At 52.7% G+C, this 57671-nt stretch carries 48 protein-coding genes (1 of these 48 running past the window's edge); 30 read left to right on the top strand and 18 right to left on the bottom strand.

All coding sequences use genetic code 11. The features are described from left to right. From ftsI to mutT, 16 genes are all read left to right on the top strand, one after another. Positions 1–127, top strand: the end of a protein-coding gene (gene ftsI / locus NNO08_RS16350) for a peptidoglycan glycosyltransferase FtsI (protein WP_271440495.1). It extends 1640 nt beyond the left edge of the window; only the last 127 of its 1767 coding nucleotides appear in the window; its start codon lies beyond the left edge, outside the window; its stop codon occupies positions 125–127. Then, on the top strand, positions 114–1601 hold the full coding sequence (gene murE / locus NNO08_RS16345) for a UDP-N-acetylmuramoyl-L-alanyl-D-glutamate--2,6-diaminopimelate ligase (RefSeq protein WP_271450018.1): 1488 nt from the start codon (positions 114–116) through the stop codon (positions 1599–1601). The genes ftsI and murE overlap by 14 nt, the downstream gene beginning before the upstream one ends. Beyond that, positions 1598–2956 carry a UDP-N-acetylmuramoyl-tripeptide--D-alanyl-D-alanine ligase gene (gene murF / locus NNO08_RS16340; protein WP_271457107.1) on the top strand — a complete coding sequence of 453 codons (1359 nt, stop codon included), beginning with the start codon at positions 1598–1600 and terminating at the stop codon, positions 2954–2956. The genes murE and murF overlap by 4 nt, the downstream gene beginning before the upstream one ends. After that, positions 2950–4032: a phospho-N-acetylmuramoyl-pentapeptide-transferase gene (mraY, locus tag NNO08_RS16335; protein ID WP_137383724.1), complete on the top strand. Its 1083-nt coding sequence runs from the start codon at positions 2950–2952 to the stop codon at positions 4030–4032. Before murF ends, mraY begins: the two co-directional genes overlap by 7 nt. Positions 4033–4034: 2 nt before the next feature. Beyond that, positions 4035–5351 (top strand): UDP-N-acetylmuramoyl-L-alanine--D-glutamate ligase, encoded by a 1317-nt coding sequence (murD, locus tag NNO08_RS16330; RefSeq protein WP_271440498.1) that lies wholly within the window; start codon positions 4035–4037, stop codon positions 5349–5351. Further along, positions 5351–6595: a cell division protein FtsW gene (gene ftsW / locus NNO08_RS16325; RefSeq protein ID WP_271440499.1), complete on the top strand. Its 1245-nt coding sequence runs from the start codon at positions 5351–5353 to the stop codon at positions 6593–6595. The genes murD and ftsW overlap by 1 nt, the downstream gene beginning before the upstream one ends. Then, positions 6592–7659, top strand: a complete 1068-nt coding sequence (murG, locus tag NNO08_RS16320; RefSeq protein ID WP_271457106.1) for an undecaprenyldiphospho-muramoylpentapeptide beta-N-acetylglucosaminyltransferase — start codon at positions 6592–6594, stop codon at positions 7657–7659. The genes ftsW and murG overlap by 4 nt, the downstream gene beginning before the upstream one ends. Before the next feature lie 51 nt (positions 7660–7710). Beyond that, positions 7711–9186, top strand: coding sequence for a UDP-N-acetylmuramate--L-alanine ligase (gene murC / locus NNO08_RS16315; protein ID WP_003837436.1), 1476 nt, complete (start codon positions 7711–7713; stop codon positions 9184–9186). Then, entirely contained in the window at positions 9179–10099 is a 921-nt protein-coding gene (locus tag NNO08_RS16310) for a D-alanine--D-alanine ligase (RefSeq protein WP_271457105.1), read from the top strand. Before murC ends, NNO08_RS16310 begins: the two co-directional genes overlap by 8 nt. 1 nt (position 10100) lies before the next feature. After that, complete coding sequence (gene ftsQ, locus NNO08_RS16305; protein WP_271440502.1) at positions 10101–10934, top strand: cell division protein FtsQ; 834 nt, start codon at positions 10101–10103, stop codon at positions 10932–10934. Next, positions 10931–12193, top strand: coding sequence for a cell division protein FtsA (gene ftsA, locus NNO08_RS16300; protein ID WP_003018755.1), 1263 nt, complete (start codon positions 10931–10933; stop codon positions 12191–12193). Before ftsQ ends, ftsA begins: the two co-directional genes overlap by 4 nt. Before the next feature lie 61 nt (positions 12194–12254). Continuing rightward, positions 12255–13406 carry a cell division protein FtsZ gene (gene ftsZ / locus NNO08_RS16295; RefSeq protein WP_003018753.1) on the top strand — a complete coding sequence of 384 codons (1152 nt, stop codon included), beginning with the start codon at positions 12255–12257 and terminating at the stop codon, positions 13404–13406. Between the two features lie 100 nt (positions 13407–13506). Then, complete coding sequence (gene lpxC, locus NNO08_RS16290; RefSeq protein WP_048212691.1) at positions 13507–14424, top strand: UDP-3-O-acyl-N-acetylglucosamine deacetylase; 918 nt, start codon at positions 13507–13509, stop codon at positions 14422–14424. Between the two features lie 283 nt (positions 14425–14707). Beyond that, the gene (secM, locus tag NNO08_RS16285) at positions 14708–15214 is read left to right on the top strand and encodes a secA translation cis-regulator SecM (protein WP_271440503.1); all 507 of its coding nucleotides are present in this window, start codon (positions 14708–14710) and stop codon (positions 15212–15214) included. 60 nt (positions 15215–15274) lie between these two features. Next, a complete protein-coding gene (secA, locus tag NNO08_RS16280) occupies positions 15275–17980 on the top strand; it encodes a preprotein translocase subunit SecA (protein ID WP_271457104.1) in 2706 nt (901 codons plus the stop codon). A 56-nt stretch (positions 17981–18036) separates the two neighbouring features. After that, entirely contained in the window at positions 18037–18426 is a 390-nt protein-coding gene (mutT, locus tag NNO08_RS16275; RefSeq protein ID WP_271440505.1) for an 8-oxo-dGTP diphosphatase MutT, read from the top strand. A gap of 179 nt (positions 18427–18605) precedes the next feature. Here the strand turns inward: mutT and yacG are convergent, their stop codons facing one another. Genes yacG through coaE form a run of 3 tightly spaced genes read right to left on the bottom strand, consistent with a single transcriptional unit; the run spans position 18606 to position 20173 of the window. Continuing rightward, positions 18606–18800, bottom strand: coding sequence for a DNA gyrase inhibitor YacG (gene yacG / locus NNO08_RS16270; protein ID WP_005124648.1), 195 nt, complete (start codon positions 18798–18800; stop codon positions 18606–18608). A gap of 9 nt (positions 18801–18809) precedes the next feature. Continuing rightward, positions 18810–19553, bottom strand: coding sequence for a cell division protein ZapD (gene zapD, locus NNO08_RS16265; protein ID WP_271440506.1), 744 nt, complete (start codon positions 19551–19553; stop codon positions 18810–18812). Next, positions 19553–20173 carry a dephospho-CoA kinase gene (gene coaE / locus NNO08_RS16260; RefSeq protein WP_271457103.1) on the bottom strand — a complete coding sequence of 207 codons (621 nt, stop codon included), beginning with the start codon at positions 20171–20173 and terminating at the stop codon, positions 19553–19555. Before coaE ends, zapD begins: the two co-directional genes overlap by 1 nt. Before the next feature lie 225 nt (positions 20174–20398). Between coaE and NNO08_RS16255 the strand changes: the two genes are divergently transcribed. Continuing rightward, positions 20399–21442 (top strand): GMP reductase, encoded by a 1044-nt coding sequence (locus NNO08_RS16255; protein ID WP_040229985.1) that lies wholly within the window; start codon positions 20399–20401, stop codon positions 21440–21442. 107 nt (positions 21443–21549) lie between these two features. Here NNO08_RS16255 and hofC read toward each other — a convergent pair whose 3' ends face one another. From hofC to nadC, 4 genes are all read right to left on the bottom strand, one after another. Beyond that, on the bottom strand, positions 21550–22752 hold the full coding sequence (gene hofC, locus NNO08_RS16250) for a protein transport protein HofC (RefSeq protein ID WP_271457102.1): 1203 nt from the start codon (positions 22750–22752) through the stop codon (positions 21550–21552). Continuing rightward, complete coding sequence (gene gspE / locus NNO08_RS16245; protein WP_271457101.1) at positions 22742–24127, bottom strand: type II secretion system protein GspE; 1386 nt, start codon at positions 24125–24127, stop codon at positions 22742–22744. The genes hofC and gspE overlap by 11 nt, the downstream gene beginning before the upstream one ends. Before the next feature lie 9 nt (positions 24128–24136). Continuing rightward, a complete protein-coding gene (ppdD, locus tag NNO08_RS16240) occupies positions 24137–24574 on the bottom strand; it encodes a prepilin peptidase-dependent pilin (RefSeq protein ID WP_271457100.1) in 438 nt (145 codons plus the stop codon). 234 nt (positions 24575–24808) lie between these two features. Beyond that, on the bottom strand, positions 24809–25702 hold the full coding sequence (gene nadC / locus NNO08_RS16235) for a carboxylating nicotinate-nucleotide diphosphorylase (protein WP_271450009.1): 894 nt from the start codon (positions 25700–25702) through the stop codon (positions 24809–24811). A gap of 87 nt (positions 25703–25789) precedes the next feature. Here nadC and ampD point away from each other — a divergent pair, with 87 nt between their 5' ends. Beyond that, positions 25790–26353: a 1,6-anhydro-N-acetylmuramyl-L-alanine amidase AmpD gene (gene ampD / locus NNO08_RS16230; protein WP_271450008.1), complete on the top strand. Its 564-nt coding sequence runs from the start codon at positions 25790–25792 to the stop codon at positions 26351–26353. Continuing rightward, entirely contained in the window at positions 26350–27204 is an 855-nt protein-coding gene (gene ampE, locus NNO08_RS16225) for a beta-lactamase regulator AmpE (RefSeq protein WP_271440512.1), read from the top strand. The genes ampD and ampE overlap by 4 nt, the downstream gene beginning before the upstream one ends. A gap of 90 nt (positions 27205–27294) precedes the next feature. Here the strand turns inward: ampE and NNO08_RS16220 are convergent, their stop codons facing one another. The 3 genes from NNO08_RS16220 to aroP form a co-directional block, all read right to left on the bottom strand. Further along, on the bottom strand, positions 27295–28245 hold the full coding sequence (locus NNO08_RS16220) for a glycoside hydrolase family 43 protein (RefSeq protein WP_271457099.1): 951 nt from the start codon (positions 28243–28245) through the stop codon (positions 27295–27297). Beyond that, positions 28245–29651, bottom strand: coding sequence for a glycoside-pentoside-hexuronide (GPH):cation symporter (locus tag NNO08_RS16215; RefSeq protein WP_271457098.1), 1407 nt, complete (start codon positions 29649–29651; stop codon positions 28245–28247). Before NNO08_RS16215 ends, NNO08_RS16220 begins: the two co-directional genes overlap by 1 nt. 157 nt (positions 29652–29808) lie before the next feature. Next, positions 29809–31182, bottom strand: a complete 1374-nt coding sequence (aroP, locus tag NNO08_RS16210; RefSeq protein WP_271454462.1) for an aromatic amino acid transporter AroP — start codon at positions 31180–31182, stop codon at positions 29809–29811. Positions 31183–31746: 564 nt separating this feature from the next. Between aroP and pdhR the strand changes: the two genes are divergently transcribed. The 4 genes from pdhR to lpdA all read left to right on the top strand — a co-directional run bounded on the left by pdhR (position 31747) and on the right by lpdA (position 39109). Beyond that, on the top strand, positions 31747–32511 hold the full coding sequence (gene pdhR, locus NNO08_RS16205) for a pyruvate dehydrogenase complex transcriptional repressor PdhR (RefSeq protein WP_137383704.1): 765 nt from the start codon (positions 31747–31749) through the stop codon (positions 32509–32511). Between the two features lie 433 nt (positions 32512–32944). Further along, positions 32945–35608, top strand: coding sequence for a pyruvate dehydrogenase (acetyl-transferring), homodimeric type (gene aceE, locus NNO08_RS16200; RefSeq protein ID WP_202039483.1), 2664 nt, complete (start codon positions 32945–32947; stop codon positions 35606–35608). A 14-nt stretch (positions 35609–35622) separates the two neighbouring features. Beyond that, positions 35623–37509: a pyruvate dehydrogenase complex dihydrolipoyllysine-residue acetyltransferase gene (aceF, locus tag NNO08_RS16195; RefSeq protein WP_137383703.1), complete on the top strand. Its 1887-nt coding sequence runs from the start codon at positions 35623–35625 to the stop codon at positions 37507–37509. 175 nt (positions 37510–37684) lie between these two features. Further along, positions 37685–39109, top strand: a complete 1425-nt coding sequence (lpdA, locus tag NNO08_RS16190; protein WP_003018686.1) for a dihydrolipoyl dehydrogenase — start codon at positions 37685–37687, stop codon at positions 39107–39109. 121 nt (positions 39110–39230) lie between these two features. Here the strand turns inward: lpdA and NNO08_RS16185 are convergent, their stop codons facing one another. Both NNO08_RS16185 and NNO08_RS16180 read right to left on the bottom strand, forming a co-directional pair. Then, the gene (locus NNO08_RS16185) at positions 39231–40025 is read right to left on the bottom strand and encodes a DUF2950 family protein (protein ID WP_271457097.1); all 795 of its coding nucleotides are present in this window, start codon (positions 40023–40025) and stop codon (positions 39231–39233) included. 9 nt (positions 40026–40034) lie between these two features. Next, the gene (locus NNO08_RS16180; RefSeq protein ID WP_271457096.1) at positions 40035–41672 is read right to left on the bottom strand and encodes a DUF3300 domain-containing protein; all 1638 of its coding nucleotides are present in this window, start codon (positions 41670–41672) and stop codon (positions 40035–40037) included. 405 nt (positions 41673–42077) lie between these two features. On the opposite strand from NNO08_RS16180, the gene acnB reads away from it, so the two are divergent. Continuing rightward, entirely contained in the window at positions 42078–44675 is a 2598-nt protein-coding gene (acnB, locus tag NNO08_RS16175) for a bifunctional aconitate hydratase 2/2-methylisocitrate dehydratase (RefSeq protein WP_271457095.1), read from the top strand. 174 nt (positions 44676–44849) lie between these two features. After that, positions 44850–45212, top strand: a complete 363-nt coding sequence (gene yacL / locus NNO08_RS16170; protein WP_271440519.1) for a protein YacL — start codon at positions 44850–44852, stop codon at positions 45210–45212. Between the two features lie 104 nt (positions 45213–45316). Here yacL and NNO08_RS16165 read toward each other — a convergent pair whose 3' ends face one another. Then, a complete protein-coding gene (locus NNO08_RS16165) occupies positions 45317–45664 on the bottom strand; it encodes a YacC family pilotin-like protein (protein WP_001295568.1) in 348 nt (115 codons plus the stop codon). Positions 45665–45817: 153 nt separating this feature from the next. Between NNO08_RS16165 and cueO the strand changes: the two genes are divergently transcribed. From cueO to hpt, 3 genes are all read left to right on the top strand, one after another. Then, positions 45818–47434, top strand: a complete 1617-nt coding sequence (cueO, locus tag NNO08_RS16160; protein ID WP_271457094.1) for a multicopper oxidase CueO — start codon at positions 45818–45820, stop codon at positions 47432–47434. Between the two features lie 154 nt (positions 47435–47588). Beyond that, entirely contained in the window at positions 47589–49244 is a 1656-nt protein-coding gene (gene tcp, locus NNO08_RS16155) for a methyl-accepting chemotaxis citrate transducer (RefSeq protein ID WP_271440521.1), read from the top strand. Between the two features lie 278 nt (positions 49245–49522). Further along, positions 49523–50059: a hypoxanthine phosphoribosyltransferase gene (gene hpt, locus NNO08_RS16150; protein ID WP_003018658.1), complete on the top strand. Its 537-nt coding sequence runs from the start codon at positions 49523–49525 to the stop codon at positions 50057–50059. Positions 50060–50152: 93 nt separating this feature from the next. On the opposite strand, the gene can is transcribed toward hpt, so the two are convergent. Further along, a complete protein-coding gene (gene can, locus NNO08_RS16145) occupies positions 50153–50815 on the bottom strand; it encodes a carbonate dehydratase (RefSeq protein ID WP_003018654.1) in 663 nt (220 codons plus the stop codon). Between the two features lie 108 nt (positions 50816–50923). Here can and NNO08_RS16140 point away from each other — a divergent pair, with 108 nt between their 5' ends. After that, a complete protein-coding gene (locus tag NNO08_RS16140) occupies positions 50924–51850 on the top strand; it encodes an ABC transporter ATP-binding protein (RefSeq protein WP_271457093.1) in 927 nt (308 codons plus the stop codon). Beyond that, the gene (locus NNO08_RS16135; protein ID WP_003829467.1) at positions 51847–52617 is read left to right on the top strand and encodes an ABC transporter permease; all 771 of its coding nucleotides are present in this window, start codon (positions 51847–51849) and stop codon (positions 52615–52617) included. Before NNO08_RS16140 ends, NNO08_RS16135 begins: the two co-directional genes overlap by 4 nt. A 30-nt stretch (positions 52618–52647) precedes the next feature. Here the strand turns inward: NNO08_RS16135 and NNO08_RS16130 are convergent, their stop codons facing one another. From NNO08_RS16130 to NNO08_RS16115, 4 genes are read right to left on the bottom strand one after another with little or no spacing between them, the layout of a single operon-like run. Beyond that, complete coding sequence (locus NNO08_RS16130) at positions 52648–53730, bottom strand: fimbrial protein (RefSeq protein WP_271457092.1); 1083 nt, start codon at positions 53728–53730, stop codon at positions 52648–52650. Positions 53731–53739: 9 nt separating this feature from the next. Next, complete coding sequence (locus NNO08_RS16125; protein ID WP_271457091.1) at positions 53740–56292, bottom strand: fimbrial outer membrane usher protein; 2553 nt, start codon at positions 56290–56292, stop codon at positions 53740–53742. Between the two features lie 21 nt (positions 56293–56313). After that, positions 56314–56997 (bottom strand): fimbria/pilus periplasmic chaperone, encoded by a 684-nt coding sequence (locus NNO08_RS16120; RefSeq protein ID WP_271440527.1) that lies wholly within the window; start codon positions 56995–56997, stop codon positions 56314–56316. 47 nt (positions 56998–57044) lie between these two features. After that, on the bottom strand, positions 57045–57572 hold the full coding sequence (locus tag NNO08_RS16115) for a fimbrial protein (RefSeq protein ID WP_271440526.1): 528 nt from the start codon (positions 57570–57572) through the stop codon (positions 57045–57047). Positions 57573–57671: the final 99 nt, after the last annotated feature.

Here is a 57671-nt window from a genome sequence, read left to right as displayed (position 1 = left end):
GCCGGTCTTCGGTGCCATCATGGGCGGCGTACTGCGCACCATGAACATCGAACCGGATGCGCTGACAACGGGCGATAAAAATGAATTTGTGAATAATCAAGGCGAGGCAACAGGTGGCAGATCGTAATTTGCGCGACCTTCTTGCTCCATGGGTGCCGGGTGCACCGGAGCGAGCACTGCGAGAGATGACACTCGACAGCCGTGTGGCTGCATCGGGCGATCTCTTTGTCGCAGTAGTGGGTCATCAGGCGGACGGGCGTCGATATATCCCGCAGGCGATAGCGCAAGGTGTGGCTGCCATTATTGCAGAGGCAAAAGATGAGGCCGCAGACGGCGAAATCCGTGAAATGCACGGCGTTCCGGTCATCTATCTCAGCCAGCTTAACGAACGCTTATCTGCACTGGCAGGCCGCTTTTACCACGAGCCATCTGAAAATATGCGTCTGGTCGGTGTGACCGGAACGAACGGTAAAACCACCACCACCCAATTGCTTGCACAGTGGAGCCAACTGCTTGGCGAAACCAGTGCGGTAATGGGAACGGTAGGTAATGGCCTGCTGGGTAAAGTGATCCCGACGGAAAATACCACTGGGTCCGCCGTTGACGTTCAGCATGTGCTGGCGGGACTGGTTGAACAGGGCGCGACCTTTGGCGCGATGGAGGTTTCATCGCATGGCCTGGTTCAGCACCGCGTGGCGGCGCTGAAATTTGCGGCCTCAGTATTTACCAACTTAAGCCGTGACCATCTCGATTATCACGGCGATATGGAACACTACGAAGCCGCGAAGTGGTTGCTGTATTCCACGCACCACTGTGGGCAGGCTATCGTCAATGCGGATGACGAAGTGGGTCGCCGCTGGCTGGCGAAGCTGCCGGATGCGGTAGCTGTCTCGATGGAAGACCATATCAATCCCAACTGCCACGGTCGTTGGCTGAAAGCCGTTGAGGTGAACTATCACGATAGCGGCGCAACGATTCGCTTTGCCTCCACCTGGGGAGAAGGGGAAATTGAAAGCCGCCTGATGGGGGCGTTTAACGTCAGCAATTTGCTGCTGGCGCTGGCCACACTGCTGGCGTTGGGGTATCCGTTAACTGATTTACTGAAAACGGCGGCACAGCTGCAGCCGGTCTGCGGGCGCATGGAAGTGTTTAGCGCGCCGGGCAAAACCACCGTTGTGGTTGATTATGCTCATACGCCGGATGCGCTGGAAAAAGCGCTGCAGGCGGCCCGTCTGCATTGCACCGGCAAGCTGTGGTGCGTCTTTGGCTGCGGCGGCGATCGCGACAAAGGCAAGCGTCCGTTGATGGGGGCCATTGCAGAGCAGTTTGCTGATGTCGTTGTGGTTACGGATGATAACCCACGCACCGAAGAGCCTCGCGCCATTATCAATGACATTCTGGCGGGTATGCTGGATGCCGGGCAGGCAAAAGTAATGGAAGGCCGTGCTGAAGCGGTCACTAGCGCCATCATGCAGGCAAAAGAAAATGACGTGGTGCTGGTCGCTGGCAAAGGCCATGAAGATTACCAGATTGTCGGCGCCCAGCGTCTCGACTACTCCGATCGCGTGACGGCAGCACGTCTGCTGGGGGTTATCGCATGATTAGCGTAACGCTCAGCCAACTGGCGGAAATCCTCGGTGGCGAACTGAAAGGGGGCGATCTGACCCTCGATGCGGTCACGACCGATACGCGTAAAGTCACGCCAGGCTGTTTGTTCGTCGCACTGAAAGGTGAACGCTTCGATGCCCATGACTTTACTGACACTGCAAAAGAGAATGGCGCGGGCGCACTGCTGGTAAACCGTGCACTGGATACCGACCTTCCGCAGCTGATTGTAAAAGATACGCGTCTGGCATTTGGCGAGCTGGCTGCATGGGTTCGCGCTCAGGTTCCGGCTCGTGTGGTGGCGCTTACCGGCTCGTCCGGTAAAACGTCCGTCAAAGAGATGACGGCATCCATTCTGAGCCAGTGTGGTAACACCCTGTATACCGCGGGCAACCTGAATAACGACATCGGCGTCCCGATGACGCTGCTGCGCTTAAACAACGATTACGACTATGCCGTGATTGAGCTTGGCGCGAATCATCAGGGCGAAATCGCCTGGACCGTTGGCCTGACGCGCCCGGAAGCGGCGCTGGTGAACAACCTGGCCGCCGCGCATCTGGAAGGCTTCGGCTCTCTGGCAGGTGTGGCGAAGGCAAAAGGTGAGATTTTTACCGGCCTGTCAGCGAACGGTGTCGCCATTATGAATGCCGACAACAACGACTGGTTGAACTGGCAGAGCATCATCGGCGATCGCAAAGTCTGGCGCTTCTCGCCGAATGCGGCTAACAGCGACTTTTCGGCGGCTAACGTTCATGTGACCTCACACGGCACAGAGTTTTCGCTGCAAACGCCAACCGGAAGCATTGATGTTCTGCTGCCCCTGCCGGGTCGTCACAATATTGCTAACGCCCTGGCGGCGGCAGCGCTATCTATGGCGGTTGGCGCAACGCCAGATGCCGTGAAAGCGGGTCTGAAGGATCTGCAAGCGGTGCCGGGGCGTCTGTTCCCGGTTCAACTGGCAGAAAATCAGCTGCTGCTGGACGACTCCTACAACGCTAACGTCGGCTCAATGACCGCAGCGGTACAGGTGCTGTCCGAAATGCCCGGCTACCGCGTGCTGGTGGTTGGCGATATGGCAGAGCTTGGCGCGGAAAGCGAAGCCTGCCACGTACAGGTAGGTGAGGCTGCAAAGGTTGCAGGTATCGACCGCGTGCTGAGTACAGGGAAACTGAGTCAGGCAATTAGCCATGCCAGCGGCGTTGGCGAGCATTTTGCGGATAAAACCGCGTTGGCCGCGCATCTTAAGACACTGATTGCAGAACATCAGATTATGACGATTTTAGTGAAGGGTTCACGTAGTGCCGCCATGGAAGAGGTAGTACGCGCATTACAGGAGAATGGAACATGTTAGTTTGGCTGGCCGAACATTTGGTCAAATATTATTCCGGCTTCAACGTCTTTTCCTATCTGACGTTTCGCGCCATCGTCAGCCTGCTGACCGCGCTGTTCATCTCATTGTGGATGGGCCCGCGCATGATCGCCCGCTTGCAAAAAATGTCCTTTGGCCAGGTCGTACGTAACGACGGCCCGGAATCACACTTTAGTAAACGCGGTACGCCGACCATGGGCGGCATCATGATCCTCACTGCGATTGTTATCTCCGTACTGCTGTGGGCCTACCCATCCAACCCGTACGTGTGGTGCGTGCTGGTGGTGCTGGTTGGCTACGGTATTATCGGTTTTGTCGATGACTACCGCAAAGTGGTGCGCAAAGACACCAAGGGCCTGATCGCGCGCTGGAAGTATTTCTGGATGTCGGTCATTGCATTAGGGGTCGCGTTTGCGCTGTATCTGGCAGGAAAAGACACCCCGGCAACTGAACTGGTGGTGCCATTCTTTAAAGATGTCATGCCGCAACTGGGGCTGTTCTACATCCTGCTGGCGTACTTCGTGATTGTCGGTACCGGCAACGCGGTCAACCTGACCGACGGCCTCGATGGCCTGGCGATTATGCCAACCGTGTTTGTAGCCGCCGGTTTTGCACTGGTTGCATGGGCGACCGGTAACATGAACTTCGCCAACTACCTGCATATTCCTTATCTGCGCCACGCCGGCGAACTGGTTATCGTCTGTACGGCGATTGTCGGCGCAGGTTTGGGCTTCCTGTGGTTTAACACTTATCCGGCACAGGTCTTTATGGGCGACGTCGGTTCACTGGCTCTGGGTGGCGCACTGGGCATTATTGCCGTGCTGTTGCGTCAGGAATTCCTGCTGGTGATCATGGGCGGCGTATTTGTGGTGGAAACCCTGTCGGTCATTCTGCAGGTGGGTTCCTTTAAGCTGCGCGGACAGCGTATTTTCCGTATGGCGCCTATTCATCACCACTATGAACTGAAAGGTTGGCCGGAACCGCGTGTGATTGTGCGTTTCTGGATTATTTCGCTGATGCTGGTCCTGATTGGCCTGGCAACGCTGAAGGTACGTTAATCATGGCTGATTACCAGGGTAAAAAAGTCGTCATTATCGGTCTGGGTTTGACCGGATTGTCCTGCGTGGATTTCTTTCTGGCACGTGGCGTCACGCCGCGCGTCATGGATACCCGCGCGACGCCGCCAGGCCTGGATAAATTACCGGAAGCGGTTGAGCATCATGTTGGCAGCCTGAATGATGACTGGCTGTTGGCCGCTGATTTAATCGTCGCCAGCCCTGGTATTGCCCTGGCGCACCCTTCGCTGAGCGCTGCCGCAGATGCGGGAATTGAGATTGTCGGTGACATCGAACTGTTCTGCCGCGAAGCACAGGCCCCCATTGTCGCGATCACCGGTTCAAACGGTAAAAGTACCGTCACGACGCTGGTTGGTGAAATGGCGAAAGCGGCCGGAGTAAACGTCGGTGTAGGCGGTAATATCGGCCTGCCTGCACTGATGTTGCTGGACGCTGAGCGCGAGTTGTATGTTCTGGAATTGTCCAGCTTCCAACTGGAGACGACCTCCAGCTTACGGGCTGTCGCGGCAACCATTTTGAACGTCACTGAAGATCACATGGACCGTTATCCGTTTGGACTGCAGCAGTACCGTGCAGCCAAACTGCGCGTTTATGAGAATGCGAAAGTGTGCGTAGTCAATGCGGATGATGCGTTAACTATGCCGGTTCGCGGTGCCGATGAGCGTTGTGTGAGCTTTGGCATCAATATGGGTGACTATCACCTTAACCGCCAGCAGGGTGAAACCTGGCTGCGGGTGAAGGGTGAAAAAGTATTGAACGTGAAAGAGATGACCCTTTCCGGTCAACATAACTACACCAATGCGCTGGCAGCGTTAGCGCTGGCGGATGCTGCGGGTCTGCCGCGGGCATCCAGCCTGAAAGCATTGACTACCTTTACCGGCCTGGCGCATCGTTTCCAACTGGTACTGAATCATAACGGTGTGCGTTGGATCAACGATTCAAAAGCGACCAATGTCGGCAGCACTGAAGCCGCGCTGAATGGGCTGCACGTTGAGGGTACTCTGCACCTGCTGTTGGGCGGCGATGGGAAATCAGCCGATTTTTCTCCGTTAAGCCGTTACCTGAGTGGCGATCGCATACGACTGTACTGCTTTGGCCGTGATGGTGCGCAGCTTGCCGCGCTGCGACCGGAAGTGGCGGAACAAACAGAAACCATGGAACAGGCGATGCGTCTGCTCGCCCCGCGTGTTAAACCGGGCGACATGGTACTACTGTCTCCCGCCTGTGCCAGTCTCGATCAGTTCAAGAATTTTGAGCAACGTGGCGACGTCTTTACCCACCTGGCGAAGGAGTTGGGTTGATGCGATTATCTCTCCCTCGTCTGAAACTGCCGCGCGTACCGGGACTCGGAATCCTGGCGTGGGTCTTTGCGGCACTTAAAGGCTGGGTGATGGCTTCGCGTGAGAAAGACGCGGACAGCCTGATCATGTACGACCGCATGCTGTTGTGGTTGACGTTTGGTCTGGCAGCGATCGGTTTTATCATGGTGACATCGGCGTCAATGCCCGTTGGGCAGCGTCTGGCAGGCGATCCATTCCTGTTTGCTAAGCGTGACGCACTGTATATTTTTCTGGCGTTCTGTCTGGCGATGATTACCCTGCGCCTGCCGATGGAGTTCTGGCAAAAGTACAGCACCACCATGCTGATCGCGTCGATCATCATGCTGCTGATCGTTCTGGTTGTAGGCAGCTCGGTTAACGGGGCATCGCGCTGGATTGCGCTGGGGCCACTGCGTATTCAGCCTGCGGAGTTTACCAAGCTGTCGTTGTTCTGTTATCTCGCCAACTACCTGGTGCGTAAGGTGGATGAGGTGCGTAACAACCTGCGCGGCTTCTTAAAGCCGATGGGTGTGATTCTGGTTCTGGCCGTGCTGCTGCTGGCGCAGCCTGACCTGGGCACAGTGGTCGTGCTGTTCGTCACGACGCTGGCGATGCTGTTTTTGGCTGGTGCCAAATTGTGGCAGTTCATCGCCATCATCGGGATGGGGATTTCCGCTGTCGTGCTGCTGATCCTCGCCGAACCGTACCGTATTCGCCGTGTGACCTCGTTCTGGAATCCCTGGGAAGATCCGTTTGGCAGTGGCTATCAGCTGACACAGTCTCTGATGGCTTTTGGTCGCGGTGAAGTGTGGGGCCAGGGATTGGGTAATTCAGTCCAAAAACTGGAGTATTTGCCGGAAGCGCACACCGACTTTATCTTCGCCATTATTGGGGAGGAGCTGGGTTATATCGGTGTGGTACTCGCTCTTTTAATGGTATTCTTCGTCGCTTTTCGCGCGATGTCGATCGGTCGTAAGGCGCTGGAAATTGACCACCGTTTTTCAGGTTTCTTAGCCTGCTCTATCGGGATTTGGTTTAGCTTCCAGGCTCTGGTAAACGTCGGCGCGGCGGCGGGCATGCTGCCAACGAAAGGTCTGACGCTGCCGTTGATCAGTTATGGTGGTTCGAGTTTGTTGATCATGTCGACAGCCATCATGTTTTTGTTACGTATTGATTATGAAACGCGTCTGGAAAAAGCCCAGGCGTTTACACGAGGTGCACGATGAGTGGTCAACCGAAGCGGTTAATGGTGATGGCAGGCGGTACCGGTGGACATGTTTTCCCGGGGCTGGCGGTTGCGCACCATTTAATGGCCCAGGGCTGGCAGGTTCGTTGGCTGGGCACCGCCGATCGTATGGAAGCGGACTTAGTGCCGAAGCATGGCATTGACATTGACTTTATTCGCATCTCCGGTTTGCGCGGAAAGGGCCTCAACGCGTTGCTGGCTGCACCTGTACGTATTTTTAATGCCTGGCGTCAGGCCCGCGCCATCATGAAGCAGTTTAAGCCCGATGTGGTGCTGGGCATGGGCGGCTATGTGTCTGGCCCTGGCGGCCTGGCGGCCTGGTCGTTAGGTATTCCGGTCGTGCTGCATGAGCAGAACGGTATCGCCGGGTTAACGAACAAATGGCTGGCGAAGATCGCGACGAAGGTGATGCAGGCCTTCCCTGGCGCTTTCCCGAATGCGGAAGTGGTGGGGAATCCAGTGCGTACTGATGTCCTTGCACTGCCGTTACCCGAAGAACGTCTGCCTGGTCGTGAAGGTCCGGTGCGGGTGCTGGTTGTCGGTGGTTCGCAGGGCGCACGTGTGCTGAACCAGACGTTGCCGCAGGTCGCGGCAAAACTTGGCGACGCAGTGACTATCTGGCATCAGAGTGGTAAAGGTGCGCAGCAAACCGTGGAACAGGCTTACGCAGACGCGGGGCAACCACAGCATAAGGTCACTGAATTTATTGATGATATGGCAGCAGCTTACGCGTGGGCGGATGTGGTGGTCTGTCGTTCAGGCGCACTGACGGTGAGTGAGATTGCTGCCGCAGGTTTACCCGCGCTGTTCGTGCCGTTTCAACATAAAGACAGACAACAGTACTGGAATGCGCTGCCGCTGGAAAAAGCGGGTGCAGCCAAAATTCTTGAGCAGCCGCAGTTTACTGTGGATGCCGTCGTCAGCACCCTGTCCGGGTGGTCACGAGAAACTTTATTAACCATGGCAGAGCGTGCTCGCGCCGCATCCATACCGGATGCCACTGAGCGGGTTGCAACTGAAGTGAGCCGGGCTGCCCGGGTGTAATTGTGGTGATGCCTTTTGCATCGCATGAACTGAGAAGTTAATGGCTAAAGAATGAATACACAACAACTGGCAAAACTGCGTTCCATCGTGCCCGAAATGCGTCGCGTTCGGCACATCCACTTTGTCGGCATCGGTGGTGCTGGTATGGGCGGTATTGCCGAAGTTTTGGCCAATGAAGGCTATCAGATCAGCGGTTCTGACTTAGCGCCGAATCCGGTTACGCAGCAACTGACGAATCTGGGTGCCACGATTTTTTTCAACCATCGCCCGGAAAACGTTCGTGATGCGAGCGTGGTGGTGGTATCCAGCGCTATTTCTGCGGATAACCCGGAAATTGTTGCGGCCCATGAAGCGCGTATCCCGGTGATCCGCCGTGCGGAGATGCTGGCAGAGTTGATGCGTTTTCGTCACGGCATCGCCATTGCCGGGACCCACGGTAAAACCACGACCACTGCGATGGTCTCCAGTATTTATGCAGAAGCGGGCCTCGATCCGACTTTTGTGAACGGCGGTCTGGTAAAGGCAGCAGGTGTGCATGCACGTCTGGGTCACAGCCGTTATTTGATTGCGGAAGCCGATGAGAGCGATGCGTCGTTCCTGCATTTGCAGCCGATGGTGGCGATTGTCACCAATATCGAAGCTGACCATATGGATACCTACCATGGCGACTTCGAAAATTTAAAGCAGACGTTTATTAATTTCCTGCACAACTTGCCGTTTTATGGGCGTGCGGTGATGTGTGTCGACGATCCGGTAATCCGCGAGTTGTTGCCGCGCGTCGGGCGTCAGACCACCACCTATGGTTTCAGCGATGATGCTGACGTTCGCGTAGAAGATTATCAACAGATTGGCCCACAAGGTCACTTCACGCTGCTGCGTCAGGGGATGGCCGATTTGCGTGTGACGTTGAACGCGCCGGGTCGTCACAATGCCTTGAACGCGGCGGCAGCCGTGGCAGTGGCAACGGAAGAGGGTATTGAAGACGACGCGATTCTGCGCGCGCTGGAAAGTTTCCAGGGTACCGGACGCCGCTTTGACTTCCTGGGTGAATTCCCGCTTGAGCCAGTAAACGGTAAAGCCGGAACGGCGATGCTGGTCGATGACTATGGACATCACCCAACGGAAGTCGATGCCACGATCAAAGCCGCACGCGCAGGTTGGCCGGACAAAAATTTGGTGATGTTGTTCCAGCCGCACCGCTTCACACGTACACGCGATTTGTACGACGACTTTGCCAACGTTCTGACACAGGTTGATGCGTTGCTGATGTTGGACGTGTATGCCGCAGGTGAAGCTGCAATTCCGGGGGCCGATAGCCGTTCGCTGTGCCGTACCATTCGCGGTCGCGGAAAGATCGATCCTATTCTGGTGTCCGATCCGGCCCAGGTAGCGGAAATGCTGGCACCGGTATTAACCGGTAATGATCTGATTTTGGTGCAGGGCGCTGGAAATATCGGCAAAATCGCGCGTTCCTTAGCTGAAATCAAACTGAAGCCGCAAAACCCGGAGGAAGAACAACATGGCTGATAAAATCGCGGTCCTGTTAGGGGGAACCTCCGCAGAGCGAGAAGTGTCGTTGAATTCTGGCGCAGCAGTGCTGGCGGGTTTGCGCGAAGGCGGTGTGGATGCACATCCGGTTGACCCAAAAGAGGTCGACGTTACGCTTCTGAAATCGATGGGTTTTCAGAAAGTGTTTATTGCACTGCACGGCCGAGGTGGTGAAGACGGAACGTTACAGGGCATGCTGGAGCAGATTGGTTTGCCTTATACCGGTAGCGGTGTCATGGCATCGGCTATCTCAATGGACAAACTACGCAGCAAACTGCTGTGGCAGGGGGCAGAATTGCCCGTTGCGCCATGGGTGGCATTGACCCGTGCTGAGTTTGAAAAAGGACTTAGCGATGAAGTGGTTACGAGAATTTCTGCGTTAGGCTTGCCGTTGATTGTGAAGCCAAGCCGTGAAGGTTCCAGCGTAGGGATGTCAAAAGTTGAAGAAGAAAATGCTTTGCAAGCTGCATTAGCATTGGCTTTTCAGCATGATGAAGAAGTACTGATTGAAAAATGGCTCAGTGGACCGGAATTCACAGTTGCGATACTTGGCGAAGAAATTTTACCGTCAATACGTATCCAACCCGCGGGAACCTTCTATGATTATGAGGCGAAGTATCTGTCTGATGAGACACAATATTTCTGTCCTGCAGGTCTGGAAGTTGACCAGGAGGCCGAATTACAGGCATTAGTCCTGAAAGCGTGGAACGCATTGGGCTGTAAAGGTTGGGGCCGTATTGACGTCATGCTGGACAGCGATGGCCAGTTTTATCTGCTGGAAGCGAATACCTCTCCGGGTATGACCAGCCACAGCCTGGTGCCGATGGCGGCGCGTCAGGCGGGGCTGAGCTTCTCGCAGTTGGTGGTACGAATTCTGGAGTTGGCGGACTGATATGTCGCAGGCTGCGCTGAACACGCGAAACGGTGATGAAGACGAGGTAGCCTCCTCACGCCGCAATAATGGAACGCGTCTTGCAGGAATTCTGTTTCTGCTGACAGTGCTGTGCACCGTGTTTGTGAGCGGCTGGGTCGTGTTGGGATGGATGGAAGATGCGCAACGTTTGCCATTGTCGAAGCTGGTATTGACCGGTGAGCGACACTACACGCGCAATGACGATATTCGGCAGTCCATCCTGGCGCTTGGCGCACCGGGAACCTTTATGACCCAGGATGTGAACATCATCCAAAGTCAGATTGAACGTCTCCCCTGGATTAAGCAGGCGAGTGTCAGAAAGCAGTGGCCTGATGAATTGAAGATTCATCTGGTTGAATATGTGCCGATAGCGCGTTGGAATGACCAACATATGGTGGATGCCGATGGAAATACGTTCAGCATACCAACCGGTCGGGCTAACAAGCAGGTATTACCTATGTTGTATGGCCCTGAAGGCAGCGCAAGTGAAGTGTTGCAAGGGTTCCGCGATATGGGGCAGGTGCTGGCTAAGGATAGATTCACCCTGAAGGAAGCGGCGATGACCGCTCGTCGTTCCTGGCAGTTAACGCTTAATAACGATATTAAGCTCAATCTGGGCAGGGGCGATACGATAAAACGTTTGGCTCGCTTTGTGGAACTCTACCCGGTTTTACAGCAGCAGGCGCAAACCGATGGCAAACGGATTAGCTACGTTGATTTGCGTTATGACTCAGGAGCAGCAGTAGGCTGGGTTCCCTTGCCTCCTGAGGAATCTAATCAGCAACAGAATCAGGCACAGGCAGAACAACAATGATCAAGGCGACGGACAGAAAACTGGTAGTTGGACTGGAGATTGGCACCGCGAAGGTAGCCGCTTTAGTAGGGGAAGTTCTGCCCGACGGTATGGTCAATATCATTGGCGTGGGCAGTTGCCCATCGCGAGGTATGGATAAAGGCGGGGTGAATGACCTTGAGTCAGTGGTGAAATGCGTACAGCGCGCCATTGACCAGGCTGAACTGATGGCAGATTGCCAGATTTCCTCGGTGTATCTGGCGCTTTCAGGTAAACATATTAGCTGTCAGAATGAAATTGGTATGGTGCCCATTTCCGAAGAGGAAGTGACCCAGGAAGATGTGGAAAATGTTGTGCATACGGCAAAATCCGTACGTGTGCGCGATGAGCATCGTGTACTGCATGTTATTCCACAGGAATACGCGATTGACTACCAGGAAGGTATTAAAAATCCGGTCGGTCTTTCCGGCGTGCGTATGCAGGCAAAAGTACATCTGATTACCTGCCACAACGACATGGCGAAGAATATCGTCAAAGCCGTTGAACGCTGTGGACTGAAAGTTGACCAACTGATATTTGCCGGGTTGGCAGCCAGTTATTCCGTGTTAACGGAAGACGAACGTGAGCTGGGTGTCTGCGTGGTCGATATTGGTGGTGGTACAATGGACATCGCCGTTTATACTGGCGGGGCGTTGCGCCATACCAAAGTAATCCCTTATGCAGGGAATGTGGTCACCAGCGACATTGCGTATGCCTTTGGTACGCCGCCGAGCGATGCTGAAGCTATTAAAGTTCGTCATGGTTGTGCGCTGGGTTCTATCGTTGGCAAAGATGAGAGCGTTGAAGTGCCAAGCGTCGGTGGTCGTCCGCCACGCAGTCTGCAACGTCAAACTCTGGCTGAGGTCATTGAGCCGCGTTATACCGAGCTGCTTAACCTGGTCAACGAAGAAATTTTGCAATTACAGGAACAACTTCGCCAGCAGGGTGTGAAACATCATCTGGCGGCGGGGATTGTGTTAACCGGTGGTGCTGCGCAAATTGAAGGTCTTGCGGCCTGCGCTCAGCGCGTGTTCCATACGCAGGTGCGTATTGGTGCGCCGCTCAATATTACCGGTCTGACAGATTATGCCCAGGAGCCGTATTATTCAACGGCAGTGGGGTTGCTTCATTACGGGAAAGAATCCCATTTAAGTGGTGAAGCTGAAGTTGAAAAACGTGTAACGGCATCAGTTGGCTCGTGGATTAAACGACTCAATAGCTGGCTGCGAAAAGAGTTTTAATTTTTTATGAGACCGGCATCGATTACGGTCTCAGGCGACAGGCACAACGGAGAGAGAAACTATGTTTGAACCTATGGAACTGACCAATGACGCGGTGATTAAAGTCATCGGCGTCGGCGGCGGCGGCGGTAATGCCGTTGAACACATGGTGCGTGAGCGCATCGAAGGTGTTGAATTCTTCGCGGTGAATACCGACGCTCAGGCGTTGCGTAAAACGGCGGTTGGACAGACCATTCAGATTGGTAGCGGCATCACCAAGGGTCTGGGCGCGGGTGCAAACCCGGAAGTCGGTCGCAATGCGGCAGACGAAGATCGTGAAGCTCTGCGTGCAGCGCTTGACGGCGCAGACATGGTGTTTATCGCAGCAGGCATGGGCGGCGGTACCGGGACCGGTGCAGCGCCAGTGGTTGCTGAAGTGGCAAAAGATTTAGGTATTCTGACCGTTGCTGTCGTGACTAAGCCTTTCAATTTTGAAGGCAAAAAGCGTATGGCATTTGCGGAGCAGGGTATCACCGAGCTGTCCAAACATGTGGACTCTCTGATCACTATCCCGAACGACAAACTGCTGAAAGTACTGGGTCGCGGTATCTCCCTGCTGGATGCGTTTGGCGCAGCGAACGACGTGCTGAAAGGCGCAGTCCAGGGTATCGCTGAACTGATCACCCGTCCGGGCCTGATGAACGTCGACTTTGCCGACGTGCGCACCGTAATGTCCGAAATGGGCTATGCGATGATGGGTTCTGGCGTGGCAAGCGGTGAAGATCGTGCAGAAGAAGCGGCTGAAATGGCTATCTCTTCGCCTCTGCTGGAAGATATTGATCTGTCTGGCGCGCGTGGCGTGTTGGTAAACATTACTGCGGGCTTCGACCTGCGCCTGGATGAGTTCGAAACCGTAGGTAACACGATTCGTGCATTTGCATCGGATAACGCGACCGTGGTTATCGGTACTTCTCTGGACCCGGATATGAACGACGAACTGCGCGTTACCGTTGTTGCCACTGGAATTGGTATGGACAAGCGTCCTGAAATCACACTGGTGACCAACAAGCAGGTTCAGCAGCCGGTAATGGATCGTTACCAGCAGCACGGTATGGCGCCGTTGACGCAAGAGCAGAAGCCGGTAGCGAAGGTGGTTAACGACAATACGCCGCAGACCACTAAAGAACCGGATTATCTGGATATCCCTGCATTCCTGCGTAAGCAAGCTGATTAAGAATTAGCTGGAATTTGGGAATTGTGGCTCTTTGTGCTAAACTGGCCCACCGAATGTATAGTACACTTCGGTTGGATAGGTAATTTGGCGAGATTATACGATGATCAAACAAAGGACTCTTAAACGTATCGTTCAGGCGACTGGTGTCGGTTTACATACCGGCAAAAAAGTCACCCTGACATTACGCCCTGCGCCGGCCAACACCGGGGTCATCTATCGTCGCACCGACTTGAATCCTCCGGTAGATTTCCCGGCCGATGCCAAATCTGTGCGTGATACCATGCTCTGTACGTGTCTGGTCAACGAGCATGATGTGCGGATTTCAACCGTTGAGCACCTTAATGCTGCTCTGGCGGGCTTAGGTATCGATAACATCGTTATTGAGGTTAATGCCCCGGAAATCCCGATCATGGATGGTAGTGCTGCTCCGTTCGTCTACCTGCTGCTTGACGCAGGTATTGAAGAACTGAACAGTGCGAAGAAATTTGTCCGCATCAAAGAGACTGTTCGCGTCGAAGATGGCGACAAGTGGGCTGAGTTTAAGCCGTATAATGGTTTTACGTTGGATTTCACCATCGACTTTAACCACCCGGCGATCGACTCCAGCACGCAGCGCTATGCGATGAACTTCTCTGCTGATGCGTTCATGCGCCAGATCAGCCGTGCGCGTACTTTCGGCTTCATGCGTGATATCGAATATCTGCAGTCCCGCGGCCTGTGCCTGGGCGGCAGCTTCGATTGTGCCATCGTTGTTGACGATTATCGCGTACTGAACGAAGACGGCCTGCGTTTTGAAGATGAATTCGTTCGTCACAAAATGCTCGACGCGATCGGTGACTTGTTCATGTGTGGTCACAACATTATTGGTGCATTTACCGCGTATAAATCCGGTCATGCATTGAATAACAAACTGTTGCAGGCGGTCCTGGCAAAACAGGAAGCCTGGGAATATGTGACCTTCCAGGACGACGCAGAACTGCCGCTGGCGTTCAAAGCGCCTTCGACTGTACTGGCGTAACGACACAAACTGTCGTATAAATTCGACTGGTAAATCTGGCACTCTCTCCGGCCAGGTGAGCCAGTCGTTTTTTTTATCCTCCGATAGCTCACCGTCTTTTCCGATGCGACTTTTCCCCCGCTGTCAGATTAAAATACAGCGCGATCGATGCTTTCTTAAGCATATTTAACCGCGACTTGCTGTCATTACTGCTGTGGAGTGCACGCTTTAATGATAAGATTTGTGCGCAAAAATCGTTTTGAATTTAAAACCCCAAATGCAGGGTAGATCAGGTGGCACTAACGTGAGTGGAATACTGACGCGCTGGCGACAGTTAGGCAGACGGTACTTCTGGCCGCATCTCTTATTAGGGATGGTCGCGGCGAGTTTTGGCCTGCCCGCGATCGGTAATGCCGCTGAACCGAATACGCCCGCGAAAGCGACCGCCAGCAACCACGATCAATCCGCTAAGGTTAACTTTAGCCAGCTTGCTTTGCTGGAAGCCACTAACCGTCGCCCGAATTTTACTGTCGATTACTGGCACCAGCATGCCATTCGTACGGTTATACGTCATCTTTCCTTTGCAATGGCTCCTCAGGCACTGCCCGTTGCCGAAGAACCTTTGCCAATCCAGGCGCATCATCTTGCTTTACTGAATACGCTCAGCGCGCTGCTGACGCAGGAAGGCAGACCACCGGCGACTGTCAGTCGCGTGACATATGCCCATTTCACTTCTCAGGCCGCGTTTAGTGTTCCTGTCTGGATAAGCCAGCAGCAGGGGATCCGCGCTGGCCCTCAACGCCTCAGCTAAAAAAGAACCTTCCAACTTATAATTTTTGACTCCGCACCGCGGGGCGTTTGAGATTTTATTATGCTAATCAAATTATTAACGAAAGTATTCGGTAGCCGTAACGAGCGTACGCTGCGTCGTATGCGCAAAGTAGTCAACGTCATTAACGCGATGGAACCGGAGATGGAAAAACTCTCCGATGACGAGCTGAAAGCGAAGACTGCGGAATTCCGCGCGCGTCTGGAAAAAGGCGCCAGCGTTGAAAGCCTGATCCCGGAAGCATTCGCGGTCGTCCGTGAAGCCAGTAAGCGTGTGTTCGGTATGCGTCACTTTGACGTGCAGTTGCTGGGCGGTATGGTCCTCAACGATCGCTGTATCGCTGAAATGCGTACCGGTGAAGGTAAAACACTGACCGCAACGTTGCCGGCCTACCTGAACGCATTAAGCGGGAAAGGTGTACACGTGGTTACCGTGAACGACTATCTGGCTCAGCGTGACGCCGAAAATAACCGCCCACTGTTTGAGTTCCTCGGCATGACCGTAGGTATCAATATGTCAGGTCTGCCAGCACCGGCCAAGCGTGAAGCTTACAACGCTGACATCACTTACGGTACCAACAACGAATACGGCTTTGACTATCTACGCGACAACATGGCGTTTAGCCCGGAAGAGCGCGTTCAGCGTAAACTGCACTATGCGTTGGTGGATGAGGTCGACTCCATCCTGATTGATGAAGCGCGTACTCCACTGATCATTTCCGGCCCGGCTGAAGATAGCTCGGAAATGTACAAGAAAGTGAACAAAATCATTCCAAACCTGATCCGTCAGGAGAAGGAAGATTCTGACTCGTTCCAGGGCGAAGGCCACTTCTCTGTCGATGAGAAGGCGCGCCAGGTTAACCTTACCGAACGTGGTCTGGTTCTGATTGAAGAACTGCTGGTGAAAGAAGGCATTATGGATGAAGGCGAGTCGTTGTACTCTCCGGGCAACATCATGCTGATGCATCACGTGACTGCCGCACTGCGCGCACATGTGCTGTTCACCCGTGATGTGGACTACATTGTGAAAGACGGCGAAGTTATCATCGTCGACGAACACACGGGTCGTACCATGCAGGGGCGTCGCTGGTCCGACGGTCTGCACCAGGCTGTTGAAGCCAAAGAAGGCGTAGAAATCCAGAACGAAAACCAGACGCTGGCTTCCATTACCTTCCAGAACTACTTCCGTTTGTACGAAAAACTGGCCGGTATGACTGGTACGGCAGATACTGAAGCGTTCGAATTCAGCTCTATCTACAAACTGGATACCGTAGTGGTGCCAACTAACCGTCCGATGATTCGTAAGGATTTACCGGATCTGGTGTACATGACCGAAGCGGAAAAAATTCAGGCCATTATCGAAGATATTAAAGAGCGTACCGCGAATGGTCAGCCGGTGCTGGTGGGTACGATCTCCATTGAAAAGTCTGAAGTGGTTTCCAACGAGCTGAACAAAGCGGGTATCAAGCACAACGTGCTGAACGCCAAGTTCCACGCTAACGAAGCGGCAATCGTCGCTCAGGCGGGTTACCCGTCAGCTGTCACTATTGCCACAAACATGGCCGGTCGTGGTACTGATATCGTGTTGGGTGGTAGCTGGCAGGCAGAAGTTGCCGAGCTGGAAGATCCGACGCCAGAGCAAATTGCACAGATCAAAGCCGAGTGGCAGGTTCGCCATGACGCGGTGCTGGCTGCCGGTGGTTTACATATCATCGGTACTGAGCGTCATGAATCTCGTCGTATCGATAACCAGTTACGCGGTCGTTCCGGCCGTCAGGGTGATGCGGGTTCCTCTCGTTTCTACCTGTCGATGGAAGATGCGCTGATGCGTATTTTTGCCTCCGACCGTGTCTCGGGCATGATGCGTAAACTGGGTATGAAGCCAGGCGAAGCAATCGAACACCCATGGGTAACGAAAGCTATTGCTAATGCCCAGCGTAAAGTAGAGAGCCGTAACTTCGATATTCGTAAGCAACTGCTGGAATACGATGACGTTGCGAATGACCAGCGCCGTGCTATCTATACCCAGCGTAACGAACTGCTGGACGTGACTGACGTTAGTGAAACCATCAACAGTATTCGCGAAGATGTCTTCAAAGCGACTATTGATGCGTACATTCCGCCTCAGTCTCTGGAAGAGATGTGGGATATTCCGGGTCTGCAGGAACGTTTGAAAAACGACTTCGATCTGGAAATGCCGATTTCAGAGTGGCTGGATAAAGAGCCTGAACTGCATGAAGAGACGCTGCGTGAACGTATTCTCGCCAACGCTGTAGAGGTCTATCATCGCAAGGAAGAAGTCGTAGGCGCAGAAATGATGCGTCACTTTGAAAAAGGTGTGATGCTGCAAACGCTCGATTCCCTGTGGAAAGAGCACCTTGCGGCGATGGATTACCTGCGCCAGGGGATCCACCTGCGTGGTTATGCGCAGAAAGATCCGAAGCAGGAATATAAACGCGAATCCTTCTCCATGTTTGCCTCTATGCTGGAGTCACTGAAATATGAAGTGATCAGCACCCTGAGCAAAGTGCAGGTGCGTATGCCTGAAGAAGTCGAAGCAATGGAGCAGCAGCGTCGCGAAGATGCTGAGCGTTTAGCGCAGATGCAGCAACTGAGCCACAAAGATGATGAGTCTGCTGTTGCAGAAGAGCTGGCTGCACAGACCGGCGATCGTAAAGTGGGACGTAACGATCCGTGCCCTTGCGGTTCCGGTAAAAAATACAAGCAGTGTCATGGCCGTCTGAGCTAAGAAAGTAACTTACTGAAAAGGCGCAGAATTCTGCGCCTTTTTTATGGACGATAAATATGAAAGTACTGCAAATCGCGGTTGGAATTATTCGTAATAAGCACAACGAGATTTTTATCACTCAGCGTGCCGCCGATGCTCATATGGCAAACAAACTGGAATTTCCCGGCGGTAAAATTGAACCGGGTGAAACACCAGAGCAGGCGTTAAGTCGTGAGTTACAGGAGGAGGTGGGGATTACACCCGTTAATTGCTCACTGTTCGAAAAACTGGAGTACCAGTTTCCGGACCGGCATATCACACTGTGGTTCTGGCTGGTTGAAAGCTGGGAAGGTGAACCGTGGGGGAAAGAGGGGCAACCCGCTCAGTGGATTGCGCAAGATGCGCTAAATACGGACGATTTCCCGCCTGCGAATGCACCGGTCATTGAAAAGTTGATTGCTGGCTAATGGTGTTCTTAATTTGTCGTTCGTAGGCAGGATGCGGCAACGCCGTATCCTGCAAATTATGGCGGGGGCGCTACGCTTGCCCGCCCTACGTTTTAGTTCGTAGGCCGGATAAGGCAACGCCGCATCCGGCAAATTATTAATGGGGTGCAATGCTTATCCGGCCTACCGTATTAGCAGAATTACTTCTGCTCTTCACTCCAGTCGTCGCTTTCTGACAGATCGCCGGAGCTTGGGATTCGCTTCTCTTCCGCGGCCCATTCACCCAGGTCGATTAACTGACAACGTTTGCTGCAGAATGGACGAAACGGACTGACTTCTGCCCACACGACAGCTTTACCGCAGGTTGGGCAGTTTACGATAGTTTGTTCAGACATCTTAACTCCTTAACAGCACGCCAGATCGAAATCGAGGCGTTCAGGTACCTGACCGTTCTCGCTATCCAGCGGCATAAAGCGAATGGCAAAGCGGCTCTTATGACCTGATATTTGCGGATAAAGCTGCGAAGCGAGCGGCAATTGTAGACGCAATAGATCTGCATCATCGCCGTTGTCCTGGTAAAAACCATTCAGGCTGGTTTGCTTACGAAACGGTGCAGAGTTGCGGATTAAATCCAGCACCAGAGACAATGCCTGGTTGAGAGGATTCAGGCTGGCAAGCCAGGTCTCAACCTGCGCGTCACGCTGAGTCTGTGGTAGATGCAGCCAGATATGTAAAGTCGGCAAATCAAAACTGCAGCATCCGCCGGGAATACTTAAACGCTGACGAACAAGGCCAATCAGACGGTCTTCACGCAGGGTTTGTCCGATGCGCGGGGCTGAAATCAGAATGCTGCCCGCACTTTTTAACTGCTGACGTAAAGAGTCGATTCTGCTTTGATCGACGCCGGGAACTTCAACCCAGGCCTGAAGTTTTCGCTGCTGTCTTTCCAGCTCTTTGAGGAGTTCAGTACGGACTTCGCCACGTTCAAATACATCCAGTAAATCCCCCACATTGCGGAAAAAGTGCAGTGCACCTGCGTGATCCACAATGGGCAAATTAATGGAGAGTTGCTGGATCAGAAACTCAATGCGCAGCCATGTACGCATCTTCTCATTGAGAGGGTGTTCAAAAAGGACCTGGGTGTGCATTACGGTTTTTCCTGTGAGACAAACTGCGACGCGAGTTGCAAATAGAGCGCGTGCAGGCGGGCGACATCCGAGACGATGGCATCCGGTGCGCCATTATTATCAATAACATCATCTGCCACGGCAAGGCGCGCTTCACGTATTGCCTGGGCAGCCAAAATTTGTTCAACGTGCTCGCGCGTAACATCATCACGCTGCATGGTTCGCCTGAGTTGAGTCTCAGGGGTGACATCCACGACGAGTACGCGATCGGCTTTTTCATACAGGGCGTTTTCTACCAACAAGGGGACGACCCATAACAGATAAGGGGAGGTCGCTTGCTGAAACTGACGCTGTGTTTCCTGCTGAATAAGTGGGTGGAGTAAGGCATTTAGCCATTTTTTCTCATCAGGATCCGAAAAAATGCGTTCGCGTAAAATTCGCCGTTGTAACGAGCCATCCGCAGCAATAACGTCGGAGCCAAAATGTTCTGCAATTGCCCGTAGGGCAGGCATGCCGCGTTCGACCACCTGGCGCGCAATGATATCCGCATCAATCACGTTTATTCCGAGGTCAGCGAATGCATTTGCAACGGTACTTTTACCACTGCCAATGCCGCCGGTTAAGGCTACCGTATACCTCATAGATCCAGATCCTGGAGTTTTGGTTTGATTATCAAACAGTTAAAAATTAAGCATGCAAAGGCGAAGCTGATGCAGGATTAACCTACTAATCGCCAGGTAAATTTATGGGATTGTAGCGTAAAAAAAGAGAATTTCGCAGTCTTGCGCGGCATTGATTAGTGCGTATGATAGCGTCACTGGAGTTGTGAGTTTCGATTTTTCGCCATTAACCCCAGGAATCCGCACATGCGTATCGAAGAAGATCTGAAGTTAGGTTTCAAAGACGTTCTTATCCGCCCTAAGCGTTCTACTCTCAAAAGTCGTTCCGATGTTGAACTGGAACGTCAATTCACCTTTAAACATTCAGGTCAGACCTGGTCCGGCGTGCCGATTATCGCCGCGAACATGGACACCGTCGGGACGTTTGCCATGGCAACGGCACTTGCCTCCTTCGACATCCTGACCGCTGTGCATAAACATTATTCCGTTGAAGACTGGGCCGCTTTCATTGCGGATTCCTCTGCCGATGTACTGAAACACGTGATGGTTTCAACCGGGACTTCGGACACTGATTTCGAAAAAACCAAACAGATTCTGGCACTGAATCCAGCGCTGAACTTTATCTGCATTGATGTGGCAAATGGCTACTCAGAGCATTTTGTTCAGTTTGTGTCGAAAGCACGTGCGGCCTGGCCGACAAAAACGATTTGTGCTGGCAACGTGGTCACCGGCGAGATGTGTGAAGAGTTGGTCCTTTCCGGTGCTGATATCGTCAAAGTGGGTATTGGCCCAGGTTCTGTATGTACCACCCGCGTAAAAACCGGCGTTGGCTATCCGCAGCTTTCTGCCGTCATTGAATGTGCTGATGCAGCGCACGGTCTGGGCGGCATGATTGTCAGCGACGGTGGCTGCACAATGCCTGGTGATGTGGCAAAAGCGTTTGGCGGTGGTGCGGACTTCGTGATGCTCGGCGGCATGCTGGCTGGTCATGAAGAAAGCGGCGGTAAAATCGTTGAAGAGAACGGTGAGAAATTCATGCTGTTCTACGGTATGAGCTCTGAGTCTGCTATGACGCGCCATGTTGGTGGTGTTGCTCAGTATCGTGCCGCTGAAGGTAAAACCGTTAAGCTGCCGCTGCGTGGCCCGGTTGATAACACGGCTCGTGATATCCTTGGCGGCCTGCGTTCAGCCTGTACTTATGTCGGTGCATCCCGCCTGAAAGAGCTGACCAAACGGACAACCTTTATTCGCGTACAGGAACAAGAAAACCGCGTCTTCAATAGTCTGTAAGAGCTGGTCGTACTGTTAAATGCCTGATGACGCAAAGCTTATCAGGCCTACGCTCATGCTCTGTGTAGGTCTGATAAGGCATTTACGCCGCCATCCGGCATTTGAACTTATCCCACGCCACTCATTGCATCTCCCAGATGAAATATCGGTAAATACATTGCCACAACCAGCGTACCGATAATCACCCCTGTAATGACAAGCAAGGCCGGCTCAAGTAATGCCGCCAAATTTTCGGCCTGGGACAGCGTGTACTCGCTGTGATGTCGGGCGAGATTTTGCAACATTGCATCCAGCGAACCGGAAGCTTCACCTGTTCTCACCAGTTGTAAGCACAGTGGACTAAATTCACCGCTATTTTTAAGTGCCAGCCAGACTGGCTCCCCGGCGCTGATATCGTGATGCACCTGTGCCAAACGTTGGGACCAATAAGGGCAGTTAAGGGTTTCAGTGACACTTTCCAGACCTTGCAGAAAGGGAATGCCCGCGTTTTGTGTTAATGCCAGTACGGTGAAGATCTGTGTGAGTTTTTGCCCTCTGACCATCGGCCCGATGATGGGAAAGTGCAGCAGTATTTTCTGGCGCAGAATAAGCCAGTAGGGTTTCTGCTTTACCAACCCGTATGTTGTTCCCAGCACCAGGCAGAGCAACCCTGCCAGCCATCCCCATCGACTGCTGTAGTGTGCCGCGGCCATAATCCATTGAGTGAGCGCCGGTAGCGGGGTGTTGAACGTGCGATAGATGGCGGCAAATTCAGGTAACACAAAATGCAGCATCGCCAGCACGACCATTATCGCCATGGCAAGAATGATAATGGGATAGCGTAGGGCTTTTTTAACTTTATCCGCCAGTTGCTGTTGGTTTTTTTGCTGACGGGCAAGTTCAAAGCAGCAGTCGTCCAGTTTGCCCGTTAGCTCTCCGGTGCGGATCATTGCCTGGTACAGCGGGGGAAATACGTGTTGCCACCGTGAAAGCGAGGCTGACAGCGCAATGCCTTGTTCCATATCGTAAGCCAGTGTGCGCAGCAATGCTTGCCACTGGTTGCTGGGATGCTGTTCAGCAAGCAGAGTTAACCCAGCGGAAAGCGTCAATCCCGCTTTAAGCAATGTTGCCAACTGGCGTATGGCTTCGGCACTGTTTGTTCTGCTCCAGTGCGAGGTTTTAACTCGCATCCGGTTAATGCGAATCGGTGTAATCTGCTGTTGTTCGAGCACAAACAGGAGCGATGGTCGGGTATCAGCCCATAGCATCCCCGCTACAGGCTGTCCTTCGCGCGTTATTCCTTGCCAGCGCCATAGCTGTTTAGCTGACATGGGGCATGCCCAGTACGCGGATCAGTTCTTCAAATGTCGTTAACCCTTGTTCCACAGCCTGACAGCCATCTTCGAAAAGAGTACTCATGCTCGCTTGCTGAGCATCTGATTCCACAACGTCTGCGGATGAGCCATCGGCAATACGTTGCCGTAATGCTGGCGTAATGGGCAGTACTTCAAACAGAGCGGCTCGCCCATAGAATCCGTGATAGCAGTGTTGGCAACCGGGTGCCTGCCAACGCGGTAGTGGCGTGGGCCAAAGTGTTGCCGGGAGTGTTATGGGAGTATCAAGTCGTCGCCGACAATGTGGGCATAATTTTCTGACTAATCGCTGTGCAACAATTAACGTCAGCGCGGAGGCAATCATCCAGCGAGCTACTCCCATTTGCTGCAGCCGTATCAGTGTTTCACTGGTGGAATTGGTATGCAGTGTCGAAAGAACCAGATGACCGGTTTGTGCGGCTTTTAGGGCAATCTCAGCTGTTTCGCCGTCGCGGATTTCGCCCACCATAATAATGTCGGGATCCTGGCGTAGCAGTGCACGTAATACACCCTGAAAATTAAGCCCGGCGCGAGGATGAATTTGTGTCTGATTGAGCCCATCAATGGGGATCTCGACCGGGTCTTCTACGCTACAGAGATTCACGTCGGGGGTGTTTCGGGTTTGTAGCGCACTGTACAGGGTAACCGTTTTGCCGCTCCCGGTCGGCCCGGTGACCAGAATCAATCCCTGTGGTTGCTGTAATGCTTGTGAAAACGTAGCCAACTGTGCCTCAGACATGCCCAGTGCGTTGATCTCCAGCGTTTGATTAACCTGGTGAAGCAGGCGTAGCACTACTTTTTCACCCCATCGGCAAGGCAGCGTGGCGATGCGAAACGAAATGGGTTCACCTGAAATCTCCACGGTAAATTGCCCATCTTGCGGGAGTCGGTGCTCGGCAATATCCAGACTGCCTAATACCTTTAATCTTGCGGTGAGAGCTATGCCCATCTCTGTGGTGACTTCCGGCAATGTGTGTAGTACGCCATCCACACGCATCCTGATCCGGTAGTGATTCTCCGCAGGTTCAATATGAATATCAGAAGCCCGTTGTGCCAACGCGGATTGAAAAGCATGGTTCAGCAACCCCGCGGCAGTTGCGCTGCTTTCTGTGATGATGGCCGGGAGCATTTTATGTGGCGTGTGTGTGTGACCCTCCATTTGCTGACGTGTCCAGCACACAATATCGATACGCCTGGTCGTTGCAAAATGCAGTGCATCCAGCAGTTCGTGGGAAGGGGCATCCACAACGGCGATATGCACCACGTCATTGTCTGCATCCAACAATATTCCCTGATAACGTTGGCAAAGTGCCGTCAGTTGTGTGGTATTCATCTCTTTTCCTTAGTTGGCATCAAAGCGAAAAACGTCTTCACAGGCCTGTTGCAGCGCGCTGTCATTCTGGATAGCGCAGTTGCGATTCCAGCCCGTTATGCCGTTGGCGTTATCCCAACCGGGCGTCATGGTGATGCTTAGCCCATTCAGACTTTCCTGCCCAGTGAGGCTGACGATACCTTTTTCAACGCTCATACCTGAGACATAGCGGGTGGTGGTCGCAGAGGGGATCCCATTTGTTCCGGCATCACAGGTTTCTGTTCCGCCGTGCTCCAGCGCGCAGAGTTCGACGGCAGTACGGTAGGGGACAAAGGTTTGCAGTATGTCCGTCAGCGCGGCTTTGCGCAGATAGTTTTGGTAAGCCGGGATACCGATAGCGCTGAGGATGGCAATGATGCCAATGACCACCATCAGTTCGATTAGCGTGAAACCTCGTTGTTTATCCATTGTTGATTTGCTCCCTGAGTTAGCTGGCGCTACTTTGGCAAATCGAAGGGATTTCAGGCGAGGGGCAAAAAATAGAACGAGAAGACCGGTTCAGAGGAATTTTACGAAATTACAGAGTCAGACAACATATTTGCGAAGGCGCTCGAATAAACAGCCAGACTGCGGCGTATAAGACTTATCTGGCTGGGGCTGTAGCCCGATAGGCGAAACGCCATCGGGCAGAACAGTCAGCGATTAGCGAAAACGCATCGAAAGATCGAGTGCGCGGACATGTTTGGTCAGTGCGCCCACAGAGATGAAATCCACGCCGGTTTCCGCGAATTCGCGTAGCGTTTCATAGGTGACGTTACCCGATACTTCCAGACGCGCCTGGCCGTTGGTACGTTTGACCGCTTCGCGCATTTGGTCGGTTTCGAAGTTGTCCAGCATGATGATGTCCGCTCCGGCTTTCAACGCATCGTCCAGTTCATCCAGGCTTTCCACTTCCACTTCAACCGGAACATCCGGGTGTAGCCAGAAGGCTTTCTCCACGGCCTGACGTACCGAACCGGAAGCAATAATGTGGTTCTCTTTAATCAGGAAGGCGTCAGAAAGACCTAAACGATGGTTCGCGCCGCCGCCACAGAGCACCGCGTATTTCAGCGCCGTACGCAGCCCAGGCAGCGTTTTACGTGTATCCAGCAGTTGGGTTTTTGTCCCGGCCAGCAGGTCGACGTATTTTCGCACTTCGCTTGCCACGCCAGACAGCGTCTGCACAAAGTTGAGTGCGGTACGTTCGCCGGTTAGCAACACGCGGGAAGGGCCATCCAGTTCAAACAGCGGTTGGTTAGCCTTAATGCTGTCGCCATCTTCAACATGCCAGTTGATGCTGACATCATCGCCAGCAAGCTGAATAAAGACCTCTTCCACCCAGCGTTTCCCACAAAAAACACCCTCTTCGCGTGTAATGACAGTGGCATGAGAACGCATATCCTCAGGTAAAAGCTGTGCGGTGATATCGTTATTGGCATCAACTTCTCCGCCTAAATCTTCGCGCAGCGCCTGGGCAACCGCGGCAGGGATATCGAGATTTATGCGTTCCAACAGCGCGTCACGTCGGTAGTCAGGGTTATAGCGGCGAGGCGGCATGATAAAACTCCAAATTGCTAACGAATCATAAGGTAGAAACATGCTACCCTGAACCTGATATGAGCACCACCAATAAGGAGATTCTGCATGTTGTTAGACGAGGGCTGGCTGGCAGAGGCACGACGCGTTCCCTCTCCTCATTACGATTGCCGCCCGGATGACGAAAGCCCTTCTTTGCTGGTGGTGCATAATATCAGCCTGCCACCCGGTGAATTTGGCGGCCCATGGATAGACGCGTTATTTACTGGAACAATTGATCCCAACGCCCATCCCTTTTTTGCACAAATTGCCCATTTGCGCGTTTCTGCCCATTGTCTGATCCGCCGTGACGGCGAGGTTGTGCAATATGTTCCCTTTGACAAACGTGCCTGGCATGCAGGCGTCTCCTGCTATCAGGGGCGTGAACGCTGTAATGATTTTTCAATTGGTATTGAGCTTGAAGGTACGGATACGCTGGCTTATACCGATGTTCAGTACCAGCAACTGGCTGCCGTGACGCAGACGCTGATTCAGCGTTATCCGGCGATTGCCAGCAACATGACTGGGCATTGCAATATTGCGCCCGAACGGAAGACCGATCCTGGGCCATCTTTTGACTGGGCAAGGTTTCGCGCCCTGGTCACCCCCTCGTCACACAAGGAGATGACATGACGCTGTTTACAACATTACTGGTGCTGATTGTTGAGCGCTTGTTTAAGCTGGGTGAGCACTGGCAGCTTGATCACCGGATTGAGGCTTTTTTCCGGCGGGTTAAGCATTTCTCTATGGCGCGAACGTTAGGAATGACCATTATTGCGATGGTAGTGACATTCCTGTTACTGCGCGCGCTGCATGGGTTGTTGTTTAATGTTCCGCTGTTGGTGGTGTGGATCTTAATTGGTTTGCTGTGCATCGGTGCTGGCAAGGTGCGCCTTCATTATCATGCCTACCTGAATGCGGCTTCACGTAATGATGCGCACGCCCGTGAGGCGATGGCCAGTGAGCTGACGCTGATTCATGGCGTGCCGCCGGATTGTGATGAACGAGAGTTTCTGCGTGAGCTACAAAATGCGCTGTTATGGAACAACTTCCGCTTTTATCTGGCGCCGCTATTCTGGTTGATCGTCGGTGGTCCGTGGGGACCGGTGACGCTAGTCGGCTATGCTTTTTTACGTGCGTGGCAATCCTGGCTGGCGCGCTACCAGACACCGCATCAGCGTCTGCAGTCAGGCATTGACGCGATCCTGCATGTCCTGGACTGGGTTCCGGTACGTCTGGCGGGTGTGGTCTATGCGCTGTTAGGACACGGTGAGAAGGCGTTGCCCGCCTGGTTTGCATCGCTGGCGGATCTGCATACTTCGCAGTATCAGGTGTTGACCCGTCTGGCGCAGTTCTCGCTGGCGCGTGAGCCGCATACTGATAAGGTCGAAACGCCGAAAGCAGCCGTTGCAATGGCGAAGAAAACGTCGTTTGTCGTGGTTGTGGTGATTGCGCTGCTCACCATTTATGGGGCATTAGTGTAGCGTTGTGCCGGATGGCGCTAACGCTTATCCGGCCTACACCATATGTAAGTGCCGTAGGCCCGGTAAGCGCAGCGCCACCGGGCAAACATTTTAAAGCGTATCGGCGGGTGGCACGCCAAAATCCGGCATGCCGTTCTCATCCCAGCGTACAAGCTTCAGTCGGGTGTGGCGATTCGGGTCATACAGCGGATCCCCCTCTATTTCGGTGTAATTCCTTGCGTGATACACCAGTACATCATCCCCTTCCGGCGTTTGCGTAAAGCTGTTGTGCCCGGGTCCATACTGACGGTTTTCATAGCTGGTGGTGAAGACCGGACGCGGTGACTTATGCCAGTTTTCCGGGTTTAGCGGATCGGCATGGAGATCGATCCACAGTAAACCCATGCAGTAGTTTTCATCGGTTGCGCTGGCGGAGTAACTGACAAACAATTTGTCTCCGTGCACCACGACGGCTGGACCTTCGTTGACCCAAAATCCCCGACATTCCCAGTCATATTCCGGATGGCTGAGCATCACCGGCTGGCCTTTGATTGTCCAAGGGTTTTCCATCTCTGCGAGATAAACATTGGAGTTTCCGGCAATATCAGGCGATTTCTGCGCCCACAAATACCACTGTTTCCCCTGATGGTTAAACGTTGTGGCATCAAGCGCGAAGGTATCAAACTGGGTTTCAATTTGCCCCTTCTCAACCCACTTACCGCTTAGCGGATCGGCATCTGCGCACTCCAAAGCAAACATGCGATGCTGGAACATACCCAACGTATCAAGCGCCTGGGTGTGCGTGGCCGCAAAGTAGATGTACCACTTACCGGCAATAGTGTGGATCTCGGGGGCCCAGATAAGTTGACTCATTGGGCCGCTGTCCGGTTTGCGCCAGACAACAACGGGTTCCGCGGTGCGTAATCCCTCCAGAGAGTCAGCCCGGCGCAGCTCCAGTCGGTCATATTCAGGTACTGAAGCAATGAAATAATAGTGGTTACCGTCACGTAGGATAAACGGATCGGCACGCTGTTCGATAAAGGGATTCGGCCACTGATTCATCAGGCTTTCCTTACATGTTCAGTCGATTTAACATCATGGTACTCATTCAATTCACGGTAGTTGGCGCGGCGTTTTTCCAGGTCTGACTGGATTTGCTGCATCAATTCGCGGTCAACTTTCAGCAGACGAACCACGCCTGCGGTAATCAGATAACCGACGCCCGGAATAATAGTGAACAACAGCATAATGCCGTTAATCGCGGAGTCACTTTGCGCTTTCGCGCCTGCGTCGTAACCGTACCAGGAGAGCAGGAAGCCCACCATCGCGCCGGCAATCGCCAGCCCCAGCTTCAGGAAGAACAGGTTGCCCGAGAAGCTGATCCCGGTAATACGTTTACCGGTTTTCCACTCGCCGTAGTCATCCACATCCGCCATCAGCGACCAGTGCAGTGGAGAAGGGATCTGATGCAGGATGTTGAGCAGGAAGTAGAGCACCATAATCATCATGGTGGCTTTCGGATCGAAGAAGTAAAACGCGCCGGAGAACACCGCCAGTACGATGTTGGTCCAGAAGAAGACTTTCAGTTTGCACCAGCGGTCAGTTAATACCTTCGCGAGCATACTGCCGATCATCATGCCGACAACGCCAAGGCTGATAAACAACGTTGCGAACTGTGTGCTTTGCTGCATAACCCAGGTGACGTAGTACATGGTGGCAGCCATACGAATAAAGCCCGGGCAGACGTTGCACAGGGTTAATAGCAGGATTTTTACCCACTGATCGTTCTTCCACACGTCTTTTAGATCGGCTTTCAAATCGTCGTTCGTGGGTACCGCAGGGCGTACACGTTCGCGCACGGTCGCGAAACAAAACAGGAACATGCACATACCAATGAAAGCCAGCACGGCCATCGCCATCTGATAGCCTTTGGCTTTATCTTCCCCGCCAAACCACTCTGCCATTGGCAGTAGCGTGAGTGAGAGTAGCAGAGTGGCAATCCCGACCAGCACGAAACGATACGACTGGCAGGCGACGCGTTCTTTCGGATCGTTGGTGATGACGCTACCGAGTGAGCAGTAGGGAATGTTGATTGCTGTGTAGGTAATAGAGAGCAGGAAGTAGGTGACAAACGCATAGATAACTTTGCTGTTATACGTCCACTCCGGGGTGGTAAACATCAGTACGCTGAATAATGCGTAGGGGAAAGCCATCCACAGAAGCCATGGACGAAACCGACCATATTTACTGCGAGTACGATCGGCCATTGCCCCCATGATAGGGTCAGTAACAGCGTCAATAACGCGTACAGAGAGCAGCAATACGCCGACAAGTGCTGGAGCAAGACCGAAAATATCTGTATAAAAATAGTTAACAAACAGCATGATAGCGCCGAATATGATGTTGCATCCGGCATCGCCCATTCCATAGCCGATCTTTTCTTTCACCGACAGCTTTCTGGTTTCCATCAAGCGCACTCCATTAATGTGATATGGAGAGAATTATTGTCTGGTGCTGGTGTTTTTGCGTTGCAGGATAGCGCCGCTGATATGGACTAAACAGTCATCTGTGGGAAAGTGTGAAGCAGATAACAACCCCCACCTGGTGCAGGTGGGGGGGAAAGGATTAATGCGCTTTTACGGCCCCGGCCGTTTTCTGTTTACACAGATAGCCAATGCCAAGAATGGCAATCCATACCGGGATCAGGTACACAGAGATCGCCATGCCCGGCGTCATCAACATAATCACCAGTACTGCAGCCATGAAAATCAGGCAGATCCAGTTACCTAGCGGGTAGAGCAGTGCCGGGAAGCGAGTGGCGACGCCCTGCTGCTGTTTCGCTTTGCGGAACTTAATATGCGCAAGGCTAATCATTGCCCAGTTGATGACCAATGCGGAAACCACCAGTGCCATCAGCAAGCCAAACGCAGATTCCGGTGCCAGATAGTTAATCAGTACGCACAGTGCGGTAACCAGTGCGGAGACCAGAATGGTGTTAACCGGCACGCCGCGTTTATCCACGTTCATCAGCGCTTTTGGCGCGTTACCCTGCTGAGCCAGACCGAACAGCATGCGACTGTTGCAGTATACGCAGCTGTTATAGACAGAAAGGGCGGCGGTCAACACCACGATGTTCAGCGCATTGGCAACAAAGGTGTCACCCAGCTCGTGGAAAATAAGGACAAACGGGCTGGTATCTGCTGTTACGCGCGTCCATGGCATCAGGGAAAGCAGTACCGCCAGGGAGCCTACATAGAAAATCAAGATACGGTAGATGACCTGATTAGTCGCTTTTGGAATGCTTTGTTCCGGGTTATCGGCTTCTGCTGCGGTGATCCCGACCAGTTCCAGCCCACCAAAGGAGAACATGATAATCGCCATCATCATCACCAGCCCGGTGAAGCCGTGTGGCAGGAATCCACCCTGGCTCCACAAGTTGCTGACGCTGGCCTGTGGGCCGCCGTTGCCGCTAAACAGCAGCCAACCGCCGAACAGAATCATTGCAACCACGGCAATGACTTTAATAATGGCGAACCAGAACTCCATCTCACCGAACACTTTTACGTTGGTCAGGTTGATGGCGTTGATGATCACAAAAAAGGCTGCTGCCGAAGCCCATGTTGGGATCTCCGGATACCAGAATTGAATGTATTTACCTACGGCGGTTAGCTCAGCCATGGCAACCAAAACGTACAGTACCCAGTAGTTCCAGCCGGAAGAGAAACCGGCAAAGCTCCCCCAGTATTTGTAGGCAAAGTGACTAAAGGAGCCTGCCACCGGCTCTTCCACCACCATTTCACCTAGCTGACGCATAATCAGAAAAGCGATAAATCCGGCGATAGCGTAACCCAGAATAATACCCGGCCCTGCAGACTGAATAACGGATGCGCTTCCGAGGAATAACCCGGTACCAATCGCGCCACCCAGCGCGATAAGCTGTATATGGCGGTTTTTAAGGCCGCGCTTTAGCTGATCGCCATGCTGTTGACTTTCCATCATGAAACCTCGTGTGTGGTTTTACTCTTCATCTTTCGAGTACTTATATTTTGAACCACGCAGTGACGCGTGTGTAAGTTTGCAATTCCGTTTGTTGTATTAATTTATTTACAGTAATGAATTATGAAATGTTGCCTAAAGACTTTTGTCTTGATCAGAATAATGTTATGCGAGCGCGAATGCACCTGCTTTATGCGGCGTGAGTGACGAGTTGAATAAAAAGAAACCATTTGTAAGCGCGAGTTTATCTACCACAAAATTTCCAATTTGAATTTTTATTCGAAAATAGTGATTGATAAATCGATAAATAAGCAGGTGAATCGGTTCAGATAATATATTTTTTCGTTTCAATTCGGTTAAAACTACCTCGGGATGGGTAAATTTAACATTTGTGCATAGTTACATGTTTGAAACGTTATTTCTGTAATGTTGTTAAAATATGCCTCCTTTACTGATTTCAATCAAAACCTGTATGGACAGAAGGTGAATACTTTGTTACTTTAGCGTCAAGAACATGAAATTGGTAAGACCAATTGACTCCGGGCAAATGGCTTAAGACAGGAAATCATGGCCTACAGCAAAATCCGCCAACCAAAACTCTCCGATGTGATTGAGCAGCAGCTGGAGTTTTTAATTCTTGAGGGGACACTTCGCCCCGGAGAAAAACTCCCACCGGAACGCGAGCTGGCAAAACAGTTCGACGTTTCCCGCCCCTCCTTACGTGAGGCGATCCAACGCCTCGAAGCGAAGGGCTTACTGCTTCGTCGTCAGGGCGGTGGCACTTTTGTTCAGAGCAGCCTGTGGCAGAGCTTTAGCGACCCACTGGTAGAGCTGCTCTCCGACCATCCTGAATCCCAGTTTGACCTGCTCGAAACGCGCCATGCGTTGGAAGGTATTGCGGCCTATTACGCCGCACTGCGCAGCACGGATGAAGACAAAACGCGTATCCGTGAACTCCATCAGGCGATCGAGCTTGCGCAACAGTCCGGCGATCTTGACGGTGAATCTGATGCCGTACTTCAGTATCAAATTGCTGTCACCGAAGCGGCACATAATGTGGTACTGCTCCATTTGCTAAGGTGTATGGAGCCGATGCTGGCCCAGAATGTCCGTCAAAACTTTGAATTGCTGTATGCGCGTCGCGAGATGCTGCCGCTGGTAAGCAGTCACCGCACCCGTATTTTTGAAGCAATTATCGCCGGGAAGCCGGAGGAGGCGCGTGAAGCGTCGCACCGTCACCTGGCATTTATCGAAGAGATTCTCCTGGACAGAAGCCGTGAGGAAAGTCGTCGTGAACGCGCCTTACGCCGCCTGGAGCAACGAAAGAATTAGTGATTTTTCTGGCAGAACGTTAACCAGAAGATGTTGTAAATCAAGCGCGAACTAAAAGCGCGCGGCAACTAAATGCCAGGCCCATAAGGCTATTTTATTTGCCATTTTGGCCCTGGGCAGTGCTCACAATCCTCACGTACTACGTGTACGCTCCGGTTGTTCCGCGCTGTCCGTGCCCAAACTGGCTGCAACAATGACGCCTGATGGGTCAGGCAATAAACGCAGAACCTGTCTTATTGCGCTTTTAGTTGTTCAAAATAATTCGGGTTGTATCGCGGCGGCAAGCGAGCGAGTCGCCAGGAGCATAGTGAACTATGTGACTGGTGCGAGGAAGCGCAGCCAACAAAGAGACAACCTGAAGTATGAAGAACAAAGAGCGCAATGGGACAGGTTCCAGATAACTCAACGTATTAGATAGATAAGGAATACCCCCATGTCAGAACGTTTCCCAAATGACGTGGATCCGATCGAAACTCGCGACTGGCTACAGGCGATCGAATCGGTCATCCGTGAAGAAGGTGTTGAGCGTGCTCAGTATCTGATCGACCAACTGCTTTCAGAAGCCCGCAAAGGCGGTGTGAAAGTAGCGGCAGGTGCAGGGGCCAGCAATTATGTAAACACTATTGCCGTTGAAGATGAACCGGAATACCCGGGCAATCTGGAGCTGGAACGTCGTATTCGTTCTGCTATCCGCTGGAACGCCATCATGACCGTACTGCGTGCGTCTAAAAAGGATCTTGAGCTGGGTGGCCATATGGCATCCTTCCAGTCCTCCGCAACGGTATATGATGTTTGCTTCAACCACTTCTTCCGTGCACGCAACGAGCAGGACGGTGGCGATCTGGTGTACTTCCAGGGTCACATCTCTCCGGGCATCTATGCACGCGCATTCCTGGAAGGTCGTCTGACTGAAGAGCAGATGAACAACTTCCGTCAGGAAGTTCATGGCAAAGGCCTGTCTTCCTACCCGCACCCGAAACTGATGCCGGAATTCTGGCAGTTCCCGACCGTATCTATGGGTCTGGGTCCAATCGGTGCTATCTACCAGGCTAAATTCCTGAAATATCTGGAACACCGTGGCCTGAAAGATACCTCTAAACAAACCGTTTACGCTTTCCTGGGCGACGGCGAGATGGATGAGCCAGAATCTAAGGGGGCTATCACCATCGCGACCCGTGAAAAACTGGACAACCTGGTCTTCGTTATCAACTGTAACCTGCAGCGTCTTGATGGCCCGGTCACCGGTAATGGCAAGATTGTCAACGAACTGGAAGGCATCTTCGCTGGCGCTGGCTGGAACGTGATTAAAGTCATGTGGGGCGGTCGTTGGGATGAGCTGCTGCGTAAAGATACCAGCGGTAAGCTGATCCAGCTGATGAACGAAACCGTTGACGGCGACTACCAGACCTTCAAATCCAAAGACGGCGCTTACGTACGTGAGCACTTCTTCGGTAAATATCCGGAAACCGCAGCACTGGTTGCTGACTGGACTGACGAGCAGATTTGGGCGCTGAACCGTGGTGGTCACGATCCGAAGAAAGTCTACGCTGCACTGAAAAAAGCGCAGGAAACCAAAGGCAAAGCAACTGTAATCCTGGCCCATACCATCAAAGGTTACGGCATGGGTGACACCGCCGAAGGTAAGAACATCGCTCACCAGGTTAAGAAAATGAACATGGACGGCGTGCGTTACATCCGCGACCGTTTCAATGTGCCAGTAACCGATGAGCAGGTTGAAAACCTGTCTTACATTACCTTCCCGGAAGGTTCTGAAGAGCACACCTATCTGCACGCCCAGCGTCAGAAACTGCACGGTTACCTGCCGAGCCGCCAGCCGAACTTCACTGAGAAGCTGGAACTGCCGGCGCTGGAAGACTTCGGTGCGCTGCTGGAAGAGCAGAACAAAGAAATCTCTACCACTATCGCTTTCGTTCGTGCCCTGAACGTGATGCTGAAGAACAAATCGATCAAAGATCGTCTGGTTCCAATCATTGCCGACGAAGCGCGTACTTTCGGTATGGAAGGTCTGTTCCGTCAGATCGGTATCTACAGCCCGAACGGCCAGCAGTACACCCCGCAGGACCGTGAGCAGGTTGCTTACTATAAAGAAGACGAAAAAGGTCAGATCCTGCAGGAAGGTATCAACGAACTGGGTGCAGGCGCGTCCTGGCTGGCTGCTGCAACATCTTACAGCACCAACGATCTGCCGATGATCCCGTTCTACATCTACTACTCCATGTTCGGTTTCCAGCGTATCGGCGACCTGTGCTGGCAGGCAGGCGACCAGCAGGCTCGCGGCTTCCTGATTGGTGGTACTTCCGGTCGTACGACGCTGAACGGCGAAGGTCTGCAGCACGAAGATGGTCATAGCCATATTCAGTCTCTGACTATCCCGAACTGTATCTCTTACGATCCGTCTTACGCGTACGAAGTTGCGGTCATCATGCATGATGGTCTGGAGCGTATGTACGGTGAGAAACAAGAGAACGTTTACTACTACATCACCACGCTGAACGAAAACTACCACATGCCGGCAATGCCAGCAGGTGCCGAGGAAGGTATCCGTAAAGGTATCTACAAACTCGAAACCCTTGAAGGTAAGAAAGGTAAAGTTCAGCTGCTGGGCTCCGGTTCTATCCTGCGTCACGTCCGTGAAGCAGCACAGATCCTGGCGAACGACTACGGTGTAGGTTCTGACGTATACAGCGTAACGTCCTTCACTGAACTGGCGCGTGATGGCCAGGATTGTGAGCGTTGGAACATGCTGCACCCGATGGAAACGCCGCGCGTTCCGTACATCGCTCAGGTGATGAACGACGCTCCGGCAGTTGCATCTACTGACTATATGAAACTGTTTGCCGAACAGGTTCGTACTTATGTACCGGCTGATGATTATCGCGTACTGGGTACTGACGGTTTCGGTCGCTCTGACAGCCGTGAAAACCTGCGTCACCACTTCGAAGTTGATGCTTCCTACGTGGTTGTAGCGGCCCTGGGCGAACTGGCTAAACGTGGCGAAATCGATAAGAAAGTGGTTGCTGACGCAATCATCAAATTCAACATCGATGCAGATAAAGTTAACCCGCGTCTGGCGTAAGAGGTAAAAGAATAATGGCTATCGAAATCAATGTACCGGACATCGGGGCTGATGAAGTTGAAATCACCGAGATCCTGGTCAAAGTAGGCGACAAAGTTGAAGCTGAACAGTCGCTGATCACCGTAGAAGGCGACAAAGCCTCTATGGAAGTTCCGTCTCCTCAGGCTGGTATCGTTAAAGAGATCAAAGTCTCTGTTGGCGACAAAACTGAGACCGGCAAACTGATCATGATTTTCGATTCCGCCGACGGTGCAGCAACTGCTGCACCTGCTCCGGCAGAAGAGAAGAAAGCAGCCGCTCCGGCCGCTGCACCAGCTGCAGCTGCGGCAAAAGACGTACACGTACCAGACATCGGCGGTGACGAAGTTGAAGTTACCGAGATCATGGTTAAAGTGGGCGATACCGTTGCGGCTGAACAGTCTCTGATCACCGTAGAAGGCGACAAAGCGTCTATGGAAGTTCCGGCGCCGTTCGCAGGAACGGTTAAAGAGATCAAAATCAACACCGGCGACAAAGTGTCTACCGGCTCCCTGATTATGGTCTTTGAAGTCGCAGGCGCAGCGCCTGCTGCTGCACCGGCTCAGGCTGCGGCTCCTGCTGCAGCGGCAGCTCCGGCGGCAACGGGTTCTAAAGAAGTTAACGTACCGGATATCGGCGGTGACGAAGTTGAAGTGACCGAAGTGATGGTCAAAGTGGGCGATAAAATTGCCGCTGAGCAGTCACTGATCACCGTAGAAGGCGACAAAGCGTCTATGGAAGTGCCGGCACCGTTCGCGGGTACCGTAAAAGAAATCAAAATCAGCACCGGCGACAAAGTGAAAACCGGTTCTCTGATTATGGTATTCGAAGTTGAAGGCGCAGCACCTGCTGCTGCACCGGCACAAGCTGCGGCACCGGCTCCGGCCGCTGCACCTGCACAAGCAGCTCCAGCTCCGGCTGCAAAAGCGGAAAGCAAATCTGACTTCGCTGAAAACGACGCTTACGTCCACGCAACTCCGCTGATCCGTCGCCTGGCGCGCGAATTTGGCGTGAATCTGGCGAAAGTGAAAGGTTCAGGTCGTAAAGGTCGTATCCTGCGTGAAGACGTTCAGGCATACGTGAAAGACGCGGTTAAACGTGCTGAAGCTGCTCCGGCAGCCGCTGCTGGCGGCGGTATCCCGGGCATGCTGCCTTGGCCAAAAGTTGATTTCAGCAAGTTTGGTGAAATCGAAGAAGTGGAACTGGGCCGTATCCAGAAAATCTCTGGTGCTAACCTGAGCCGTAACTGGGTGATGATCCCGCACGTTACCCACTTCGATAAGACCGATATCACCGATCTGGAAGCGTTCCGTAAACAACAGAACGCCGAAGCGGAGAAACGTAAACTGGACGTGAAATTCACCCCAGTGGTCTTCATCATGAAAGCCGTTGCTGCCGCTCTGGAACAGATGCCGCGCTTCAACAGCTCTCTGTCTGAAGACGGTCAGCGTCTGACCCTGAAGAAATACATCAACATCGGTGTTGCGGTAGATACCCCGAATGGTCTGGTTGTTCCGGTCTTCAAAGACGTGAACAAGAAGAGCATTACCGAGCTGTCTCGTGAACTGACCGTGATCTCCAAGAAAGCACGTGATGGCAAGCTGACCGCTGGCGAAATGCAGGGCGGTTGTTTCACCATCTCCAGCATCGGTGGCCTGGGTACTACCCACTTCGCACCGATTGTGAACGCGCCGGAAGTGGCTATCCTCGGTGTCTCCAAGTCCTCTATGGAGCCAGTGTGGAACGGTAAAGAGTTTATGCCGCGTCTGATGATGCCGATTTCGCTCTCCTTCGACCACCGTGTAATCGACGGTGCAGATGGTGCGCGCTTTATCACCATCATCAACAACATGCTGTCTGACATTCGCCGCCTGGTGATGTAAGCGAAAAAGCCGGCCCGACGGCCGGCTTTTTTCTGGTAATCTCATGAAGTCAGTGAGGTTATTGTGCGAAAGACAAATCGGTTGCCGTTTGTTGTTTCAAAATTGTTAACAATTTTGTAAAATACGGGCGGATAGAACGACCCGGTGGACGACGGGTATAAATTAAGAGGTCATGATGAGCACTGAAATCAAAACTCAGGTCGTGGTACTTGGGGCAGGCCCTGCAGGTTACTCTGCTGCCTTCCGTTGCGCAGATTTAGGTCTGGAGACCGTCATCGTAGAACGTTACAGCACCCTCGGTGGTGTTTGTCTGAATGTCGGCTGTATCCCTTCTAAAGCGCTGCTGCACGTAGCAAAAGTTATCGAAGAAGCCAAAGCACTGGCTGAACACGGTATCGTTTTTGGCGAGCCGAAAACCGATATCGACAAGATTCGTACCTGGAAAGAAAAAGTTATCACTCAACTGACCGGCGGTCTGGCTGGTATGGCCAAAGGCCGTAAAGTGAAAGTGGTTAACGGTCTGGGTAAATTTACCGGGGCTAACACCCTGGAAGTTGAAGGCGAAAACGGCAAAACCGTGATCAACTTCGACAACGCGATCATCGCGGCGGGTTCCCGTCCGATCGAACTGCCATTCATTCCGCATGAAGATCCGCGCGTGTGGGATTCCACCGATGCACTGGAACTGAAAACTGTTCCTAAGCGCCTGCTGGTAATGGGCGGCGGTATCATCGGTCTGGAAATGGGGACCGTGTACCATGCGCTGGGTTCAGAGATTGACGTGGTTGAAATGTTTGACCAGGTTATCCCGGCTGCCGATAAAGACGTGGTGAAAGTCTTCACCAAACGCATCAGCAAGAAATTCAACCTGATGCTGGAAACCAAAGTGACTGCCGTTGAAGCGAAAGAAGACGGTATTTACGTTTCCATGGAAGGCAAAAAAGCGCCTGCTGAAGCACAGCGTTATGATGCCGTACTGGTTGCTATCGGTCGTGTACCGAACGGTAAAAACCTCGATGCGGGCAAAGCTGGCGTTGAAGTTGATGACCGTGGTTTCATCCGCGTTGACAAACAGCTGCGTACCAACGTGCCGCATATCTTTGCTATCGGCGATATCGTCGGTCAGCCGATGCTGGCGCACAAAGGTGTTCACGAAGGTCACGTTGCCGCTGAAGTTATCGCCGGGAAGAAACACTACTTCGACCCGAAAGTTATCCCATCCATTGCGTACACTGAACCAGAAGTTGCATGGGTTGGCCTGACTGAGAAAGAAGCGAAAGAAAAAGGCATCAGCTACGAAACCGCCACCTTCCCGTGGGCTGCTTCTGGCCGTGCTATCGCTTCCGACTGCGCGGACGGTATGACCAAACTGATTTTCGACAAAGAATCTCACCGTGTGATCGGTGGTGCAATTGTCGGTACCAACGGCGGCGAGCTGCTGGGCGAAATCGGTCTGGCGATCGAAATGGGTTGCGACGCTGAAGATATCGCACTGACCATCCACGCGCACCCGACTCTGCATGAGTCCGTGGGCCTGGCGGCAGAAGTGTTCGAAGGTAGCATCACTGACCTGCCAAACCCGAAAGCGAAGAAAAAGTAATCTTCCCGCTTTTGTGAAAACGCCTCTTTGGAGGCGTTTTTTTTTGCCTAAAGCTACCCGTTATTTCAGGCAACATGCCGGGTGGCGCTAGCGCTAACCCGGCCTACGGCTTAACCTCGCTTTACGGTGCTACAGGCTGCCAGGTTTTTTCAGGGCTGTACTCAGTCATTGCCTGCGCTTTCTGTTGCGATGCTTCGCCAAGGTTGGCCTGATAAACATTGTCATCGCCGCTAATCATAAAGCTCATCACCCCGGTGTGCCCGTAGCTAATCGGCCACGCAATCATGGCAAAACCACTGGCTTTGTCCGGCAGTATGCGGAAACGATAACCGTGATAGCCCGTACCGGGTTCTTGTGGGCTGAAGGCGGGTCCCAGAGGGCTTGGCGCTTCGCCTGGTGCGACGGGCCAGTAAAGCCCGTCTTTTTTACCTTCGCTACTGACAATTTTTTGCGCATACGACTTGTTCAGCGCGTAATAGCTTTGCTGCGCGTCAACGTAGGCGTGCAGTGCTTCGATGGCTGAAAGCTCGTTGCGACCGATCGTTCGAGTGAGGATCTCCTCCTGGGCTTCGGTCATATCGAACGCCCAACCTTTGCTGGTTTTCACCATCGGTATGGGTAACTGCCAGTCATCTTGCCCTACGTTGAGATGCGCCATGTTGTCCTGCAGCACAATGTGATGGCTCACCTTCCAGTCGCGATTAAAGCGTGCCACCGCTTCCGGATCGGCCCCTTCTGGTGGTAAAAAATGTCGCCAGTTTTCACCCAGTAGCGCCGTGAGCTGCTTTTCATTTTGCTGCGCCACCGCAGCGGCAAATGCACTGGCCGCTTCTTCGGGGGAGGTGAACGCCTGTTGCGCATAGCTCACCAGCGGCAAGGAGAGCAACAGGGCGCTTAACATAATTTTTTTCATCATCGGCTCCGGTTAACGACGGCGAAATTCGTGGTGCTCAGAAAAATTCTCGCGTGCCGCAGCGCGCTGCCCGCTGTTGAGGTTGCTCGCGCGACGGCTTTCCTGTCCACGCAGTTGCTGGGACTGCCACGACGGTGAGCGACTGTCATTCCCGCTGAAGACGTTTGAATGTGTATTCTGACGGGAGGCCAGACGTTGTTGCGAGTTGGATGATTCAACGCGTTGGCGAGCGGTTTCCCTTTGCTGCTGTGAAACCGGATGTTGCTGAGCTTTTGACTTCAGTTCAGAGCGGTGCTGCTGTTGCGTAGTGGATTTATTCAGCGTCTTCTGTGCTGCTTCACGACGGCTGTTGTTTTGTGTTTCGTCATAGCCACGATAGTTATTGCGCTGGGCAATTTGATTTAGCTGTGAAGAGGCGGCTTTACGTTGAGCATCCCGCGATGTCTGACCCGACAAGTTTGCCGGAGAGGTCTGGCTACGCTGTTGGAACTGCGTCATTGCGGCCTGACGCTGGCTGTCTCGTGTGGCAGCGGTGGTCGGTGTATGTTGAGTGGCGCTTAAACCCCCGCTAACGTTGGTCTGATGAAAACGTTGTGCGACCGCGTCGTTCTGGTAAGGCACGCCGTTACGGTACGCAGGGTTGTGCTGCCAGGCAATGTTTTGCCCTTTCAGGTTTTGTCCGGAGATATGGTTGAAATTGTTAACATCAATATTGATGTTATCTCCGTTGTGCTGGTAGCCATTACCGCCGTGAGGGCCGTCATGGTCATGGTAGTCATCATCATGGTGATGGTCGTCGTCATCCCAGTCGATGTTACTGAACAGCGCATAGGTCGTCGCAACGCCCAGGCTATAGCCGAAACCTTTGACGAAGCTATCGGCAAACTGCTCTCCCGGAGGGGGCGGCAGATAGACGGGCGGGTAGGCGGTATTAGGCCAGCTGCCGTAAACAACGGTTGGATTGTAGTTCGGCACATATACCACCTGTGGATCGGTCGGCTCAATTTTGATAACCGTCGAGGTGGGGGCGCTACTGGTCACTTTCGTCGTTGATGATGATGGCGTCTGAACCACGGTTGTTTTCTGGGTGTTCGTGACCGTTTGCTGTGGTGTGGATTTTAGCGAACCTGTTTGCTGAGCCAGCAAACGCAGGCGTTGTACGGCATCCATCACGTCCTGTGGCTGTGCCAGAAACGCATTCCCCAGGTTTTGTACCCAGTCAGGGTTTTCGCCCATCAGAGCCATCAGTTGCGGAAATGCCACCAGCGACTTCACGCTGGGGTCCCATGACTGGCCGGACACTGCCTGAATGGCGGCATCACCTTGCAGTGTCGGGTTATCACGAGACCACTGAACCGCCTGTACCACGTTCGATGGATACGTTGAGGCCATCAACACCTGAGAAAGTAACGGGTCAGGGTAGAGCGCAACAGGGGCGACCCACTGATCAAGTTGAGCAGTGGTATACGTTGTTGGCGCCACCGGGGCGACTGCGGGAGCCGCGGCAACGGGCGGTTGAGGCGCTACTGCCGGGGCAGGCTGCGAGGGGGCTTCTGGTGTGCGGCTGTTTACAAACAGCACGCCCGCACCGACAAATAACCCTGCACTGCACGCCAGAGCAATGATATGGGGCTTAAAGGGCAACGTCATTTTATCTCTCCCGACTCAGTAAGAATCGTCATAGTCATTATGCCTGCCGCCAGTGGGTGCAGTGTTCCGTGAGTATAAAGAGACAATAGTTTAATTTTTGACGAATCTTGGGATCGTTAACGCAAGTTTATTATCAGGGAGCTAAATAATGTGACTAAACATTGCTGGCGAAAATTATCATTCCACTTCTGCCATTGCGAAGAGCATTAGACCATCCTTAACGATTCAGCCAATTTTTTATGTTGCTTTTTTGTAAACAGATTAACACCCAACGAAAATCCTGTTATTGTGCCTTTTGCGGTACCGGGCATTTACCCTACTAACTGCTGTCTCACAGGAGCGTGAAGAGAATCGCCCATATACAAAAGCGCCGCATTATGACAATGAGAGCGAGGAGATATCGTCGTGCTAGAAGAATACCGTAAGCACGTAGCTGAGCGTGCCGCCCAGGGGATTGTGCCGAAACCCTTAGACGCAACCCAAATGGCTGCACTTGTCGAGCTGCTGAAGACCCCGCCTGTGGGCGAAGAAGAATTCCTGTTAGACCTGTTGATTAACCGCGTTCCCCCTGGTGTAGATGAAGCCGCTTACGTTAAAGCCGGTTTTCTCGCCGCTGTCGCTAAAGGTGACACTACCTCTCCGCTGATCACGCCAGAAAAAGCCATCGAACTGCTGGGTACCATGCAGGGCGGTTATAACATTCATCCGCTGATTGATGCGCTGGACGATGCCAAACTGGCGCCGATTGCCGCCAAAGCGCTCTCTTCAACGCTGCTGATGTTTGATAACTTCTACGATGTAGAAGAAAAAGCCAAAGCTGGCAACGAATATGCTAAGCAAGTGATGCAGTCCTGGGCTGATGCCGAATGGTTCCTGAACCGTCCTGCTCTGGCTGAAAAAATCACCGTTACCGTCTTCAAAGTGACGGGTGAAACCAACACCGATGACCTGTCTCCGGCCCCGGACGCGTGGTCTCGCCCTGATATTCCGCTGCACGCCCTGGCGATGCTGAAAAACGCCCGTGAAGGTATCGAGCCGGATCGGCCGGGTGTTGTTGGCCCGATCAAACAGATCGAAGCATTACAGAAAAAAGGTTACCCGCTGGCCTATGTGGGTGACGTTGTCGGTACCGGTTCTTCGCGTAAATCTGCGACCAACTCCGTGCTGTGGTTTATGGGTGATGATATCCCTCATGTACCGAACAAGCGTGGCGGTGGTTTGTGTCTGGGCGGAAAAATTGCACCGATCTTCTTCAACACCATGGAAGATGCGGGCGCGCTGCCGATTGAAGTGGACGTAAGCAACCTGAACATGGGCGACGTAATTGACGTTTACCCGTTCAAGGGCGAAGTGCGTAACCACGAAACCAACGAACTGCTGGCTACCTTCGAACTGAAAACCGATGTGCTGGTTGACGAAGTGCGCGCCGGTGGCCGTATTCCGCTGATCATCGGCCGTGGCCTGACCACCAAAGCGCGTGAAGCGCTGGGTCTGCCGCACAGTGATGTATTCCGTCAGGCGAAAGATGTGGCGGAAAGCAGCCGTGGCTTCTCTCTGGCTCAGAAAATGGTTGGCCGCGCATGTGGCGTAACCGGCGTCCGTCCGGGTGCCTACTGTGAACCGAAGATGACTTCCGTCGGCTCTCAGGATACCACCGGCCCAATGACCCGCGACGAACTGAAAGACCTGGCGTGCCTGGGCTTCTCTTCTGACCTGGTGATGCAGTCGTTCTGTCATACCGCTGCGTATCCGAAACCGGTTGACGTGACCACCCACCATACTCTGCCTGACTTCATCATGAACCGTGGCGGCGTGTCGCTGCGTCCGGGTGATGGCGTAATCCACTCCTGGCTGAACCGTATGCTGCTGCCGGATACCGTAGGTACCGGTGGTGACTCCCATACTCGTTTCCCAATCGGTATCTCTTTCCCGGCGGGTTCTGGTCTGGTGGCGTTCGCGGCTGCGACCGGCGTGATGCCGCTGGATATGCCGGAATCTGTTCTGGTGCGTTTCAAAGGCAAAATGCAGCCGGGTATCACCCTGCGTGACCTGGTTCATGCCATCCCGCTGTACGCGATCAAACAAGGTCTGCTGACCGTTGAGAAGAAAGGTAAGAAAAATATCTTCTCTGGCCGCATTCTGGAAATTGAAGGTCTGCCGGATCTGAAAGTTGAGCAGGCATTCGAACTGACCGATGCGTCCGCTGAGCGTTCCGCTGCCGGTTGTACCATCAAGCTGAACAAAGAGCCGATCGTTGAGTACCTCAGCTCCAACATCGTTCTGCTGAAATGGATGATCGCGGAAGGCTACGGCGATCGCCGTACGCTGGAACGTCGTGTACAGGGCATGGAAAAATGGCTGGCGGATCCGCAACTGCTGGAAGCCGATGCTGACGCCGAATACGCGGCAGTGATCGACATCGATCTGGCGGATATCAAAGAGCCGATCCTGTGTGCACCGAACGATCCGGACGACGCGCGTCTGCTGTCTGACGTGCAGGGCGAGAAGATCGACGAAGTGTTCATCGGTTCCTGCATGACTAACATTGGTCACTTCCGTGCCGCGGGTAAACTGCTGGATGCGCATAAAGGCCAGTTGCCGACGCGTCTGTGGGTTGCTCCACCAACGCGTATGGATGCGGCACAGCTCACCGAGGAAGGCTATTACAGCGTCTTTGGTAAGAGCGGGGCGCGTATCGAGATTCCTGGCTGTTCACTGTGCATGGGGAACCAGGCGCGTGTGGCAGACGGTGCGACAGTCGTTTCTACCTCGACCCGTAACTTCCCGAACCGTTTAGGTACGGGGGCGAACGTCTACCTGGCTTCTGCAGAGCTGGCGGCGGTTGCTGCGCTGATCGGTAAACTGCCGACGGCGGAAGAGTATCAGACCTATGTGGCGCAGGTAGATAAAACGGCCGTAGATACTTACCGGTATCTGAACTTTGACCAGCTCTCTCAGTACACCGAGAAAGCAGATAGCGTGATTTTCCAGACTGCGGTTTAATTCGCGACCACATTTAGCGTAAAAACGCATCAATGCCCGAAGAGGCTGGCTTCTCCGGGCATTTTTATTTCTATTCCTTATACCCGCTACACTTTTTTTCTGCCGCGCTGCTGCGATAATTACAGCAAGGTGCAATGCGGTATTGGCGCATTGCCGGGAGCAGAGGAAGACATTATGGATTACGAATTTCTGCGCGATGTTACCGGGCGGGTTTTAGTGCGTATGTCCATGGGCCATGAAGTCGTGGGGCACTGGTTTAATGAAGAAGTGAAAGAGAACATGGCCTTGCTTGATGAAGTGGAACAGGCAGCGCGTGCGGTAAAAGGCAGTGAACGTTCCTGGCAGCGAGCAGGGCATGAATACACGCTCTGGCTGGATGGCGAAGAGGTTATGGTTCGCGCCAATCAACTGGAGTTCACGGGCGATGAAATGGAAGAAGGAATGAATTACTACGACGAAGAGAGTTTATCTTTGTGCGGCGTTGAAGATTTCTTGCAGGTGGTTGCCGCGTATCGTGAATTTGTGCAACAGCGTTAATTTGCACTCGCCTCTGCCGGGGGCGCTGTGCTACCCGGCCTGGCACAACGATGTCATTCCTGGTTCGTAGGCCCGATAAGCGTAGCGCCATCGGGCAAGGTGTCTTATTTGACGTAAGCCAACAGACTTAAGGAGTCGCGCGCCAGCGCTTTGCATTTTTTCGCGACCGGAATACCAATACCGCTCAAATCGCGATAGCTGTCTTCACCGAGTGCTTTCATATCGAAGGTATCGTAATTACTGAGGTCCCACTGGTTCTGTTGGGCAAAAAAGACCAGTGCGCGACGTATCTGCCCGTTGGGCAAATTCTGGTAGCCACAGTCATTTTTCAGAAAAACAAAAACTGCCGTTAAATCGGCCATATCTTCGGCTTCGGATTCACTAAGCGCGTAGCTATTTGCGCATACTGCCATCAGGCTGCCGAACAAAACTGTTCTGAAAAACGTCTTCATTGCTTCTACCACTGCATCACGGAAATTAAACGTTAGCATACTGCGAGCGAAGCGACGACCTTTATTATCAGCCGTTCACTTGACCTTCCCGTAAGGGGAGGGCTTATGCTTAAAAGATAGCCTGCTTAAGCTGCTGAATATAAGGAAATGAATATGCAACGTCGTGACTTTTTAAAGTACTCCGTGGCGCTGGGCGTCGCGTCAGCTTTACCTTTGTGGAGCCGCACCGTTTTTGCGGCTGACCGTCCTGCGTTACCCATTCCTGACCTGTTAACTGCGGATGCTTCTAATCGCATACAGCTGATTGTGAAAGCTGGGCAGTCGACGTTTGCGGGGAAAACCGCCACCACCTGGGGATATAACGGTAACGTGCTCGGACCCGCGGTAAAACTGAATAAAGGTCAGGCGGTGAGTGTGGATATCCATAATCAACTGGCCGAAGAGACGACGCTGCACTGGCATGGGCTGGAAATCCCCGGTGAAGTCGATGGCGGGCCGCAAGGCGTTATTCCGGCGGGTGGGAAGCGTTCAGTGACCTTTACCCCTGCGCAACGGGCAGCAACCTGTTGGTTCCATCCACATCAACACGGGAAAACCGGACGTCAGGTTGCGATGGGCCTGGCCGGACTGGTGCTGATTGAAGATGACGAGATCCGCAAACTACTGCTACCGAAGCAGTGGGGTATCGACGATGTGCCGGTGATTATTCAGGACAAACAGTTTTCCGCTGACGGACAAATTAATTACCAGTTGGATATGATGACCGCCGCCGTCGGTTGGTTTGGCGATACGCTGCTAACCAATGGGGCGATTTACCCACAACATGCCGCACCACGCGGCTGGTTGCGCCTGCGTCTGCTGAATGGCTGTAACGCACGCTCGCTTAATATCGCGGCCAGCGATAACCGTCCCCTGTATGTGATTGCCAGTGATGGTGGATTGTTAGCTGAGCCGGTAAAAGTGACCGAACTGCCGATGCTGATGGGTGAGCGTTTTGAAGTATTGGTGGATGTGAGCGACGGAAAAGCCTTTGATTTGGTCACTCTGCCGGTGAGCCAGATGGGGATGGCGATCGCGCCATTTGATAAACCACATCCGGTGATGCGTATTCAACCGCTGCTTATTACCGCTTCCGGGATGCTGCCGGATACGCTGACCACCCTGCCAGCGTTGCCTTCTCTGGATGGACTGACGGTGCGTAAACTGCAACTGTCGATGGACCCTATGCTCGACATGATGGGCATGCAGATGCTGATGCAAAAGTATGGCGATCAGGCGATGGCCGGGATGGATCACGGGCAAATGATGGGCCATATGAACAGCAGCAACATGAGTCACGGTAACATGAGCCACGGCAATATGAATCACGGCAATATGGACAGCATGAAGGGTGATATGAGCAATATGAAACATGGCGGGTCGTTTGATTTCCATAACGCCAATCGGATTAATGGCCTGCCCTTTGATATGAATAAACCGATGTTTGCTGCGGCGAAAGGCCAGCATGAACGCTGGGTCATTTCCGGTCAGGGTGACATGATGCTGCATCCGTTCCATATTCACGGCACGCAGTTCCGCATCCTCTCTGAGAATGGCAAAGCGCCGGCCACGCATCGCGCAGGCTGGAAGGACACCGTGCGTGTCGAAGGTGGCGTCAGTGAGGTGCTGGTGAAGTTTGACCACGACGCGCCGAAAGAACATGCCTATATGGCGCACTGCCATCTGCTGGAGCACGAAGACACCGGCATGATGCTCGGTTTTACGGTTTAAACAACGACGTCTCTTCGCTTACCCGGCCTACAGGATATTTCTTGTCGGCCGGGTATGGCGCATCCCCTGCATATTCTGCCATTGAACATAAAGTAATCGTCTTTGGGGCCGATAATCATCATGTACCCAATGTGAGTTCAATGGATGAAAAAACGTGATTAAAAATATTCGTGTTATTACCGGTATCCTGCTGGTTCTCGCCATTTTCTGTTTACTGCAGGCCGTTACGGGAAGCCTGTTTTATTCTGCGGTAAACAATGACAGGCAGAATTTCCAGAACTCAGGCACCCTCAACGCTCAGCAAGAAAATCTGAGTGACAGCGTCAATACGTTGATTAAAACCCGTGTTACGGTGACACGCGTCGCCATCCGCTTTTTAAAAAATCAGAGCGATCCTGCCTCTTTAGCCGCGATCAACACGCTGCTCAATACCGCCAGTGATTCAATGAAGAAGGCTGAAGGTTATTTCGCCCGGTATCAGGGATTACCACAGGTTACAGGGCAAGATCCGCAGATCGCCAGTGAAATGGAAAAGCAATATCGCCAGATGCACGAAGTGATGAAATTATCGATTGAGTATCTGCGAGCGAATAACTATCAGGCCTATGGCGATCTTGATGCCCAGAAAGCGCAGGATGAAATGGAAGCGAGCTATGACCACTGGCGAAACGAGAATAATGCGCTGCTGCAGCACGCTGCTGCGGAGAATCAGCTCAGTTTTTCCCGTATGCAGTGGACGCTGGGAGGCATCGTTCTGGTTGTGCTGATCGTTCTGGGCATGATCTGGAGCGGGTTGCAACACATCCTGCTGAAGCCGCTGGCGCAGATTATGGAGCATATTCGCGTCATTACCGGTGGAGATTTAACCCATAAGCTTAATGTTGAAGGTCGCAACGAAATGGGCCGACTGGCGATGGGGTTGGAAGAGATGCAACAGTCGCTGATTTCGACAGTCACTGCCGTACGTAATAGCTCGGAGTCAATTCATACCGGGGCCGCTGAAATTTCCTCGGGTAATAACGACCTTTCTTCGCGCACCGAGCAGCAGGCGGCCTCGCTTGAGGAAACTGCCGCCAGCATGGAGCAGTTGACTGCGACAGTGAAGCAGAATACGGACAATGCGAAACAGGCAACCCAATTGGCGAAAAACGCCTCTGATACTGCCGCTCGCGGGGGGCGTGTTGTTGATACCGTTGTTCATACGATGAGTGAAATAGCGGACAGCTCGCAGCAAATCGCGCAGATCACGAACGTTATCGACAGTATTGCATTCCAGACCAACATTCTGGCGCTGAACGCCGCAGTAGAAGCGGCCAGAGCCGGAGAACAGGGGCGCGGATTTGCGGTTGTAGCCGGTGAAGTCCGGACTCTGGCAAGCCGTAGTGCCCAGGCAGCAAAAGAGATCAAAGCGCTGATTGATAATTCAACTCACTGTGTCGGCATGGGATCGCAGCAGGTTTCGGATGCCGGTAAAACCATGGCTGAAATTGTCGCGGCGGTGACCCGTGTGACCGATATCATGGGCGAAATTGCGTCTGCTTCTGAAGAACAAAGTCGGGGGATTGAACAGGTTAGCCTCGCGGTTTCGCAGATGGACAGCGTTACCCAGCAAAACGCCGCGCTGGTGGAGGAGTCTGCGGCGGCGGCGGCCTCACTGGAGCAACAGGCCGAGCAGTTGCGGCAGGCTGTTGCGGTATTTCGCATTACCCGTGAGAAGGCGGTAAGCGGGGCACGAAAACCATCGCAGGACGCTCCGCGCCAGGATCGCGTTGTCTCTACTACCCAGGATCAACATTGGGAAACGTTCTGACCTGAAAAAGTCCGATTTTGTTCACGCTAAAAGCCGGGTTCGTTGCCCGGCTTTCGTATATTCAGTGCACGTTAAAATGCGTGTGCAGGTTCTCTGAGTAACTATCAGAGGAATGCGGTCTCTTTGCTGGTATACTTCACCCACTGAATTGTTTGTATGCTGTCGCAAGTTTTGTGGTTAGTGCGAGCCACCGCCTCTCTGTCGGTGTATCAAGGTAAGCGCTTTCTTTCGATTTGCATGATGTGTTAACTGATAAAAATCAGTGAGTTATTTCTTTTATGAAACATACTGTAGAAGTCATGATCCCGGAAGCGGAGATCAAAGCGCGTATTGCCGAATTGGGGCGTCAGATTAACGAGCGTTACAAGGACAGCGGCAGTGATATGGTGCTGGTAGGCCTGTTACGCGGTTCATTTATGTTTATGGCTGACCTGTGCCGCGAAGTGCATGTCTCCCACGAAGTCGATTTCATGACCGCCTCCAGCTACGGCAGCGGAATGTCCACCACACGTGATGTTAAAATCCTCAAAGACCTGGATGAAGACATTCGTGGCAAAGACGTGCTGATTGTTGAAGACATCATCGACTCCGGCAACACGCTGTCTAAAGTGCGTGAAATCCTGAGTCTGCGTGAACCTAAATCTCTGGCGATTTGTACGTTGCTGGATAAACCTTCTCGCCGTGAAGTGAATGTACCGGTCGAGTTTATCGGTTTCTCCATTCCAGATGAGTTCGTTGTTGGCTACGGCATTGACTATGCACAACGTTATCGCCATCTGCCGTATGTTGGCAAAGTGGTGTTGCTGGACGAGTAATGGGCTGGAGCGCCTGATGGCGCTTCGCTTATCAGGCCTACAGCGCTGATTTGTAGGCCTGATAAGGCGTAACTGCCACCCGGCAGTATCGCCTTACTTATGGTTGCTGTGCTTCTGGCTGAGGTTCGACAACCCCTGTCGGTAGCGTTGTTCCAGCGTTTCGCGGCTGGTAGCCGTGACGTCCAGATCGCGCAGCAGGCCATCATGAATACCGTAAGCCCATCCGTGAATCGTCACTTTCTGACCGCGTTTCCAGGCTGAACGCATGATTGTCGAATGGCCCAGGTTATAGACCTGCTCCATGACATTCAGTTCGCACAGGGTGTCCATGCGACGTTCCTGCGGCATTTCGCCCAGCAGTGAGCTGTGTTTAAACCAGATATCGCGAATATGCAGCAACCAGTTATCAATCAGCCCCTGTTCTTTATTTTCAATGGCTGCCTGGACACCGCCGCATCCATAGTGGCCACAAATAATAATGTGTTCCACTTCCAGCACATCCACCGCATACTGAACCACTGAGAGACAGTTCAGGTCGGTGTGAATAACCAGATTAGCAACATTACGGTGAACAAACAGTTCACCCGGTTCAAGACCGGTTAAACGTTCAGCGGGAACGCGACTGTCGGAACATCCAATCCATAGAAAACGCGGATTTTGTGCATGTGTCAGCGTTTCAAAAAACCCGGGATCCTCTTCTACCAGCATCTTTGACCATAGTGCATTGTTGCTGATAAGTGTATCTATGTCTTTCATGGAGTTGTACAACCCGAAGCCAGATAAATTCGATGGGCTAATATAGGGTAACTCCAGCATTATTTAAACTATATATAAAATGTCAGAACGTAAGGTAAGTAAAAAACCATGACCATTGCTCTGGAACTTCAAAAACTTAAAAAAACCTATCCCGGTGGCGTTCAGGCGTTGCGTGGCATCGATTTGCAAGTCGAAGCGGGTGATTTCTATGCGCTGCTAGGTCCCAATGGCGCGGGAAAGTCCACTACCATCGGCATTATCAGCTCGCTGGTGAATAAAACCTCCGGTCGGGTTAGCGTCTTCGGGTTCGATCTTGATAAAGATACGGTTAATGCCAAGCGCCAGCTTGGGCTGGTGCCGCAGGAGTTCAACTTTAACCCGTTTGAAACCGTGCAACAGATCGTGGTGAATCAGGCGGGTTATTACGGCGTTGAGCATAAAGAGGCGATTAAGCGCAGTGAAATTTATCTAAAACAGCTCGACCTGTGGGAAAAACGCAACGAGCGTGCTCGTATGCTGTCCGGCGGGATGAAGCGCCGCCTGATGATTGCCCGCGCGCTGATGCATGAGCCAAAGTTGCTTATCCTCGATGAACCTACTGCCGGTGTTGATATTGAATTACGCCGCTCAATGTGGGGCTTTTTGAAGGATTTAAACGATAAAGGTACGACGATTATTCTAACCACCCACTACCTCGAAGAAGCGGAAATGCTGTGCCGGAACATCGGCATTATTCAGCATGGTGAGCTGGTAGAAAATACCTCGATGAAGAATCTGCTCTCCAAGCTCAAATCTGAGACGTTTATTCTTGATCTGGCGGCGAAAAGCCCGCTACCTAAGCTGGAAGGCTATCAATACCGTCTGGTTGATACCTCAACGCTGGAAGTTGAAGTTCTGCGCGAGCAGGGGGTGAACAGCGTGTTCTCGCAGCTGAGCGCTCAGGGTATTCAGGTATTGAGTATGCGGAACAAGGCGAACCGACTGGAAGAGCTGTTTGTTTCTCTGGTTCATGAAAAACAAGGAGATCGCGCATGATGCAGCTCTACTGGGTCGCGCTGAAAAGCATCTGGGCGAAAGAGATCCACCGCTTTATGCGTATCTGGGTGCAAACCCTGGTACCGCCCGTTATCACCATGACGCTCTATTTTATTATCTTTGGTAATTTGATTGGCTCACGGATCGGTGAAATGCACGGCTTTAGCTACATGCAGTTTATCGTGCCGGGGCTTATCATGATGGCGGTGATTACCAACTCGTACGCCAACGTGGCGTCGTCATTTTTTAGCGCCAAGTTTCAGCGCAACATTGAAGAACTGTTGGTTGCACCGGTACCGACGCACGTTATCATCGCCGGTTTTGTCGGCGGTGGTGTGGCTCGCGGTCTGTGTGTGGGCATTCTGGTCACAGCTATCTCTCTGTTCTTTGTTCCGTTCCAGGTGCACTCCTGGGTCTTCGTGGCGCTGACGCTGGTGCTAACGGCGGTACTGTTTTCGCTGGCGGGCTTGCTGAACGCGGTTTTTGCCAAAACCTTTGACGATATCAGTCTGATCCCGACCTTCGTGTTAACGCCGCTGACCTATCTGGGGGGCGTTTTCTATTCGTTAACGCTGCTGCCGCCATTCTGGCAGGGACTGTCGCACCTGAACCCGATTGTCTACATGATTAGCGGATTCCGCTACGGCTTCCTCGGCATTCACGATGTGCCGCTGGTGACGACCTTCGGTGTGCTGGTGGTGTTTATCGCCGCATTTTATTTACTGTGCTGGTATCTGATTCAGCGCGGGCGCGGGCTGCGCAGCTAAATGTTAAAAGGCGACGTGAGTCGCCTTTTTTTAGCGAATTTGTACTTCCAGTGTGGCCGTTGCCTGATACTGTCCGGTGCGTGGAATATTGCCGGTGGTATTTACCGGAGCGGTGGTAAATGTCGAACTGCCACTGCCATCCTGATAATCATCGACGGGCAATTCCGTGCTGCCGTTCGGCACGATGGTATTGTCCTCTTTGTCAGAAATACGAATTCCAATATTCTCATTATCGGTTTGCAAATAGTCGTTGTTATGCGGATCGTTAGTGCCTGCTAATGACAGCGAGAGATTGGTGCCATTGGCAACGTTGCTGCAGGTTAAGTTGACGCGGGTTGTGACATGAGATTCCTGCGGGCTGTCGCCAAGGTTGCGGATATCTTTTCCCTGAATATCCGGTAGCTTCACTTCGATAATCTGTCCGGCGTTTATAGAGCAAGACTGAGGAACGGTGATCGTGCCAGAGAGCGTGACGCGCGCGACCGGCGGCACGCCTGGCGGTACGTTATCGCCGCCGCCGGTGGCGGATTTCGATAGATACAGGTTCACGATGGTGGTTTCTGGGATGATTATCTCACCGACCAACGGATGGGTAATGTAGATCCTGACCTTGCCGCGGTTTCCTGCTGTCATCGCCCTCATATCTGCCCCAGTGCAGCCACCTCCTGTTGCGTCAAGGTTGCTGACGGCGGAAAAAGGCACGGGGACAAATTGCCCGAGTTTGCCAGCAATGTAGGTTTCAGAGCCGATCTCCAGCTTTCCCGCGACCAGTACGTAATAATACATATAGCCGTAGTAGCGGCTCTCACTGTAGGTGCCTTTTTGCGTCAGGTCGCCGGTTGTGGCGGTAAAGTAGTTATAGCCCCGATAATCAGTATTATCGCAATCACATACGGCGTTGTAGGTAGCGCTGCCGGACCAATTCGATTCAATAATCGTCCCCCGCTGGTTGTTGTCTGTGCTGTCGATCGTCTGATTGACATCAAACGGATAATTTCGGGTGCCGCTTGTCGATTCGCACCATCCTGTACCGTTGCCAAAGTCTTCGGCCCTGGCGCATCCGGAAAGCGCGACTAACAGTAGTGCACAATACTTCAATTCTTTCAGGTTCATCGTATTCCTTTATTGGCACTGAGCCTGGCTTGTCACAATGCCATTGAGATTTTTTTGCGGGTCGAGGTGGTAGCTGGCGCGGCAGGTTTCATTCGCACGGTTTCCCCATCTCACGACAAGCACGCCTTCCTCTGGCAGTCCGCTCAAGAACACCTGTCCCTTATCAGCGACAATATTGGCCAGACTCTCGTTTTGTTGCGTAAGGCTGACTGTCGCGCCAAAGGGCACCGCGCTTGTGTTCGCGCGCAGAAGCGTGATGAGTGCCCGGTAGCCTTTGCGCGCGTCGTAATCAGCACGCACGATGGCATTGCGTGTCGGGTAGACGGTCTGGTTATTCATTGGGATATCAACGTTGTCTGCAAAAGTGCTGCTGTCCAGCGCGATATCGTAGCGATAGTAAGGCGTGACGTTCGGGATCACCGTATATCCGCGGAAGTCGGTCGTAACGCCAGTCTGGTTGACAACCGAGACATTAGACGCGCCGGGCGCTTTGATGAGCACGGCCGCTCCGGTAATCGGCTGGCTCAGCGTTAGCCCATTTTCGTGGGCCAGCATGCCGCCGCTAATACCGTAGCTGACTTGCCGGGAGTCGGGAGACTGGCTATAACCGGCGTTCACGTTGGCATACGTTCCTTTATAGCTGGCGCTTAACCCGCCGGAGTCGCCGCCGGTAGTGCTGTGGCTTTGCTGTATGGACCAGTTCAGGTTATCGTCTCGAAGGGCAGTACCGCTCAGGCTGGTGCTGTTAACGGTAGCGTCATGCTTACGGGTGCTGAGCATATAGTTAGCGTACATGCGCGAATCGAGCAGCGCGAAAGGTACGCTTACCGAGAGCGTGAACAGTTGATCGTTTTGATAATACCGATCGTTATCTGTTGAGCTGGACTGATAGGTATTGCGGTTATAGCTGTAACCCAGGGTGTAACTCACCGCGCCAAAACGGTTGTTATAGCTTGCGCCCAGCGATTCCATTTTACGTTCACTGTGCCAATAGTTTTCTTTTATCCAGCTCAGTGTGAAGGCCCCAAGTTTTCCACCAAGCTGCTGATTTAACGAACTTTCAAAACGATTGTGGCGCTTGCCATAGTAATCGTTGAAGCTCTCGTCTGGGTCCAGCACTTCTTCAAGCGAGTTGTAGTGTTCGCTGGCGTAGCGATACCCGGCAAGTGAAAGCGTGGTCCCTGTACTGACTACCCCTTTGCTATAGCGGACGCGCCAGGATTGACCGGTTTCTTTGTGACCATCATCAAACCGGGCATGTGACCAGGTTCCGTCCAGCGAGATAGCGCCGAGCATCTGCATATTCTGCCCGATCCCCAGTGCGGCAGATTGGTATGTGTTTCCGGCAACCTGTCCGCCGCCATAGAGTGTGATCCCCCAGGGAAGGCCATAGAGCAGGGTTGCCTGGGTGAAGCTATCGCCGGTGTGGTTGTTGCCGTCCCGGTACTTCCCTGCCGTTACGCTATATTTGGCGTGCCCGGTTCGTTGCAGAATAGGCAGTGAAGCGTAGGGGACAATAAAGTGTTGTTCACTGCCGTCGGCTTCCTTGACCGTCACGTCGTAGTCGCCGTTGCTGCCGGTGGGGAACATGTCGTTAATTTCGAACTCGCCAGGCGGGACGGCGGTCTGGTAAGCAACCCGGCCATTTTGTCGCACGGTGACCTGCGCGTTCGAACGGGCAATGCCGCGAATTGTCGGCGCGTAACCACGTAGGCTGTCCGGTTGCATTTGATCGTCTGATGCTAGCTGTATACCGCGAAAGGCAAGGCTGTCGAAGATGTCCGTGGGCGTGTTGCTGTCGCCGAGGGTGAGCTGACTCTTCAGCGCAATAATGTCGCTCTGAAGATAATTGTATACGGTATTCCAGCTCTGCTGCGTGTTGCCATCGCTGGTGTTGGCGTTCCAGTTGGTATAGTTACGAAAACGCCATGGTCCAACATTAATACCCGGCTGAAGTGCCAGATATTGCGAGTCGGTATCCGCCACATCGCGATTTTTTCCGAAGGTCTGATAACCGCTGAAACTGTAGTTGAGCAACAGGGCTGGGATTCCCTCCTGCCACTTTTCCGGCGGCACGTATCCTCGGGCGCTACTGGCAATGTACATTTGCGGGATGCTAATAAACAGTTGCTGTGCCTGAAAATCAAACTGCTGGCTGGCACCTGGGATCAGTGAAAGATCGGCGCATCCCCTGGCGGTATTCAACGCGGGAAAAAGTTCAGTCTTTACTCCTGCGCTTTTTAATTCCGCTGTGAGTAAACAACCCTGTAATACCTGGCGGCCATCGGGTAGAGCGACCTGTTGATAATCAACGTTTCGCGAACCCAGTGATGTCTTGTTGATTAAAATATCGGTGTAATAAGTACCCGGTAGCTGGCTTTGGTCAGTGGAAAATATGGAGAGATCTGCCGCTGTGATCTGTTGCGATCCGCGGTTTTCAATAAATGCCGGATCGAAGTAGTCCCTGGCCCAAACCTGATGCGTCAGCGCGCAGTGAAGCGCAACCATAAGAGCACTGCGTGAGAGATAAAACTGCACAGATTGTCCATTCCTCGTGCCCATAAATCATCCTTGGCCGTGTTTTTACTGCTCTTGTTTATGTATTGGTCCCGTCCCCCCAAAGTCATTAATAATTGACCAGGTGATGACACCACTCGCCCCCGACTGCAATGTGTACTGCGCGCTACCAAACGGCGGTGCATAGCGCGGTGCTTTCAGTTTGCTGCCACCGACCGCTATTTCGCCGAAATTCATGTAGTAGGGCGTTGGGTTGCGGACCGTTAATATGCTGCCGCTTCTTGACCACTGCAGCTGATTGGTCACTTTTTCGGGGGTTTGCTTTAATGACGTGGGACGGTAAATCAGTTTAAATTCCGCTTTAATCGCAATTTTAAGTTTGTTGCCTTTATCATCCGGATTAGTTCCGGGAATGGACTTGATATCTAACCAATAAAGGGACTCTCTGTCTTCGGGTATATTTCCACCTGTGCGAATAACACGTAAAACATTTCTTTTACCACCATCAAGTCGAAATAGTGGAGGGGTTACCATAAAAGGTGCATCACCTGTTTTACCCGTTTCACTAATTGACTGTACCCACGATTGAATTAAGTATGGGACGTTGTCATTATTGCTTATTGATATTGACTCATCTTTTGCATCGCCGTTAAAAATAACGCGCGTGGCACCAATGTTGATTCCTGCAGCATGAGCAAAAGGACAGGCGAAAAGGCTGACAGCAAGAACTGCCTTCGTCAAAGGATTCATCATGACCTCAACAAACAAAAGGGCCAACCCGCGTTGGCCGCTATGGATTAGTTGTATTGCAGGTAGAAGGTTGCAGTCGCGTCAACGCTGCCCGCCGTTACGGTGTCGCTGGTTGAGATAAACTGGGCAGAGAATGGCATGGAAATTTCGGTCTGGCCGCTGGTGAGCGTAGATTTCGTTGACCATGCTGATTCATCATTCAACGCCAGCGCAGTATTGGCACTATCCAGAATTTGCACGCCTACACCGGTTGCATCACCCGTGTTTGCCAGTACGCTGGTGTCATACGGGTCCTGCGTACCTTCAAAACGGGTTTGGATATTTTCGTAGATTGATGAATCGCAGTTTTCCAGATCGATGGTGAAGGCTTCATTACTTTGCGTTTGCCCGGCAGCGGTAAAAACGGAGGCAAACTGGTCTTTCAGCGTGACGTCAATAGAGCTGGTCTTGACAGTACAGGCGTTTTGCAGAATTGTCCCTGTGATGTGGACGGTGCCATCGCTTGCGGTATCGGCTAATGCAGAAGTGGATATCAATAATGAAGCGAAAACCATTGTTTTCATTTTTTTGTTCATGAGCTTAATCCTTTAAGACTAATTATTAATAACACAGTGTTAATCAAGAGTGTTAATTCATTTACTTCGTTTTTATTTTCTTATTTTGCTATATTAAAG

The organism is Citrobacter sp. Igbk 17 (genome assembly GCF_028069775.1).
Classification (GTDB): Bacteria; Pseudomonadota; Gammaproteobacteria; order Enterobacterales; family Enterobacteriaceae; genus Citrobacter.
This window is presented reverse-complemented; position numbering and strand designations above follow the sequence as displayed.

Excerpts from the sequence above, each read along its gene's own strand:
- murF (WP_271457107.1), top strand. The coding sequence starts at position 1,598 with ATGATTAGCGTAACGCTCAGCCAACTGGCGGAAATCCTCGGTGGCGAA.
- mraY (WP_137383724.1), top strand. The coding sequence starts at position 2,950 with ATGTTAGTTTGGCTGGCCGAACATTTGGTCAAATATTATTCCGGCTTC.
- murD (WP_271440498.1), top strand. The coding sequence starts at position 4,035 with ATGGCTGATTACCAGGGTAAAAAAGTCGTCATTATCGGTCTGGGTTTG.
- ftsW (WP_271440499.1), top strand. The coding sequence starts at position 5,351 with ATGCGATTATCTCTCCCTCGTCTGAAACTGCCGCGCGTACCGGGACTC.
- murG (WP_271457106.1), top strand. The coding sequence starts at position 6,592 with ATGAGTGGTCAACCGAAGCGGTTAATGGTGATGGCAGGCGGTACCGGT.
- murC (WP_003837436.1), top strand. The coding sequence starts at position 7,711 with ATGAATACACAACAACTGGCAAAACTGCGTTCCATCGTGCCCGAAATG.
- NNO08_RS16310 (WP_271457105.1), top strand. The coding sequence starts at position 9,179 with ATGGCTGATAAAATCGCGGTCCTGTTAGGGGGAACCTCCGCAGAGCGA.
- ftsQ (WP_271440502.1), top strand. The coding sequence starts at position 10,101 with ATGTCGCAGGCTGCGCTGAACACGCGAAACGGTGATGAAGACGAGGTA.
- ftsA (WP_003018755.1), top strand. The coding sequence starts at position 10,931 with ATGATCAAGGCGACGGACAGAAAACTGGTAGTTGGACTGGAGATTGGC.
- ftsZ (WP_003018753.1), top strand. The coding sequence starts at position 12,255 with ATGTTTGAACCTATGGAACTGACCAATGACGCGGTGATTAAAGTCATC.
- lpxC (WP_048212691.1), top strand. The coding sequence starts at position 13,507 with ATGATCAAACAAAGGACTCTTAAACGTATCGTTCAGGCGACTGGTGTC.
- secA (WP_271457104.1), top strand. The coding sequence starts at position 15,275 with ATGCTAATCAAATTATTAACGAAAGTATTCGGTAGCCGTAACGAGCGT.
- mutT (WP_271440505.1), top strand. The coding sequence starts at position 18,037 with ATGAAAGTACTGCAAATCGCGGTTGGAATTATTCGTAATAAGCACAAC.
- yacG (WP_005124648.1), bottom strand. The coding sequence starts at position 18,800 with ATGTCTGAACAAACTATCGTAAACTGCCCAACCTGCGGTAAAGCTGTC.
- zapD (WP_271440506.1), bottom strand. The coding sequence starts at position 19,553 with ATGCACACCCAGGTCCTTTTTGAACACCCTCTCAATGAGAAGATGCGT.
- coaE (WP_271457103.1), bottom strand. The coding sequence starts at position 20,173 with ATGAGGTATACGGTAGCCTTAACCGGCGGCATTGGCAGTGGTAAAAGT.
- NNO08_RS16255 (WP_040229985.1), top strand. The coding sequence starts at position 20,399 with ATGCGTATCGAAGAAGATCTGAAGTTAGGTTTCAAAGACGTTCTTATC.
- hofC (WP_271457102.1), bottom strand. The coding sequence starts at position 22,752 with ATGTCAGCTAAACAGCTATGGCGCTGGCAAGGAATAACGCGCGAAGGA.
- gspE (WP_271457101.1), bottom strand. The coding sequence starts at position 24,127 with ATGAATACCACACAACTGACGGCACTTTGCCAACGTTATCAGGGAATA.
- ppdD (WP_271457100.1), bottom strand. The coding sequence starts at position 24,574 with ATGGATAAACAACGAGGTTTCACGCTAATCGAACTGATGGTGGTCATT.
- nadC (WP_271450009.1), bottom strand. The coding sequence starts at position 25,702 with ATGCCGCCTCGCCGCTATAACCCTGACTACCGACGTGACGCGCTGTTG.
- ampD (WP_271450008.1), top strand. The coding sequence starts at position 25,790 with ATGTTGTTAGACGAGGGCTGGCTGGCAGAGGCACGACGCGTTCCCTCT.
- ampE (WP_271440512.1), top strand. The coding sequence starts at position 26,350 with ATGACGCTGTTTACAACATTACTGGTGCTGATTGTTGAGCGCTTGTTT.
- NNO08_RS16220 (WP_271457099.1), bottom strand. The coding sequence starts at position 28,245 with ATGAATCAGTGGCCGAATCCCTTTATCGAACAGCGTGCCGATCCGTTT.
- NNO08_RS16215 (WP_271457098.1), bottom strand. The coding sequence starts at position 29,651 with ATGGAAACCAGAAAGCTGTCGGTGAAAGAAAAGATCGGCTATGGAATG.
- aroP (WP_271454462.1), bottom strand. The coding sequence starts at position 31,182 with ATGATGGAAAGTCAACAGCATGGCGATCAGCTAAAGCGCGGCCTTAAA.
- pdhR (WP_137383704.1), top strand. The coding sequence starts at position 31,747 with ATGGCCTACAGCAAAATCCGCCAACCAAAACTCTCCGATGTGATTGAG.
- aceE (WP_202039483.1), top strand. The coding sequence starts at position 32,945 with ATGTCAGAACGTTTCCCAAATGACGTGGATCCGATCGAAACTCGCGAC.
- aceF (WP_137383703.1), top strand. The coding sequence starts at position 35,623 with ATGGCTATCGAAATCAATGTACCGGACATCGGGGCTGATGAAGTTGAA.
- lpdA (WP_003018686.1), top strand. The coding sequence starts at position 37,685 with ATGAGCACTGAAATCAAAACTCAGGTCGTGGTACTTGGGGCAGGCCCT.
- NNO08_RS16185 (WP_271457097.1), bottom strand. The coding sequence starts at position 40,025 with ATGATGAAAAAAATTATGTTAAGCGCCCTGTTGCTCTCCTTGCCGCTG.
- NNO08_RS16180 (WP_271457096.1), bottom strand. The coding sequence starts at position 41,672 with ATGACGTTGCCCTTTAAGCCCCATATCATTGCTCTGGCGTGCAGTGCA.
- yacL (WP_271440519.1), top strand. The coding sequence starts at position 44,850 with ATGGATTACGAATTTCTGCGCGATGTTACCGGGCGGGTTTTAGTGCGT.
- NNO08_RS16165 (WP_001295568.1), bottom strand. The coding sequence starts at position 45,664 with ATGAAGACGTTTTTCAGAACAGTTTTGTTCGGCAGCCTGATGGCAGTA.
- cueO (WP_271457094.1), top strand. The coding sequence starts at position 45,818 with ATGCAACGTCGTGACTTTTTAAAGTACTCCGTGGCGCTGGGCGTCGCG.
- hpt (WP_003018658.1), top strand. The coding sequence starts at position 49,523 with ATGAAACATACTGTAGAAGTCATGATCCCGGAAGCGGAGATCAAAGCG.
- can (WP_003018654.1), bottom strand. The coding sequence starts at position 50,815 with ATGAAAGACATAGATACACTTATCAGCAACAATGCACTATGGTCAAAG.
- NNO08_RS16140 (WP_271457093.1), top strand. The coding sequence starts at position 50,924 with ATGACCATTGCTCTGGAACTTCAAAAACTTAAAAAAACCTATCCCGGT.
- NNO08_RS16135 (WP_003829467.1), top strand. The coding sequence starts at position 51,847 with ATGATGCAGCTCTACTGGGTCGCGCTGAAAAGCATCTGGGCGAAAGAG.
- NNO08_RS16130 (WP_271457092.1), bottom strand. The coding sequence starts at position 53,730 with ATGAACCTGAAAGAATTGAAGTATTGTGCACTACTGTTAGTCGCGCTT.
- NNO08_RS16125 (WP_271457091.1), bottom strand. The coding sequence starts at position 56,292 with ATGGGCACGAGGAATGGACAATCTGTGCAGTTTTATCTCTCACGCAGT.
- NNO08_RS16120 (WP_271440527.1), bottom strand. The coding sequence starts at position 56,997 with ATGAATCCTTTGACGAAGGCAGTTCTTGCTGTCAGCCTTTTCGCCTGT.
- NNO08_RS16115 (WP_271440526.1), bottom strand. The coding sequence starts at position 57,572 with ATGAACAAAAAAATGAAAACAATGGTTTTCGCTTCATTATTGATATCC.